Annotated in this window: 31 protein-coding genes and 1 pseudogene (2 of these 32 running past the window's edge); 19 read left to right on the forward strand and 13 right to left on the reverse strand. The window is 45.0% G+C overall.

Annotated features, from left to right (window positions below; all coding sequences use genetic code 11):
* Window positions 1-352, reverse strand: partial view of an insecticidal delta-endotoxin Cry8Ea1 family protein gene (locus tag AB4249_RS06830; protein WP_372083529.1) — the beginning only. 416 nt of this gene lie to the left of the window's left edge; 352 of the gene's 768 nt are visible here — the first part of the coding sequence; its start codon is at window positions 350-352; the stop codon falls past the left edge of the window.
* Window positions 353-735: 383 nt separating this feature from the next.
* Between AB4249_RS06830 and AB4249_RS06835 the strand changes: the two genes are divergently transcribed.
* Window positions 736-2,118, forward strand: a complete 1,383-nt coding sequence (locus tag AB4249_RS06835) for an MATE family efflux transporter (protein WP_372102627.1) — start codon at window positions 736-738, stop codon at window positions 2,116-2,118.
* Window positions 2,119-2,213: 95 nt separating this feature from the next.
* Here AB4249_RS06835 and AB4249_RS06840 read toward each other — a convergent pair whose 3' ends face one another.
* From AB4249_RS06840 to AB4249_RS06870, 7 genes and pseudogenes are all read right to left on the reverse strand, one after another.
* On the reverse strand, window positions 2,214-2,756 hold the full coding sequence (locus tag AB4249_RS06840) for a type II secretion system protein (protein WP_372102666.1): 543 nt from the start codon (window positions 2,754-2,756) through the stop codon (window positions 2,214-2,216).
* Window positions 2,757-3,193: 437 nt separating this feature from the next.
* Window positions 3,194-4,048: pseudogene (locus tag AB4249_RS06845) on the reverse strand (DUF1214 domain-containing protein); the annotation flags it as partial.
* 226 nt (window positions 4,049-4,274) lie between these two features.
* Entirely contained in the window at window positions 4,275-4,901 is a 627-nt protein-coding gene (locus AB4249_RS06850) for a LysE family translocator (protein ID WP_017066602.1), read from the reverse strand.
* Between the two features lie 234 nt (window positions 4,902-5,135).
* Entirely contained in the window at window positions 5,136-5,999 is an 864-nt protein-coding gene (locus AB4249_RS06855; protein ID WP_017072180.1) for a delta-class carbonic anhydrase, read from the reverse strand.
* Window positions 6,000-6,355: 356 nt separating this feature from the next.
* On the reverse strand, window positions 6,356-6,817 hold the full coding sequence (locus AB4249_RS06860) for a hypothetical protein (protein ID WP_029235242.1): 462 nt from the start codon (window positions 6,815-6,817) through the stop codon (window positions 6,356-6,358).
* Window positions 6,818-7,043: 226 nt separating this feature from the next.
* The gene (locus AB4249_RS06865) at window positions 7,044-7,844 is read right to left on the reverse strand and encodes a hypothetical protein (RefSeq protein ID WP_229647544.1); all 801 of its coding nucleotides are present in this window, start codon (window positions 7,842-7,844) and stop codon (window positions 7,044-7,046) included.
* 255 nt (window positions 7,845-8,099) lie between these two features.
* Complete coding sequence (locus tag AB4249_RS06870; protein ID WP_372102630.1) at window positions 8,100-9,431, reverse strand: D-serine ammonia-lyase; 1,332 nt, start codon at window positions 9,429-9,431, stop codon at window positions 8,100-8,102.
* 131 nt (window positions 9,432-9,562) lie between these two features.
* Here AB4249_RS06870 and AB4249_RS06875 point away from each other — a divergent pair, with 131 nt between their 5' ends.
* Window positions 9,563-10,756, forward strand: a complete 1,194-nt coding sequence (locus AB4249_RS06875; RefSeq protein ID WP_372102632.1) for an MFS transporter — start codon at window positions 9,563-9,565, stop codon at window positions 10,754-10,756.
* A 14-nt stretch (window positions 10,757-10,770) separates the two neighbouring features.
* On the opposite strand, the gene AB4249_RS06880 is transcribed toward AB4249_RS06875, so the two are convergent.
* Together AB4249_RS06880 and AB4249_RS06885 are read right to left on the reverse strand one after the other, a co-directional pair.
* Window positions 10,771-11,583, reverse strand: a complete 813-nt coding sequence (locus AB4249_RS06880) for a helix-turn-helix transcriptional regulator (protein WP_102568923.1) — start codon at window positions 11,581-11,583, stop codon at window positions 10,771-10,773.
* Between the two features lie 131 nt (window positions 11,584-11,714).
* A complete protein-coding gene (locus AB4249_RS06885) occupies window positions 11,715-12,248 on the reverse strand; it encodes a YbhB/YbcL family Raf kinase inhibitor-like protein (RefSeq protein WP_372102634.1) in 534 nt (177 codons plus the stop codon).
* A 243-nt stretch (window positions 12,249-12,491) separates the two neighbouring features.
* On the opposite strand from AB4249_RS06885, the gene AB4249_RS06890 reads away from it, so the two are divergent.
* The 4 genes from AB4249_RS06890 to AB4249_RS06905 all read left to right on the forward strand — a co-directional run bounded on the left by AB4249_RS06890 (window position 12,492) and on the right by AB4249_RS06905 (window position 17,790).
* The gene (locus tag AB4249_RS06890) at window positions 12,492-13,901 is read left to right on the forward strand and encodes a DUF3404 domain-containing protein (protein WP_372102636.1); all 1,410 of its coding nucleotides are present in this window, start codon (window positions 12,492-12,494) and stop codon (window positions 13,899-13,901) included.
* Window positions 13,879-14,526 carry a response regulator transcription factor gene (locus tag AB4249_RS06895; RefSeq protein WP_372102638.1) on the forward strand — a complete coding sequence of 216 codons (648 nt, stop codon included), beginning with the start codon at window positions 13,879-13,881 and terminating at the stop codon, window positions 14,524-14,526. Before AB4249_RS06890 ends, AB4249_RS06895 begins: the two co-directional genes overlap by 23 nt.
* Window positions 14,526-15,338: a DUF2861 family protein gene (locus AB4249_RS06900; RefSeq protein ID WP_372102640.1), complete on the forward strand. Its 813-nt coding sequence runs from the start codon at window positions 14,526-14,528 to the stop codon at window positions 15,336-15,338. The genes AB4249_RS06895 and AB4249_RS06900 overlap by 1 nt, the downstream gene beginning before the upstream one ends.
* A 103-nt stretch (window positions 15,339-15,441) precedes the next feature.
* The gene (locus tag AB4249_RS06905) at window positions 15,442-17,790 is read left to right on the forward strand and encodes a glycoside hydrolase (RefSeq protein WP_372102642.1); all 2,349 of its coding nucleotides are present in this window, start codon (window positions 15,442-15,444) and stop codon (window positions 17,788-17,790) included.
* A gap of 68 nt (window positions 17,791-17,858) precedes the next feature.
* Here AB4249_RS06905 and AB4249_RS06910 read toward each other — a convergent pair whose 3' ends face one another.
* Window positions 17,859-18,761, reverse strand: coding sequence for a LysR family transcriptional regulator (locus AB4249_RS06910; RefSeq protein ID WP_017064671.1), 903 nt, complete (start codon window positions 18,759-18,761; stop codon window positions 17,859-17,861).
* A gap of 128 nt (window positions 18,762-18,889) precedes the next feature.
* On the opposite strand from AB4249_RS06910, the gene AB4249_RS06915 reads away from it, so the two are divergent.
* From AB4249_RS06915 to AB4249_RS06935, 5 genes are all read left to right on the forward strand, one after another.
* Window positions 18,890-19,954, forward strand: coding sequence for an HlyD family secretion protein (locus tag AB4249_RS06915; RefSeq protein WP_017072190.1), 1,065 nt, complete (start codon window positions 18,890-18,892; stop codon window positions 19,952-19,954).
* A gap of 3 nt (window positions 19,955-19,957) precedes the next feature.
* Window positions 19,958-21,508 (forward strand): DHA2 family efflux MFS transporter permease subunit, encoded by a 1,551-nt coding sequence (locus AB4249_RS06920; RefSeq protein WP_017060506.1) that lies wholly within the window; start codon window positions 19,958-19,960, stop codon window positions 21,506-21,508.
* 289 nt (window positions 21,509-21,797) lie between these two features.
* Window positions 21,798-23,387 carry a response regulator gene (locus AB4249_RS06925; RefSeq protein ID WP_372102644.1) on the forward strand — a complete coding sequence of 530 codons (1,590 nt, stop codon included), beginning with the start codon at window positions 21,798-21,800 and terminating at the stop codon, window positions 23,385-23,387.
* Window positions 23,381-23,713 carry an Hpt domain-containing protein gene (locus AB4249_RS06930; RefSeq protein ID WP_017060508.1) on the forward strand — a complete coding sequence of 111 codons (333 nt, stop codon included), beginning with the start codon at window positions 23,381-23,383 and terminating at the stop codon, window positions 23,711-23,713. Before AB4249_RS06925 ends, AB4249_RS06930 begins: the two co-directional genes overlap by 7 nt.
* Before the next feature lie 414 nt (window positions 23,714-24,127).
* Entirely contained in the window at window positions 24,128-25,024 is an 897-nt protein-coding gene (locus AB4249_RS06935; protein WP_017060509.1) for an RNA polymerase sigma factor RpoD/SigA, read from the forward strand.
* A gap of 194 nt (window positions 25,025-25,218) precedes the next feature.
* On the opposite strand, the gene AB4249_RS06940 is transcribed toward AB4249_RS06935, so the two are convergent.
* Window positions 25,219-25,572: a hypothetical protein gene (locus tag AB4249_RS06940; protein ID WP_017072193.1), complete on the reverse strand. Its 354-nt coding sequence runs from the start codon at window positions 25,570-25,572 to the stop codon at window positions 25,219-25,221.
* A 209-nt stretch (window positions 25,573-25,781) separates the two neighbouring features.
* Window positions 25,782-46,727, reverse strand: coding sequence for a tandem-95 repeat protein (locus AB4249_RS06945; protein ID WP_372102646.1), 20,946 nt, complete (start codon window positions 46,725-46,727; stop codon window positions 25,782-25,784).
* Between the two features lie 186 nt (window positions 46,728-46,913).
* Between AB4249_RS06945 and AB4249_RS06950 the strand changes: the two genes are divergently transcribed.
* The 8 genes from AB4249_RS06950 to AB4249_RS06985 all read left to right on the forward strand — a co-directional run.
* A complete protein-coding gene (locus AB4249_RS06950) occupies window positions 46,914-47,267 on the forward strand; it encodes a hypothetical protein (protein WP_372102648.1) in 354 nt (117 codons plus the stop codon).
* A 12-nt stretch (window positions 47,268-47,279) separates the two neighbouring features.
* Complete coding sequence (locus tag AB4249_RS06955; protein ID WP_017060459.1) at window positions 47,280-48,629, forward strand: HlyD family type I secretion periplasmic adaptor subunit; 1,350 nt, start codon at window positions 47,280-47,282, stop codon at window positions 48,627-48,629.
* 3 nt (window positions 48,630-48,632) lie between these two features.
* Window positions 48,633-50,864 carry a response regulator gene (locus AB4249_RS06960; protein WP_372102650.1) on the forward strand — a complete coding sequence of 744 codons (2,232 nt, stop codon included), beginning with the start codon at window positions 48,633-48,635 and terminating at the stop codon, window positions 50,862-50,864.
* The gene (locus AB4249_RS06965; protein WP_372102652.1) at window positions 50,839-52,263 is read left to right on the forward strand and encodes a TolC family protein; all 1,425 of its coding nucleotides are present in this window, start codon (window positions 50,839-50,841) and stop codon (window positions 52,261-52,263) included. The genes AB4249_RS06960 and AB4249_RS06965 overlap by 26 nt, the downstream gene beginning before the upstream one ends.
* The gene (locus AB4249_RS06970; RefSeq protein ID WP_372102654.1) at window positions 52,253-53,839 is read left to right on the forward strand and encodes an ABC transporter transmembrane domain-containing protein; all 1,587 of its coding nucleotides are present in this window, start codon (window positions 52,253-52,255) and stop codon (window positions 53,837-53,839) included. Before AB4249_RS06965 ends, AB4249_RS06970 begins: the two co-directional genes overlap by 11 nt.
* Window positions 53,836-55,974: an ATP-binding cassette domain-containing protein gene (locus tag AB4249_RS06975; protein WP_017067905.1), complete on the forward strand. Its 2,139-nt coding sequence runs from the start codon at window positions 53,836-53,838 to the stop codon at window positions 55,972-55,974. Before AB4249_RS06970 ends, AB4249_RS06975 begins: the two co-directional genes overlap by 4 nt.
* 108 nt (window positions 55,975-56,082) lie before the next feature.
* A complete protein-coding gene (locus AB4249_RS06980; RefSeq protein ID WP_017060464.1) occupies window positions 56,083-56,457 on the forward strand; it encodes a hypothetical protein in 375 nt (124 codons plus the stop codon).
* Window positions 56,458-56,670: 213 nt separating this feature from the next.
* A protein-coding gene (locus AB4249_RS06985) for a response regulator (protein WP_372102656.1) crosses the window boundary here: on the forward strand, window positions 56,671-57,671 show its beginning. 2,203 nt of this gene lie beyond the right edge of the window; 1,001 of the gene's 3,204 nt are visible here — the first part of the coding sequence; its start codon is at window positions 56,671-56,673; its stop codon lies off the right edge, out of view.

Here is a 57,671-nt window from a genome sequence, read left to right on the forward strand (position 1 = left end):
TCATATTATCAACGATCATATGAACTTCTGTTTTTGAATGTTCGAGTTCGACGTTAACTGCTGACTTGAGCTCTACTTTCAATGCTTCTTTATCACGTTCATATGCTTTAAAATTAGAAAACCAATTGTAACCAATTAAGAATATACCGACTGTAATTACGGTACCTAAAGTCCAGTGAATGGTACCTAGTAAAGACTCTTGATGTTCTTTCATCATCGCCACTTGCTGCTTTAATAATGCTATCTGTTCATTAGCTATTGTTAAATCAGAAGCTGGCTCTGAAGCTACCGCAGGACAAACTATTAGCAATAACATTATTATTAATTTGTTCAATTTCTTACTTTCCTTCATATTTTGCCTAACAGCTATTAGATAGAAAAATTCTGCATTTAAATACAGAATTCTTCTATCTAGCTACTTATGCCATCAATTGTACTAACCTTTATCTATCCATAACAACCACTTATACCGTCGCCTCAGTGATTAGCGTGGCAAATATAGAATTTATCGGTCGAGTATGATTCCCACAAAATCATTAACTTACGCGCGTTAGAGATGTGTTTTAACCATCAGAACCCGTGACTATCTCAGAGTGAGTTGAACTCTATAAATCCAAAACTTGACCCTATACGGTAAGGTGTTTATATTGTCGCCCGCCCAACGGGGCACATCCTAAAATACACACCGGCCATCCTGCCATCATTCGTGTATTTATATTGGTGTTGTGAACTTCCATGCTAACGAAATTTCGTCCTTTTACTCGTGAATCGGGTGCACTTATGCATCTTTCGGTTCCAATCATTTTGACTCAAATAGCTACCCAAGCGATGGGATTTGTCGATACGACAATGGCTGGCCAAGTAAGCCCTGCCGATCTCGCCGCTATTGCACTTGGCACCAGCCTTTGGATTCCTGTGTTGCTGCTACTGCGTGGGGTGATTATGGCGTTAACGCCTGTTGTCGCTTACCACCGCGGCGCACGTGACTTTCAAAGTATCTCTGTCGAGTTCTTCCAGATGGTTTGGTTGGCATTAATTGCTAGCGTACTGCTTATCGCTTACTTGGTGAGTGCGAAACCGATCTTAGAATGGATTGGCGTAGCCGCTGAGATCATTCCAATTGGCAGTGACTATGCGTTTGCCCTAGCCTTTGGTGTACCGGGTATTGCCCTGTTCTACACCTTGAACGGCTTCTGTGAAGGTATGAACAACACCAAAGTGCCGATGATCATTTCGGTAATAGGTTTGCTGATTAATATTCCAGTCAACTACGTGCTTATTTACGGTAAGTTTGGCTTCCCTGAAATGGGCGCTGTGGGTTGTGGTTGGGCAACAAGTTTGGTGTATTGGTTAATGTCGGGAATGCTGTATTCCTACATTAAAGGTCATCACCACTACAAGACCATCATCAAGTTTTCAGATGCGAAGCCAAAAGCAAAAGAGATGCTTCACCTTCTAAGATTAGGTTTACCTATCGGGATGAACATCGCTGTATGTGGCAGTATCTTTGCGGTAATCGCACTGATGATTGGTCGTATAGGTGCAGAGAACGTGGCAGCCGCGCAAATTGCACTTAACATCTCGAGCCTAACTTACGTGATTCCGATGAGTATCTCTTTTGGCATTACAATTCGTGTTGGGCATGCACTAGGCGAGAAAGATGAACTAGGCGCAATTGAACGCAGTAAAGTAGGTATCTTGGTTGCAGCTTTGATTTCATTGCTTTCGGTTGCAATGTTCTTGCTGTTCCCAGAGTGGATCATTAGGCTTTACACCACCGACCCTGCAATTAGCGCAACGGCAGCGGTATTGTTGACCTTTACCGCTATGTACCAATTCAGTGATGCATTGCAAACCTCTGCTAACGGCGCACTGCGTGGTTATAAAGATACTAAGATCCCGATGATCTTAGCTATCGCTTCATACTGGGGCTTAGCGTTACCACTGGGTATGGTGTTGGGCTTAACAGACCACATTGTTCCAGCAATGGGTGAAGAAGGCTTTTGGATTGGTATTCTAACGGGCTTGAGTGTGTCAGCCGCTCTGATGCTACTTCGCTTACGTTACGTGATTAAGAAGCGTGACTTGCCACCAGCAGATGCGGTAACAGCAAATTAAGATAAACCAATAAACTGATACAAAAAAGCGTGTTACTGCCATTGGCGATAACGCGCTTTTTATTCGAAGTCTTAAAATCAGTTACAGGGTTCGGTTTAACAATTGTTGTTTACAATACGAACTGTACACTCACATCCTTCATCAGGACATTGGCTGCCATTTGTTCGGCCAAAAGAGTCATAAAGAACAAAGCAACCTTGGCGCGTCTCTAGATCCGCATCCGTTATGTTCGTACTATCTAATTCAGCTTGGGTAAAGTCGTATTCATACCCGATCACAGTGTGTCGATTACCAAAATCAGAAGTTAAGCTGTCATCATCTGATAAGGTCATAAAATCGATCATCGTCAATTTGTCGCCCGACTCCCCTCGGCTTTCCGGACAAAGTGTGCCCCAGTCAACCTCAACACTACCGATACCAAAATCGATCACATAGTTGCTCTGATCTCCTGGGTTTGATGCATCAGGGTTAAGCCCAACGATAATAGCTTTAGAAGTCACTTGCGTGATCACGCCTTCCATCGCACCCGCAACACCTTCAAGTACCGCTTCTCTCGCTGATTCCTGAATACCAAGGAATCTTGGAGCAGCCGTTACCGCTAATACTCCGAGTATCACGATCACGATGATTAATTCCATTAAAGTAAATCCGTTTTTCTTCATGACATCCGCATCTTTTGATAACTTAAACATTCAATAACCCAATGAATTACCTATAACTATACGCCTCAAATAGGACTCATAACACTCCACGGCTATCGCTTTTTATAACGCTGGTTGTGGTATTTGTTCCCTTTAGAGGCTGAAAAGATAACTGGAAGCGTTATCACATAAGGTGTCAGCGGGTTTAAATTCGATCAAATGCGTGGTGCAACTGAAAGTATCGATGGAAGAAGGTTTAATTGATTTATTTGAACTGAGGCTCGCTGCGTATAATCAAAGTTAGACCATTTTTGAGTCGCCCTTTGTGTTTCTACACTTAAGAAAGCAAGAAATGAAATAGAATCCATAAAAAAGCGCGTTATTGCCATTTGGTAATAACGCGCATCTATAATCGTTGTACGACTATCGCAACATTAGTTCACTGCTTTCACGTAAGGAAGCACTCGGAACCCATCGCGTACTTTCTGGCTTGGGATGTAATGACGGAAAGCTAAGTTAAACGCACCAGAGTCATTTTCGGTTTTGATATTATTTACAGCGCCATCACCACAGCCGAAACTTAGTGTGTAAGTTCCGTCTGCATTTTTATCAGCCGTATTCGAGCTTACATTCGCTACATCATCAAACATGAAGCCTTGCTTGTTGTAGACCGTTACTGACCAAAACGCTTGGTTTTTAGGGTCTTCAAAAGTTACCTGATGACAAGTATCTGTTGGGAAGTTTCCAGAGATTTCATAGATGTTATCTTCTAGCTGTGCGCCTCCCCAACCGACAGCTGCGCCAACTGCGTATTTCTCTTTAGTAAACATCTCTTTTGAAGCATCTTCAGGGCTTGTAAACATACCAAATGTCGCTTGAGCGCCATCTCGCTTAAGTATTGTTGGCATTTCCATCTTAAGGCTCGTCTCTACCTCTTCAAAAGATTTCTCATCCACTTGCATAGCAGTAAACTCGCCATCCGCTTTTGCATCAATGCTCATTTTATCTTGGATTTCATGAACTTCATTTTTCGAGAATGTCGCGTCGGTACGAACAATGACGTAAACGTGATCACCGCTATGAGTAGAAAGATCAAACGTACCTGAACCGTATTGCATTGGCTGAATGCGGTGATCTTCAGTAATCACTTCCATCGACATGTACTTGCCTTCAGGGATCTCAGGTAACGTGACGGTCGCCCCCTTTGATACATTAATTACTGCCATTGAGTAGTAGGTGTCTCGGTTCATTCGAACCACATCCTGTTCATCTGTTGGCGTTAGCTCGCGTTACGTTCCTCTCTTTGATTAAAACACTTAACGACACCAATAAGTTTAGATCCAGCCGAGAAAGCTGTTGTTCGATAGTCATCATAAGACATGCATCTGAGTAATATCACTCGTTAAATAATTGCACCATTGTGACTAACAAACAAGTCTCTGTTTAAACGATGGCATTTATATCCAACTAAAAAGGCGAACCCATCGGTTCGCCTTTTTGTTTAAAGATTCGTATTTATCGATTGATCGCCAAATATGAGCCAGCAGCAATCATTATTCCACCAGCACTTTGGTTTAACCTTTTATGTGCGCGTGGCGTTTTTAACAAACCTGCCATTCTGCCCGCGCCCACAGCGATAAGCATTAAGCCTGACATCAGAGCAACAGATGCTAAAGCAGAAACTAATACGATATCTTGTGAGCGCAGAACAGTCAGATCAATAAAAGTCGGCAAGAACGAAATATAAAACAGAATCACTTTAGGGTTCGATGCTGAAATCAAAAAGCCTTGCGCGAAACTCGCGAGTTCAGATTTCTGACTCTGTTTGGCCGCAAGTTCCGCAGAGCCTTGCACTTCAGGCAGGCTCTTAAACATCTTGTAGCCCAAGTAAATCAAATAAGCTGCACCAACATAGCGAATCACCTCAAACGCAATCGACCAATTCTCGGCAATCGTTGCTAGACCGAAACAGGCAAGCGCAAGGTAAATAAGATCACTGCATATCATACCTAACGAAAGCGTGACGCACTTTCGCCATCCTTGAACCATAGCACGAGCTAAAATGGCAAAGACGCCAGGCCCCGGAGTAATACCAAATACAAACATGGCAATAAAGAATGTAATCGCACTTTCTAATGACATTGGACTGTCCTTTTCTATAACCCAACATAATTGATCATGAACGTATCATGGAGCTTCGATTCTGGTAAAGAACGTTTTTTACTAAATACGATTTACACAACTCATGTATTGAATAAGTGTCGCACGTAATTTACCCACCAGACTTAATTAAACCTAAACCTAAGTACTTTTCGTTAGGGCATAAAAAAGGCGAACCTATTGGCTCGCCTTAATCATTTTGTTCGCCAGAATCGTTTAGTCGTTACGAATGGGTGATAACAACTCAGGGTTAACCACCAAATTTCTCACACCGTGGGCGTGATCTTCGTTAAAGTCATTGCCTTCACACCAGCTACCTACTGTCGCGATATTTACTTTCGCGACTTGTGGTCTAACGCTCCATGTTACTTGGAAAGGTGAACCTTGCTCATTATAACCAGGACCCGTTGTAGAGCCTGCGTATTGGATCGCTGAGCCCGTATCTTGTGGGATGTTTGGTGCTTGGTGTAAGCCGTTCACTTTTGAATGTTTAGCGAGCGCTTCAAAGTCGGGTGCTTTGTCGTCATTCACTAATACGTAAACTTGGGTTTCTACACGCAGTTGCGGGTTGGTAATCGCATCGTTAAAACAAGCACCCAGTGTTTCACCCGGTTCAACTTGCGCCGTTGAATAAACATAGTGAACTTCAATGGTGTCACCCGAATGCAAAGAACCATGCTCGCTCGGACAAACCTTGCCCTCAAATGGTTTCAGCTCAGCAGAACTCAGCTTGCCTGTGTATTTAAAGCCACTCTGGAATCCCTTACCATCACCGTTACCAGCGTATTGAGTAAACTCTCCACCTTTATGCTCAGCATTTTTATGGAAGTGAATATTACATAAGTTCATCGCTGTTGAATCAGGGGCATCCGAGAACAGCCTAGTATTTTTACCTTCTAATGAACCCAAATCTCGTGGAGCTTGCGGTCCAAAACCTTGTCCTTGGGTATTTTCAGAAAGCTTCGCTCTTTGTTCTGCGATAACTCCATCTGATACAGACTCATGGTTCGCGTCTGATGCATTTGCATGAGCTGACAACATCACCAATGCGGCACTTAAAAACACACTCTTATTCTTCATTTTTCTTCCCTAGAATATTGATAACTAAACCCAAACCGACTTAACAGCAAACATCTTACTATGCTCATAAGTGAATATAAGACTTGTCTTTGTAAGATTAGATTTCATTGCTTACTTTGGGATGAGTATTAGAACCCTTGATGCATATAACAAGTCAAACAGGGTAAATTCGGCGAGTCCCTTCCAGAACGAATAATTTCCTATTTACGTTAACCGTCGCCTGACTCAGCGCTCAGATAAGTGAGCACGATTCTTAGGAAGAACGGTGGCCAGATTTAGAAGATCAAAAAAGGCGAACCACTTGGATCGTCTTCACGTCTCATTTTATCTATTGGTTTGCTTTCTTGGTTGACGGTTTAACCGTTACCGGTGGCAAATATCCCAAACGTCATGACGTTCAATGCATCTGTCACGCCCTCTAGTGATTTAATCACCGTCTTAGTCGGTTTATTATGACGAATAAAATAGCTTCCGATGCCTTTTTCACCGCCACTCTTAGCATCGCTTTCAGTTGTTTCTGTCGCTTCTATTTGAGAAGGCTCCACTGATTCTGGCTCTGCATTGGCGTGAGCTATCGTGTCTTTATTTGAATCAAGGTTAGTGAGTGGTTGATGATTAACGATTGAATCATGGGAAGAATCAACGCTGGTCTCAGCGTTTGTATCCTTTGAAGTCTCGAGATTACTCTCTCCCTCTATACTTTTCGACATAGCGTCTTCGTTGCTCAATGTCTCGTCGTCTAGCTGATGATTACTCGTTGAAGAACAGGCTGTTAAGAAGAACAGGCTAACGATGAATATGAGTAAGTTTCTCATCATAATGATAAAGCACGAATTAATAAAACATTGTTCGATTGTATTTTATTTGGCTGACGACATCCAGTGATAAGCGGAGTAAACACGAACAGTCACGGTCTTGAAGAGTAAACAAAAGCGTACGGGTTTAGTGCTTAAGAATAATAATTCGAGAGCTCAATTAGGTTGCCCGCCGCTTATCATCTGAAAGGTGGTGTCAGTTAGGCTTGGGGATTCACACGCTATAAGCTTAATCTTTACTGGAACACAGTTCAGAGATTCGGTCACACATGGCTTGGTTGACTGCGAAGTGGGTGTTGAGGAATGCTAGTTGGGCAAGTGCCGATTCAGCGGTGCGCTCGTAGCCTTGGGTAAAGGTTGGTAGCAATTGGGCAAACTTAGGGAAGCGTGCTTCTAGCCTTCTATCCGACATAAATTCATCAACGAATTCAGGCTCAGACTGTTCAGTTTGATCCACAAGATCGATCAAACGATCGAGTGCGTAAGATTGAACGAACCGACTGCCCGACAGCTTTTCGCCTCGGTTATAACGAGACATACCCACATAAAGATTGGTTAGAGCCTCACCAATGATCCAATCTTGGGAATTAGTGTCTGTCTCCCCTTTTATTGGTGAAACACAACACTGTGTATCAAATTCATGTTGCTGCCAAACAATACGCCCTTCAGCAAACGGAATGTGCGCTAACTCGTGGGGTTCAAACACTGCAAACTCACAAAAGATTCCGTCAGCGTACAGAACTTTATAGCCATCGACGGTATTTCTCACTGCGTAGTCGATTGAGTGAATATCAGATAGCCAATGCAAACTGTCTAAGAAATACTGCTTGTGCCCTGTTTGCACTATTGCGAAAAAATCGACATCTGAGTACTGATCAAGTCGTTCTGTTTCAATACCTACTGAGCCCAATCCCAGCAAAGCATGAGCCTTACCCGATGCTTCCAAAGACTCCCCAATAGCATCTAAACGCTGGAGTAATTTTTCTGGTGTGTTTATGTGTCTTGTCTGCATCACTTTATCCGTTTGCATTGCTAAATCCCCATCAAGTTGAATGCCACTCAACCTAACTGATAGTTAGAACATCTAAGAAGCTTAATTTATAAAATGTGTGTTTCGGATAACGATCTGCGCAAGTTATTGTTTGAATAACGACTGGATTTAGGAGTAAAAAAGAGTGCGTTCAACCGATAAACAACACTCTTCTATCATGACTTATCTTTTTAACCGCTGTTATTTTTAACAAGCTTATATTTTAAAAAATCTTAGCCTATAAAATCTTTAGGGTTAAACCGATGACTTCGCCAAGTAAGCGCCCATTTCTTCTTCTGGCACCATGCCTCCACCAGTCGCCCACACAAGATGCGTTGCATTCGCTAGCGTCGATTCATCAATTTGTAGACGAGCAAGGTATTCGCTATTTCGCTCAACATAAACCGCACCTGGCATACCCGCTAACGCTGAAGGTTCAAGTTGAATACCCTCTGCTTGGTTCAGTTCGCCTAGCAATTGATACATGCGTTCATCGGTTAATGTGTAATAACCATCAAGCAAGCGCTCCATCGCGCGACCCACGAAACCTGAAGCCCGACCTACCGCCAAACCGTCTGCGGCGGTGAGGTTATCGATACCCAGATCTTGCACCGCAATCTCATCATGCAAACCGGTATGAACACCGAGCAACATACAAGGCGAATGGGTTGGCTCAGCAAAAATACAGTGCACGTGATCACCAAAAGCCATTTTCAAGCCAAATGCAACACCACCGGGGCCGCCACCCACACCACAAGGCAAGTAAACAAACAATGGATGTTCTTTATCCACTGAAATGTGTTGTTGTTCAAATTGCTGTTTGAGCCTTTGCCCTGCCACCGAGTAGCCAAGGAACAGGGTTTGCGAGTTTTCATCATCTATAAAGAAGCAGCGCGGGTCTTGTTCTGCCTCTTTCCGTCCTTGTTCTACTGCAACGCCATAATCTTGTTGATACTCGACCACGTTAACACCGTGCTCTCGCAGTTTACTTTTCTTCCAAGCTCTCGCGTCTGCTGACATATGAACAGACACGGTAAAACCTAGCTTGGCACTCATGATACCAATCGACATTCCTAGGTTACCCGTTGAACCTACCGCAATGCTGTATTGTTGGAAGAAGTCACGAAATTCAGGTTCGAGCAACTTACTGTAGTCATCGCTCTCACACAGTAACCCAGCGTCAATGGCAAGCTTCTCGGCATGCGTTAGTACTTCATAGATACCACCGCGAGCTTTGATTGAACCTGAAATCGGTAAATGGCTGTCTTTCTTCATCATCAAACACCCTTTTATAGGCTGCTGATAATGCGCTTCCAATACTGATTTCATAGATGGAATGTCAGCAAGCTCAGACTCGATGATGCCATTAGTCACTTGAGTTTCCGGAAACGCCTTGGCTAGATAAGGAGCAAACCTTTGCAGCCTCAAACTCGCATCATGAATATCTTGTTCGCCTAATCCCACATAAGGTAAACCGCGCTCCAGAGTCGTCACATTTGGGTTAAACCAAACCACTTCTTCCAATGCAATCAATTGTTGAAGTAATGGGAAATCTGAGATGAGTTTATGGGTATTCAATATGGTCATGGATTACCTTTTTTGGTAAAGCGCGCGACGCTGGTTCAGTCATTAGTAAACCTATTTAAACGGTATTTGTGTAATCATTCAATGATCTGTAGGCTAGCCTGTCTTCTCATAAGCAAACAGTAGAACAACCTATGAGCGCCTCTCTTCGTAATAGCATTTTCGTCATGTTAGGGATTCTATTCCTAGCACTTAACCTTCGTGGGCCTTTTACGAGCTTGGCTCCTGTGCTTTCTCAGGTTATGGAAGGCCTCAACCTTACGTCGTCGGCTGCTGGATTCTTAACAGCTTTGCCACTGTTAACTTTTGCCTTATTTTCACCATTAGTCACCAAGATATCTCAACGAATTGGTCTAGAACCTAGCCTGCTCTTAGGCTTAGTTTTGATCACTACGGGTATTACACTGCGCTCTTTTGGAGCAATTCCGACGTTATACATCGGCACAGTAATGATTGGACTTGGTATCGCGATTGGTAACGTGTTGTTGCCCGTTGTAGTGAAAATTAGCTTCCCTACTCGTATTGCGACAGTCACTTCTTTGTACATTTTTACGATGGGCATCGGTTCGACGTTAGGCTCAAGTTTGATGGTGCCGTTTTCAAATCTAACCTTATTTAAGATAACGGGTTGGCAATTAGCGCTGTTAATGAACCTAATATTCCCAATATTAGCTCTGATGATCTGGTTGCCTAAAATCAGAAAACGCTCTTCTATATCGACCAATAACAAGCATCAAGAAAAGCCGATTCCGATGAAAAAGATGATCAAGAGTGGCGTTGCATGGCAAGTGACACTAGCTCTTGGGCTGAACTCATTTACCTTCTATTCTTTGGCAGGCTGGCTTCCACAGATCTTGAACGACCTTGGCTACAGCGAAATCGATGCGGGTTATATCTACGGATTTCTACAATTTTCGACTATGGTTCCGGGATTGCTGTTACTGCCGTTCTTAGGTAAAAGCGATAACCAACAATGGCTCATTACGCTTTGTACTTCGAGTGTATTTATTGGATTGATTGGGCTGCTGTACTTGCCTGAGTTTGCGATCTTTTGGGTGGGACTGTTTGGATTAGCCAACTGCTCTACGTTTATTATTGCGCTCTCTTTTGTCGGCTTACGTACATCGAATAGCAGCCAAGCCGCATCGCTGTCGGGTATGGCGCAAGGAATTGGTTATGCTTTAGCGGCAACAGGTCCAACGCTGGTGGGTAAGCTTCATGCTCAAACCGATTCTTGGAGTGTGCCGATTCTGCTGATCGCATCTGTTGCATTTGCGTGCACGATTTTCGCAGCACTGGCAGCACGAGACAAAAAAGTGAGCGTTTAGGACAAACAGAATGGTTATGGCGTCGCAACTTTATTGCTCGCGACTCTATTGCTGACGACGGTTTTGATGTATTCACTTGGCGACAAACCAAACTTCCCTTTAAAGCGCTGGCTAAAACGCCCTTCCGATTGATAACCGCAAGACTGAGCCAACATCGCCACATTCTGCTGTCCGTTTTGCATCAGATAAAGCGCGTGACTCAACCGAACTTCAGCCAACACCTCACGATATTGCATACCTTCAAGTTTCAATTTACGGATAAGCGTGGCGCGGCTCATCGCAAAGCGTTCCGCCACCGACTCTAGCGGGTGTTTCTCGTCCGGTGAATGTGAAAGGTAATGGCTGAGCTTTTGGCTAAAAGAGACGTTGGCACTGACAAACAATCGATGCAACACCCCTTTTTCGGCTAATTGCTGGTATAAGCCCTGCAACCAAAACTGCTGGGTCTCTTTACTCATGCTCTGTATATCAAACGAAAACAGGGCATTGAGTGAGTCTTGTAAGCTACGATCCGCTTGTACTGTAGGCAGCCCCAGATCATTCGAGCGTTCCTCACTTAAATCAAGCATCCCTTGAGAAGGTTGGAATTGAAAGCTGAATACTCGCGACAAGAAACGTCCTTTGTGGGGCATGTTCTCAAAACTTAGTGAAGCTGATGCCTCACACAACAACAGCTCAGAATGTGAGAGTTCTGCCGCTGAATCTCTCCAAAACAGGCGCTTACTGCCTGTAATGATCTGAATGATACTAGGAGATAGAATCCTCACATTACGCAGTTTTTGTAACTGCTCTGCACGAAAGATCGTCACTTGATATTGATGATTCATCTCATCCCCCTTGTTTATTTATTATCAACGACCAGCTATCGCATCAATAACTGGTCGCTTTATTAGCTTGTGTAAATTATCAACGTGTATAAAGCTATTAACGTATACAAATTATTGACGTACATAAGCCATTAACGTGTGTAAGTTGTAGTCAGTTTCGCTTTGTCTAAAGCCATGCTGTTCAACGTGAATCCAACCACAGCCGACGGCGTGTTTTCGTCTAGGTTGAGCTTATCCGTTGGCAATGCCCAAACCGTGAACTGGTAGCGGTGCATACCATCTTTTTCAGGAGGACAAGCGCCACCGAAACCTACCGTTCCATAATCTATGCGGCCCTCTTTGCCACCCACTTTAGAGATATCGACACCGCGAGGTAACTCGCTCACTGTCGCTGGAATATCAAACGCCACCCAATGCCAGAAACCACTTTCAGTTGGTGCATCTGGATCATAAGCCGTGATTGCAAAGCTTTTGGTTCCTGCTGGAGCATCTTTCCACATCAACTGCGGTGACAAGTTCTCGCCGTCACAACCCCAACTTGAATATTCAAACGTCTTCGCCATTGGGTGACCTTCTTGAATATCATGACTCGTTAATTCGAATGCCTGAGCCGAACCAGCTGTTAAGATACTAAGTGCCAATACTGATTTAATGAGTGTTTTCATGGTGGTTCCTCTGATTAGGTATGAGCCCAGTATAGTCCCCTCCATCCGCCCAACAATGACAATAAGTACACAATTACCTAGTTTAATCCATTCAAATGATACTTACTGTATTTTTAATTTATTATTTTAAAACATGACCCACTCGACAATTTGTTGTTAAAGGAACACTTGTTGACATTCAGGTTACAAATCACGTCCAAAACTCTTTAGACTCGCCCCACGACTTTTAACGAGAATGATTGGATGCGCAGGTTTACCTTAGCCCTTAGCTTGATCTTTTGGCTCCCAGCTCTAGCCAATGCCCAAAGTTTGCAAGACAAGTGGCAAACTCTGTATCAACTGAGCTGGCAATCATCCCCACTCTTAGTATCTCAACAAGAGTTGGCTCAGTATCCGAAAGTTCTGCTCCATGAAAATAGCCGCTATCCTGATTTCAACCAATTCAGTTGGGACGACATCGCAGCGTTAGCGTCAATACAAGATCACTGCCAAGCGATTGAAAGCAGTAACCCTTCATTACATGAAGCCATCGAGTTCGAGCTCGCTCTGTGTCAGCAACAAACATTGGATTCGATTTGGTTTGCAGCACACTCCAAACGTCACCCTGCCGGTGGCAGCTTTGCTGGTCGTTATTTAGCCGCTTACCCAGATGTGACCGAGCAGATACGCCCATTTTTGAGTCTTACCAACCCTCAGCACCCTTTATATAACAAACTAGAAAGCCTAAGTGCACAAGGCAGAGAAGCACTGCTCAATGGATACCGCGCTTGGCAACAAGATGATGTGCTTTGGTTAAGTGGCGAACAAGGCTGGAAAGCTATTCCCTTAGATGTTTGGCAACCTATCGCAGAGCAACAAGAGGTATCTTTGGCAGGTGAAACCTGTACTTTTCGTTACAGTAACGTGTGCTTAAACGAGCCTAGCAATGACAATCTGATCATGAAAACGTTGATCTTTACATTGCTGCTAACGTTGCTTTCCGGGCTCGCTAGAGTCTTATACCTAAGAACAAAACAACGAAAAGAGAGGCAGTTCGTTTTACAGCTTCTTACTCATGAACTGCGCACGCCTATTACTAGCCTAGGCTTAACCGTCGAAATGTTTAGAAATCGCTACGATGACTTTTCTGATGAAACTCAAAGTGCGGTTTGGCGTTTAATATCTGACTATCAAAGGCTTTCTCAGCTCACCGAAAACAGCAAAGTGTACCTAAGTTCGGATCAGTCAGAGCCTTTGTTGAAGCAAAACGCTTCATTAGAAGAGTGGCTCGATCATGTCTGTGAAAAGCACAATATTTCTTATCAATGTGAAGCGCGTGAAGTTGAACTGAACCTTCCCTATTACTGGCTAACCATCTGCTTGGATAATCTAATCAAGAATGCCAAACAACATGGTAAAGGTGAGGTTTTGGTAAAGGTCGAACTCGGTGACAAGCTGACGATTGAGGTACAAGACGAGGGGCACTTCCCTTCACCGATACAACGGCTCATGTCTGGTGTCACGCCAAGTGAAACGCACGAACTGGATAACATGGGCATTGGCCTGACTATTGTCGAGCACTTGATGAAGCAAGCGAATGGCCGCCTCATTATTCTTCGTAACCCAACCCGATGTATTTTGGAAATTGCTTATGAACACCCTACTGCTGATTGAAGACGACCAACTGCTTGGACAAGGCCTCGTCAGCTTCTTTGAATCCAATGGTTACCAATGCCTTTGGGCGAAGGATTCAGAGAGTGCCAGTAAGCAATGGTTTCGAGCCGATCTTGTGATATTGGATCGACAGCTTGAAGATGGGGACAGCTTGCAACACCTTCCAAACTGGTTGCTCCTCAAAGCGCAGCCTGTGATTGTGCTGACCGCTAAAGTCGAAGTTCAACAACGTGTTGAAGGTTTAATGGCGGGTGCCAAAGATTACGTGACTAAGCCATTTTCTAACGACGAATTACTTGCTCGAGTCATTACCCAGCTACGTCCGTTAGGTGTGAGCCTCTTAAATTACGCAAATATCCAAATCAACTTGTCGGAACGAATCGCTTATCTGGACGAAAGCCCAGTCACATTAAAACCTAAAGAGTTTCAGCTATTGGTACTGTTTGTTCAGAACCAAAGCCGAGTGTTTCACCGAGATGAGTTACTCAATAAAATTTGGGGGTATCAGGCCTTTCCTAGTACCCGAACTATTGATAATCACATACTGCGCTTACGCCAGAAGCTGCCAACATTGAATATCGAAACGCATCGCGGCGTTGGTTACCGCTTGGCTGGGGAATCATAATGAAAGTTACTTCGTTAGCCGCACTGCTCTGCACATTGCCGCTCGCAAGTCATGCGGCTTGGTTTACTGACACGCCATTGCAGCACACCTATCAATCGTTGCTTGATGGTCAACCTCAAGTTGCGTGGCAAGAGCTACAAATCGCACTCGATCAACAAACACTCGATAGTGAGCTTTGGCTGCCAGTCAAACAAGAGATATTAAGCCAGACTCAATGTGGAACCTCACTAAAACAAAGTGCAGAGCCGAAACACCACATCCAAGTCAGCTTCATTCGACGCTATGGCCTGTCGTCGCACGGTTATCAAATCAAAGTCTCTGCCGAGCAACTCAACAAAGGCTTAGAAACCCAAACTCTTTCTTTGGTATCGCCTAAAGGCAAAGTCCTTCTTGATGGGCAACTCGTTTCCAATAATGAGTATCAAGAGATTGAAACCAATGAAATGTTCATCAAACCCGAATCTGGTGTTTATCAACTAAAGATAGGTTCAAATCACTACCCTATTATTGTCGCTTTAAATAACAGTAATCGATGGCTGACGCTCGAAAGTAAACTCAGCGAACCACATATCGTGCTCTCGCCTCCAAAGGTGATCGACAACTGCCCCGACGCTAACGTGAGTTGGCAATGGTTTGATGAAAACTACAACCTGCTGGGTTACAAAGTGCCAATCAAAACAGCGCAAGCACCCGTTCCCACAGAAAGTCCACTTGGAACCAAAGCCAAGCACTTGAGTGCTTCGGTTGAAATGTTTGAATACCAAGGCGCTATTGAAGTCCAATATGTGCAGCGCGTCGCCGTGCCTTTCTAATGGAAAACCACTAAAGCCAAACAGAAAATAGAGACATATAGGTGACAAAGCACTAGCGCTACTTAGGTGTAATAACCGTAGTTACCCTTTACGGAATCTAAATATGCTCAGCGTACGTCACCCACTCAATCTTTCTAATTTTGCCATTGTGGCTTTAACAACAGCTTGTCTGTTTTCATCCAACGCACAAGCGAGCCAAATAACGCTCACCAGTAACAACAATACCGTCGCTACCTCATCGAATACTTTAGAGGTCGATTGGAACGGCTTAAGCGTTAACAGTGCTGCTCTCACCGTTGATAGCCAACCACAGAAAGCGACCAATCTGGTCATTGGCTTTTCAGATAAAGCTGACTCAGCAAAAATCGCCACTTGGACCTTAGTACCCAGTGGAATAAACGTTAAGGCAGAGCTTAATCAAGACCAGCTCACTTTTCAGTTCAGCTTACCTTCAAATATACAGGTGAAACGAAACAAACCCATCGAATTGGCGTGGTTTGATCTTGCCGAACAACAAACTCAGACACTATTTCTTCCGTTTAGTGAAGGTATGCGCGTGCCTACTGACAACAAGCTTTGGGCAAGTTATCTCGTCGGTAACCATTCTGGAAGTAACACTACTCAAGACTTGAAGATGCCTTTTTGGACAGTACAGCAAAACAATCATTTCATTAGCTATCAAATGGTTAATGCAACCAACAATCAACTGCTCTTTTCAGATGCATCCTCTAATGCTTCCTCAAATACAAAAACCAAAATTGATATGAAGGCAGCACACCAATTTACGATGCTCAATCAGTCACAACCTTTTCTTGTTCGTATCACCCTCGGAGACTCGTGGTTAGATGGTGCCAAACAATACCGAGATTGGCGCATCAATAATGACCAGTCTGAAACGCTTGTAGCAAAGCAAAAGCGCAATCCAGATGTGACTAAGTTGATCGGCGCGAGCCACGTTTACCTATTTGGCAAAGACCCATTAAGCATCCAAGATGTGAGTGACTGGTGGGGATTGAAAACATGGTATCTAGAGGGCTCTAAACTAAGCGTTTCTGCGGAAGCGAAAAGAGAACTGTCGTCACTATCTAAGGGTAAAGGTTGGTTCAGTCAGTATCACAAACAACTATTGTTGGACTCTATTATCCAGTCATTGCAGGTGTTATATCCTGTTGGTAATCCGACACTCGAAGACAACACGATTAAAGCGCAATACAAAGCAGCACAGGATAAGAAGAACTGGTTGCTAAAGCACGCTTCCCCGTACCTAAACTCGTCAGATACTTGGGGACAAGCGCTGTCTTCAGACATGGTCGCTAATCTAAATAAGGCAGGTTTAAAAAAACTGTGGCTAGGATTCGATAATTGGATGCCAGCATTCTATCAACCTAACGCTGTGGGTCTGGCAAAACAGTCCGGATATCTGGTCGGTACTTACGATTCCTACAACACCGCAATTCCTGCGAAGCTCAATGACAACTGGCTAACCGCTCAATTACCAGAGCCGATGCGTCAAAGTTGTGCGATTGAACTAGCGGATGGGAGTTTGAAAAAAGGATTTCGTGGAAACGGCTTTTACTTAAACCCGAACTGCCATTTAGAATACGTAAAACAGCGTGCTCAAGACATTATGAGATTCGGCAACTTCAACAGCTTGTTCTTAGATGTTGATGCAACCGCCATGGCACGTGAAGATTACCGCGTCTCTATAGACAGTAATGGCAATACAAACGACGAATCAGACATGCTTTCTGCGTTCAACAACCGAATGAAGTGGCTTAGCGAGCAACCTTCGTTAGTATTAGGCTCTGAAGACGGCAACAGCCTAACAACAAAAGGCATCGCGTTTGCACACGGCTTAGAAACGGTTGGTTTTGGTTGGACAGACAAAGACATGAAAGAGAACCGCCAATCTCCCTATTACTTAGGTCGTTGGTACCCAGACCAAAAGCCCGACTTCTTCTTTAAGCCGGCCGAGGTTAAAGAGCCCTATAAGTCGCTACTATTTTCGCCTCAATATCGAATTCCACTTTACCAAGCCGTTTTCCATGATGAAGTAATCAATACGCACCATTGGCATTCAGACAGCCTTAAGTTCACTAATGTACAAGCAGAACGTGACTTAACCGCCATGCTGTACAACACACCACCGATGGTTCACTTGACCAGAGATGAAGCTTTATCAAGTTCAAGCCAGAGAATCAAAGCACTCAAACACTATCAAGATGGCTTTGAACCAATGCACGAACAGTTATGGGATAAACAGTTAGTCGATTCCGAATGGTTAGATAAGAGCGGCGATGTTCAACAAACTGAGTTCAGTGACGGGAGTAAGATCATTGCTAACTTTTCTAACAAGGCATTTCGTTACAACGGTGTCGATATTGCTGCCCTATCGGTCAAAGCTATATTGGCGAATGGGCAAGTCGTCGACTGGCAGCCCGATCATAGTTAGCTTCGATACGGTTTAGACAATAACGAATAATAGGAAGCCTAAGCACTTAACCGCTAAGGTTTTCCCCGTTACTTTTGCTTCCTATTTTGAAAGGCAGTCAGTAGATAGTCGATAAAGACCTTTTTACGTTTCGGCATCAACTGCCTGTCTGCATACACTAGGCTTACTGAAACTTCCGGCATCTCATATTCAGGTAACAGACGAATCAGCTTACCTGTCTTAAAGTGTTCCCGACAAATGAATTCAGGAAGCACCGCCAAGCCGAGCCCATCCACACACGCTGTTAGGCATGCCGTGATGGTATTCACCCGCAACTGACACGGTAGATCGATCAAAATCGACTCTCCGCCTTCTAATTGTAAATGCCACTTGGGTAGACGCGCGGCCTTGTTCACCACCTCAATCATTCTGAATGGCGGTTCAAGATCATCGGGTGAAGAGACGTCATCGAACTGCTCTAAATACTCAGGGCTGGCTGCCAATACACGCTTTGATGTTGTGAGGTAGCGAGAAACCAAGCTCGAGTCCACTAGCTCACCAATTTGTGCGTAAAGATCGATCCCCTCCGCAATGATGTCGACTTCTCGATTCGACAGTTCTAAGTTCAAAGTCACGTTTGGGTGCTCTTTTAGGAAGCTGTGGATGTATTTAGCTAATACTTGATGCCCCAATTCGACAGGCAACACAACATTTAACTGCCCTCGGATCAAATCCTGATTGGCTGAAACCTCTAGCTCAGCTTGGTTCATGATCTCTTGCATCTGCATGCTCGACTGATAAAAGCGCTCACCCTCTGGCGTTAAGACTAAACTTCGTGTCGAACGAGTGATCAACCTCACACCTAGATGCTGTTCCAGCTCGTCTAGCTTTCGGCTGACGGTCGACTTGGTCATGTTCAATGCTTCAGCTGCGTGCGTGAAACTCCCACAATCAACAACTTGTGTAAAAACAGTCACAGCATTTAAGTCCATCGTACTTCTCCCAAAGCGCCATTAGTTAGATTTTTGCAACAGTGTTTCCCTTTTTTCCTATCTTATCAATCAATCGAATTCATTTACAATTCGTTACATCTAAATAAAAACAAAATGAGAAAGAAAAAATGACAGAGAACAACAACGCTTCGCAAACAGTAAGCACAAAAAAACGTAAAAAAGCTCCGCTTATTGCTACTGCGATCATGCTGTCATTGGGTTTAGCCGGTGCTGGATACTGGTACGGCTATGGCCAGTACTTTGAATCTACCGACAATGCCTACCTACAAGGCGACATCACGAATATTAGCCCTAAGGTCTCTGGCTATATTGTTAAGTCTTATGTGAGTGATAACCAATCGGTTAAAGAAGGTGATTTGCTGGTTCAAATCGATGACCGTGATTACCAGTCAGCACTCGCTCAAGCAAACGCCCATTTAAGCGTCGTGCAATCAGACGTCAAAAATCTAGTGGCACAACAAACGTTACAACGTAGCAAGATCAATCAAGCAGAAAGCCGCGTTGATTCTGCACAAGCTGAATACGAACGCGCGATTCAACAAGTGGTACGTTCTCGTAGCTTACTAAAGCGTAACTACGCGTCTCAAGATGAAGTCGATAGCATGGTTGCACAACAAAAAGTAACTCAGGCAGATTTAGAAGAAGCAAAAGCAAACCTCGTTGCAACCAATGACCAATTAACCGTTATCGCTAGTGAGATTGAGCAAGCAAATGCATCCGTGACCGAAGCTCAAGCCCAGAGAGATCAAGCACAGCTTAACCTTGATTACACCAAAATTTACGCGCCAGCAGATGGCGTGATTGGTAAACGCAGCGTACGTGAAGGCTTGCTGATTCAAGCAGGCGCACCACTGATGAGCTTGGTACCAAACAACCAAGTGTGGATTGAAGCCAACTTCAAAGAGACACAGCTAAGTGGTATTCACAAAGGTCAGACGGTTGAAGTAGAGCTGGATGCGTTCCCGGGGCAGCCTCTTGAAGGTGTGGTAGACAGTTTCTCCCCTGCGACTGGCGCTAAATTTGCGCTCCTACCACCAGAAAACGCGACAGGTAACTTCACTAAAATCGTTCAACGTGTACCGGTTAAAATTACTATTCCAGATCAGCAAGAGTTGAAAGGTCGACTGCTTCCTGGTTTGTCTGTGGTAGCGACCATCGATAAACGAGGCTAGACCATGAGTAACGCTGGTGTTGTCACCCAAACAAATGATGATGACGAGGTTTCGAGACGCCATTGGATCGCCCTATTTGGCGGCTTGATTGGCGCGTTTATGGCGATCTTGGATATTCAGATCACCAACTCGTCTCTCAAAGATATTCAAGGTGCGCTATCAGCCACCTTGGATGAAAGCTCGTGGATCTCTACGTCTTACCTAGTCGCAGAGATGATCGCTATCCCACTCAGTGGTTGGCTTTCTAAAGCGCTCGGTAAACGCCGTTATATCACGTGGACGACAGCCATTTTCACCATTTCATCTTTGTTGTGTTCGTTCTCTTGGAACATGACCTCGATGATCGTTTTCCGCGCGATGCAAGGCTTCAGTGGTGGTGCTCTAATCCCGCTTGCTTTCTCGCTGGTGATTCAGTTATTGCCGGTCAACAAGCGTGCTGTGGGTATGGCACTGTTTGGTGTAACCGCGACCTTTGCTCCATCGATTGGCCCTACCTTTGGTGGCTGGCTGACGGAGAACTTCTCGTGGCACTATATTTTCTACATCAATATTCCGCCAGCTTTGCTTGTGATCACCATGATCCGATATGGCTTGGACGATGAAAAGCTCGACCTTGGCACGCTGAAAAAAGCCGATTGGTTTGGTATCGCCACCATGGCATTAGGGCTAGGTTGTTTGGAAGTGGTGTTAGAAGAAGGTAACCGTGAAGAGTGGTTCAGTTCGAGCTTTATTATTGGCTTGAGTATCGTGTCGGCGGTGAGTTTGGTTTACTTCGTGATAAACGAACTCCAACACAAGAAGCCATTGGTTAACCTGCGGCTATTGCGGGATGGGCAATTTGCGATGTCTTGTATCGCCTATTTGATTCTAGGAATGGCATTGCTCGGCTCTATCTATGTTCTACCGATGTATCTCACTCAAATTCAGCAATATAACGCGATGGAAATTGGTGAAGTGCTAATGTGGATGGGTTTCCCACAGCTTCTGATATTCCCAATTGTGCCAAAGCTAACACAGATCATTAAGCCTAAGTACTTGGTTACCTTTGGCTTCGCGATGTTCGGTTTTAGTTGTTACGTAAATACACACATGACAATCGATTTTGGCGGGCAACAGCTGATTTTATCTATGGTTCTGCGTGCTATTGGTAGTCCGTTCATCATGGTTCCGCTGTCTTTGGTTGCCATGAAGAACATCAGCAAAATGGACACGCCAGACGCATCAACGTTAACCAACGTAATGCGGAACTTAGGGGGCGCTTTCAGCATCGCGATTATCGCTACGCTATTGGATAACAAAACCCGTGAGCACTTAGCACACATCAAGGAGTCGCTACCTTCAGTGAGTCAACTTGGTTGGCAGACGCTTCAGCAACAACAAGCGTTTTTCATTCAGTCAGGAAGTGATGCCGCAACTGCGATGCAACAAGCACAAGCAAGTTTGCTCGGCACAATGCAACGTGACGCAGCCATCATGGCTTACAACGATGTGTTCTTAATGATGACGGCGTTCTTGGCTCTAGCGGCAGTATTGATTCTAAACATGCGTGATTAACGCTAGAGTTTCGGTAAATAAAACTTCAAGCAAAGAACAACATTTCGAATAAAAACTCGAACAATAAAACAGATAGGTGAGCTTATCGGCTTGCCTCTTTTTTATTTCTAAAACACGTATAACCCCACTAAAATCAGGTAAAAGTCACCTGCGTTTGAAGGCTTTCATAAATGTTATCTAATACTCTTTAATTACCAATAGTTTATTGAGTGTTTGTATGTGATATAGGCACCTTGACAATGTGCAACTTGACACCTAAATTAAAAAATAACATTTGGTATTAAGGAAAATGGATTTGACCTTACCAACAGACCTTCGAATTTTGATCGTCGACGACTCTAAAAGCGCAACAATACTTATTAAGCAGCAACTGGCTAGTTTGGGAGTTTCGCGCGACTGTATTTTTATTGCGACCGACTATCGAAAAGCAATTAAAGCGGTCGAGACACACTCTTTTCATGTACTCCTCATTGACTACCACTTAGAACAGTCTTTTACTGGCTTTGAGCTGTTGGGCATTCTGTATCGAAATCGCCTCATCGATCATACGGTGGCGACAATCTTGCTCTCTGGGGATATGCGTCAGGAAACAGTATTAACCGCCCTTTCAGGTGAAGCACACCACTTCGTTTCTAAACCGATTAATACTCAAACGTTGGGTAAAAAGATCCAAAGTGCCGTGTCCGTTTCAAAGAAACTCACCCAACTGAATGATTTGTATCCCATTGCCAGTCAAGAGAGATTAGCTCAAGCTTTGGCGATCTCCCCTAATGGTACTAGCGTTCAGTTCGAAGCGACATTGATTGAACATTTAATTGCAGGTAAGAAATGGCAGTTACTCTCTAGCGTCATTAACAACTCCAAAACCAACATGCACCCAACCAAATTGGTGGCTGAGGCGCTGATTCTCGACAGCTTAGGCAAGCCAAATTTAGCCATAGATAAGCTCCACAATTTTCTAATAGCACAGCCACTCTCATTGAGCGTGATTGACTGCTTAAGCTGTATCTATGAAAAACATAAAATGCTGCTGCCTGCTCTTAAATTAGCGATTCGTGCATTTGAGATGACTCCCAGCATCAGCCATCGTGCAATCAGGGCCATCGACTTAGCTGAGAACGCAGATAACACACATATGATCATAAAGTTAGGTGAGATGTATGCAACCCACATTTCAGCTGCTGACATTGATGTCATCCATTCCATTGGTGCGCACTTTAATTCCTTAAAAGCAACGTATCAGCGCGAGACGCAACTAAAGTACAAACGTATTTTGCTTGAGCACGCCAACCAATTCACCGAGTTGGTAAACCTGAAACTTCCGGTAAAACAACAGCAGCAAGTTTTGGCCAGCCTTGCCCTATTTCAGAGCAGCATATTGCTCATCGAAAATAGCCCTCAGATTGCCCACAAAAAAGTGATTAGAGCTTCGACACTGTTAGCGAACAATTTCCACAGCCAACCGACTTATTTGCTCACTCAGTTATTACCCATGCTCGCCCACTTTGGTGAGTACTCTCTTTATCATTTAACAGTGGAATGTCTCAAATCTCGTGGAGAAGCCATAAATCACCAACTTGAGTCCAAAAATGTCGACCCTTCAACGTGTATAAACATTGAAAATTTGGGTTCGATCCAAGAAATAAAGGACTACATTCACAGTTACCCATATTCAGTTGCCGCCAAACTTGACTATATATACGCCGTCAATAAAGCTCATATAGATGAGAAACTTAGCGACGACTATCTAGAAGAAATCTTACAGTTAGAACTTCCTCCAAAATGGAATCTATGGATTAGTGATTCATCAAGGTATGGTTTTTCCACTAAGCCGCCTAGCCCATTTTCAACATTCAGCCGACAGGAGTCCACATGCTAGACTTTGATGCTTTAAACGCCTATTTAGACAATGACAGAGACGTCATTTACGCCGTTTTGTCTACATATCAAGAAGACCATGGCAATTCGCTACAAGAGATCGAAGAGTTGGTTCAACAACAAGATTGGGGCAAGCTTCATTTTACCGTGCACACCTTAAAAGGCATTTTAGCCAGCTTTGGTGAAGAAACGGCCACAGTTGCATTGGAAAGAGTAGAACAAAACACACTCAATAAGCTTGCGCCGCAAGATGATGATCTTTCGGTTATCTACAGCGAAATGAAGATCATTAATCAGCAAATCGATGAGGTTCTTAGCACTTATTAGTCGATAGAATTAAAACGTGCATGGCGATACTTAACAGCCGACACAGCTAAAAGAGTTGAGGTGCTTGGAAACATTGAACCTCGACTCTTAACATTTTTCTCATCATTTCTCCTCTCAATTATAGTTCTAACCCACACCTATAAATTCACGTCATTTATCTAGATAAACCGATGTATAACACATGCTTTATAAACTATCCGTCTTAATGTTTTAAACGAAAAACCAACACACTTGATGAGATGCAAAATAGTTAAATATTTGTAGATCTTTTTGTGACATAAACATACGAAATTGCATTTTATTTATTGGTAAAGAAGAAATTGTTATCTACACTCTAATGAAACCAAGCGTTAATCACTTGGTGGCATAATAAAAAAAACTAAAACGTTCAGTCGGCTAGATAAGGACAAGGAAATGAACAACGATAGTTTTGCTGCGTTTCAGGGGCTCACGGATGAAACACCCATTACCGAATCATTTTCTACCAGTGCAGACCCTTATGCTCATTATCTGAAAGATATTGTTGGCATTGATCTGCTGTCGCGTGAAGATGAGGTGTATTACGCAAAATTGAATCGCGCGGGTGATAAAAAAGCGCGTGATGTCATGATCGAATCAAACCTGCGCCTTGTTGTGAAAATCGCAAAGAGTTACCTAAAACGTAAAGGCAATAATTTCACCCTGCTCGACCTGATCGAGGAAGGCAACATTGGCTTGATTAAGGCCATCGACAAATACGATCCAGAACCAGGCTATCGTTTTTCAACCTATGCTGTTTGGTGGATCCGCGAAAACATTGAAGCCGCACTCATGAACACGGGTCGAACCGTTCGATTGCCAGCCCACGTGTGTAAAGAAATAAACAGCCTCGCCTCAAAAAAGCTCGATGCAAGCAAAAAAATGAGTAAAGAGGTTTCAATTTCTGAGCTATCAGACAGTTCAGGTGTAAAGGCCGAACGCGTCGATCAACTGGTGGCGTTAAGCGGGTTTATTGACGTGACGACAACGGTTGGAACTAGCCATGCGCCTATGGTGCTTGATCAATGCGAAAGTGAATATATCCCAGACCCTCAACAAGATTGTGAGGATCAATCCTTTACCCAAGCTCTAGAACAAATCATCTATACACTTCCTCCAAAATTACAAAAGGTGCTCATCCACCGTTTTGGTTTCTTTGATAACAAGGTGAAAACGCTGTCTGAGGTCGGACAAATGTTGGATGTGAATGTTTCTAATGAACGTGTTAGACAAATGCAGAAAGAAGCGGTCGAAAGAATTCAAAAACGACTCAAATTTGATGGTTGGGTGTAAGTCGTAACCCAGTTGAGAATTAGTTGAAAATAACGTTAAGCCAAAACAAAGACCTTTAGGGTGAGCCTCCAAGCTTGCCCTTTTTGTTTGCTGATTCGTTAGAAAAATAAAAAGATCGTAAGCACACGAACCCTAAGTCGCTAATCCCTAATGCCTAATGCCTAATGAAAAATGACAAATGCCACACCATTAACTTACCTTAAAGAAGTGACTCGCTCACTGCGCAAAATGAGATAATTGATATAAGTGGTTTCAAGACAATCTTGTTCCCACACTGATAAAATCCGTTTAGCCGCAAAATAATAATCTTTGTTTCTCAACAACATCCCAACGGTGCGGCTAAGCTTTTCAAATCGAACGTGATCGCTCGCAGAGATGTAGTCATCTTCACTTTCAATAATGGGCGCTAAACCATCAGCAAACCAATTATTCAATATTTCTCGCATCTCTAATTCGGACTCAGGCACATCCACACTCGACAACTCTCGATGTTGAGGTGGTGGCACTATGTACTTCGACGCTTGCGGTGAACTGACATAACGATACATGCCCTCACTCCTGTCTAACTGACCCTTCTAATAATTAAGGACATATTTACCTGTTCTCAAGTTTATTTATCGAAACAAACAACAAAAAAATTAAAAAAAGCCATGTATCAATAACTCTACATGGCTTTAATGAGGGCAACTTTACGCTGCCCTATCTCCTTGTTGGCTTAGACTAAATGTCGGTTTAGACTAAAACTAAGCTCTCTCGATTAAATCGAGCTTTGGTCGAAGTCGTTGCCTTGATCAGTTCCAGTTTGAGAATCTGAATCGAAGCTTCCAGAGTCGTCCGTGAAGTCAACACCTTGGTCTTGACCACCTGAACTTGTCCAGTCGCTGCCACCAGATTCCATACCCGCCATGTCCGGTTGCTGTTCTTGCGTAGAACCTTGCATGGTGTATTGATCATCGACCTCAACTTCAACAGAACCGCTAGCACCGTCTATTGAGCTACCCAATTCGTCGTAACCTTGGAATTGGATCTCGCTAGTACCTTCGTAACCTTCTGGAAGTTCAACAGATACAGGCTGCTCTAAGTTGCCACTGATTGTGAAGCTACCATCACCGTTATCCAGTGCGTTACTTACAGTAGCGCCCTCAGGTAAGCCAGACATATCAGCGTAATCAACCGATTCGTTACCACTCACCTCATCTGGAATCGAGATAGAGATAGTATCGCCCGGCGCCGCAGTTACATCTGCTGCGCTGTCTTCAGTTTCAGCATCTTGAGCTTGGTCATCAGCTTGTTGAGCCACTTCCACTTGTTGCTCTTCTGTTGCTTGAGCAGCTTGGACTTGTGGTTCATCACTTTGTACTGAATCATCTTCAACTTGGATGCTTAAGCTGTGACTTGATACTTCACCGCCGTCGTTAACTTCAACATTCATCGCTAAATTACCATCGAAGTCTTCGTTCGGCCAGTAAGTCCACTCACCTTCACCAGATTGAGCAAAGAAGCCAGCATCGTTCGCGTCTGCAACATCAACAACCTGTGCAGAATCACTCACGCCCAACTCATCCACCAGCTGTGCATCCGTGATAGTTAGTGAACCATCATCAGCTAAGGTATAACCTTCGCTCGCCGCTGCTTCATCGCCACTTTGGATATCCACATTGAAGAAGCTTTCGATGCGATTTTCGCCATCGGTCGCTATAAACCCAACTTGAACATCGCCGGTGTAGTCTTCAGCAGGAGTGAATTGATAGTTACCTTGGTTATCGCTCTCAATTACGCCCTGACCTTCCATCAAGCTTACTGACTCAATGCTCAAGCTGTCGCCTTCTGCATCGCTCAGATTCGCTAACATGTCTTCATCAGTGAACGACAAGGTGGCATCCGCTGCGATCTCCGTCGTTGTGATGCTGTTAACTTCTGGTGCTGCATTCTCTTGCGAGTCGCCTTCTTTCACGACCACGCCAGTTTGCTCATCATGAAGCACGCCATCTTTATCAACCACGTAAGCTATATCTGCTTCGCCAGTGAAGCCTGGTGCTGGTGTGAAGGTCCAAGTGCCATCGCCATTATCGACAATCTCACCTTGGCTGCGGTCGGCAAGATGAACCAGTTTCACTTCATCATCACTGTCAGCATCCACATTCTCAGCCAAACCGATTAGGTCGTCCGCCGTTAGGATGATGGAATCACCCGCTACGGTTTCGAAATCACCAGAATCGATGCCATCTTCAAACGCTTCCGGCTCATCTCCGTAATCAACCGTTGTTGCGCTAACCGTTACGAAGAACTCACCATGGAAGTCTTCAGGAGGCGTCATTTGAATGTTTGAGATATCCCAATCGAACAGGTCGATGTATTGACCCGGCTCGGTGATCATCACGGTATTCACACCATCTGTTACCTCAAATCCAACAGGGAAACCTGTCATCACCAAGTTACTCAGTGTCTCTGAGTCATCGACTAGGCCAACGTTCAGTCCCAAGTGACCCGTTTCATCTTCGCCGAAGACTAATGGACCGTCATGGTCAGTTGAAATAACCGCGCCATCTGCGACAGGACGTACGTACACAGGAACATCGAGAACCGTTTCGAACTCACCGTCACTCACGACAACTTGTAGGTCAGAAACACCCGCAAAGTCGCCTGTTGGTGTGAATGTCCAAGTACCATCACCGTTGTCTGTAACTTCTCCGCCATCTTCACCGTCTGCGGTGATAATGCGAGAAACAACAAGGTCTGCGGTATCAATGTCACCGAACAAGTTCATCAAGTCGCCAGCATCGAAGGTGAACGCGCCATCTTCGTCTGTGGTCATCATTGCGTTGCCGACATTGAATGGTGCGTCGTTAACCGGAATGACATCCACATTCAGCGAGCCATCAACCACTTCTTCACCGTCAGTAGCTTGATAACCGAGTTCTACTAAGCCATTAAAGTCTTGAGTAGTCACTAAGTGATACATGCCGTCTGGTTGCTGAGTTAAGGTCGCATTCGCTGGTGCTCGTACTGTGATGCTCTCAATGCTGATCTCGTCGCCATCAAGGTCTGTCACTTGACCCGCGATGTAAGCAGGGTCAATCACCATGACCACATCTTCTTCGCCTTGCATCTCAATGGTTGGCGCTTCAGGTGCATCATTCACTGGCGTAACATCGATGTTGCCGTCGACTGAAATTGTCTCTTGGCCATCGCTAACGTTAAACGTCATTGGCACATCGCCATTGAAGTTTTCGTTTGGTGTAAATGACCAAGTACCATCTTCGTTATCTAGCAACTCACCCAAGCTAGGGTCGATTTGTAGACCAGAAGCCGACAGCTCGTCTGCGGTGTTATCGATGTCGGTAGCTTGAGCTAACAACATGTCTTGTGTGATAAGAATGGTGCTGTCTTCGGCTGTGGTTAGTTTCACATCCTCCGACTCAGGTCCATCGTTCACGGCCAGAACTTCGATGCCTGCAGTTGTTGTAGCAGTCGCACCGTCATCATCGGTCACGACCACATCTAGGCTGATATCACCATTAAAGTTCTCGTTTGGCGTGAAGGTCACAGACCCGTTATCGTTTTGAACCAAGGTGCCGTCAGAGCCTGTGTAAGTCACACTTTCAAGCGACACTTCACCATCAACGTCAGAGCTATTAGCAATTAACTGCTCAGGGCTGATTGTAATGGTGCCATCTTCGTTCATTTGGTAAGACGTAGAACCCGCTACCGGCGCATCGTTAACATCCGTTACCGTAACACCAATATTAGCATCGACTGTCTCAGTGCCATCAGTCACTGTGAAGCCAAGGTTGACATCGCCATTGAAGTTCTCGTTCGGTGCAAAGGTGTAAGTGCCATCGCCATTGTCAGTGAACACACCTTCTGCGCCCGTGTAAGACACATCCGTGATAGAAAGGTCATCACCATCAATATCCGCAGCACCTGCTAATAGGTCAGCGTCAGTGAAGATTAGCGTTCCATCTTCCTCAACGGTAAAGTTTTGGTCTTCTGCTGTTGGTAGGTCATTGACTGGGTTAACCGTTAGGTCGACTCCAGCTTGAACAGTTTCAAGGCCATCTGACACATCGAAGCTCAAATCAATGTCACCGTTGAAATCAGCATCCGGAGTGATAGTAAATGAACCATCTTCGTTCGCTGTTACGGTCGCATTGTCACCTGCAGATAGGTTGCTTGCGGTTAGTGCATCACCATCAACATCGGATGCGTTAGCCAGCAACTGCTCTTGAGATAGCGTAATTGAACCGTCTTCATCAACCGAGTAAGCCACGTTTCCGGCCACTGGTGCGTCGTTAACTGCAATAACTTCAATACCAGCGGTAGTCTGAGCCGTTGCACCGTCGTCATCAATAACCGTCACATCAAGGTTGATGTCGCCGTTAAAGTTTTCGTTTGGTGCGAACGTTACCGACCCATCTTCATTTTGAACCAAGATACCGTCTGCACCTGAGTAGCTCACGCTATCAAGCGACACTTCACCGTCCACATCGGAGCTATTAGCAATCAACTGCTCAGGGCTCAATGTGATGGTGCCATCTTCGTTCATTTGGTAAGACGTTGCGCCTGCCACTGGTGCATCGTTAACGTCTGTTACCGTTACGTCGATGTTAGCATCGACCGTCTCTGTACCGTCAGATACTGAGAAGTCTAGGCTTACGTCACCGTTGAAGTTCTCGTTCGGTGCAAAGGTGTAGGTTCCATCGCCATTGTCGGTAAACACACCCTCTGCGCCAGTGTAAGACACGTCGGCAACTGAAAGCTCATCACCATCAATATCAGAAGCACCTGCTAGCAGTTGCTCGTCCGTAAAGGTAAGCGAACCGTCTTCTTCAATGGTGTAAGCGACATCTTCTACAACTGCGATGTCATTCACTGGATTCACAGTAAGGTCAGCCGTTGCAACAACCGTTTCAGTACCATCAGAAAGGTCGAAGCTTAGGTCAATATCGCCATTAAAGTCAGCATCCGGGGTAATGGTAAATGAACCATCATCGTTTGCCGTAACGGTCGCGTTATCACCGGCGGTTAGGTTGGCAGCGGTAAGATCATCGCCGTCCACATCCGATGCTTGAGCAAGCAGCTGCTCTTGGCTTAGTGTGATTGAACCATCTTCATCCACTGAGTAAGCCAAGTCACCTGACACTGGCGCGTCGTTAACCGCGATAACTTCAATACCCGCAGTGGTTTCAGCCGTTGCACCCTCTTCATCAGCAACGGTGACATCTAGGCTGACATTGCCGTTGAAGTTTTCATTTGGTGCGAAGCTGTAAGTACCATCACCATTGTCAGTAAAGATACCGTCTGCGCCTGAGTAGGAAACGTCGCTAACGGATACATCACCTTCAATGTCTGAGCTGTTCGCAAGAAGCTGTGCTTCAGAGATGGTAATCACGTTATCTTCGTCAACGCTGTAGGTCGTTGAACCTGCAACTGGCAAGTCATTAACGGCAATGACGTCGATACCTGCGGTTGTTTCAGCGGTTGCGCCATCTTCATCCATAACAGAGACATCAAGACTGATGTCACCGTTAAAGTTTTCGTTTGGAGCAAAGGTGTAAGTACCATCACCATTATCAGTGAATACACCATCAGTGCCGCTGTAGCTTACATCGCTGACAAACACTTCCCCTTCAACATCCGAGCTATTCGCTAGAAGTTGTGCATCGCTTAGGGTGATACTGCCGTCTTCTTCAACACTGTAAGTCGTAGAACCCGCTACCGGTACGTCGTTGATTGGAACCACTTGAACATCAATATTCGCCGATACAACATCTGTACCATCACTCACATCGTAAGTTAGGTCGACATTACCATTGAAGTTCTCGTTTGGAGCAAAGGTATAAGTACCGTCGCCGTTATCCGTGAACACACCGTCTGTACCTTCGTAGTTAACCGACTCGACAGAAAGGTCATCGCCGTCAATATCCGTTGCACCAGCCAATAGCTGTTCATCGGTAAAGGTTAGCGAGCCATCTTCATTAATGGTGTAGTCGTGGTCGTAGATTACAGACAGGTCGTTAACTGCTGTTACGGTCACGTCTAGTTCCGCTGGAGTAACCCCACCATTACCATCGTCTACGTTGTAGCTAATCGAGAATTCACCGTTGAAGTTCTCTTCCGGTGTAATGGTGTAAGTACCGTCACCATTGTCAGTGATAAGAGCGTTCTCAATTGAAACATCTCCAACACTTGGTTCGTTTCCGCCCGTATCACCAGAGTCATCACCTTCATCGCCGGTTAGCAATTCAGAGATATCAATGCCGTTTTCATTCGCGAGCGCTTCTTCTGCCGTTGGTAAATCAAACGCATTCTCGCTGCCTACATCTTGGCTTGGAACAATAACGCCGTTCACGATATCAAATACATGCCAGTGGTCACCCGATGGGCTTTCAGATAAATCAGGGCTAAAGGTTTCAACCAATGTATCGCCAACAAATACCTGAACCTGTACATCTTCAACACCATCTACATCCCAACTTCTGCTGGTGTAGTTGTGTACTGAATAGTGCATGTCAGCATCTTGATAATTTGGAATAGTGATGGTTTCAGGACCACCGCCATTCGTGTCATCTACATCTTGCTGAACGACATTACCTTCACCCAAATCATGGCTCATGTCGCGATAGTAAATATGGTCTAGCTCACTGCCATTCTCTGTATCGTAGAGCCATAGGTGGTTGTCCATATCACGTGGACTGTCACCCCATGTGACCACGATACGCATATCTGTTTCTTCAAGGACTTCAGATATTGCAGTCACGCCACCATTGGTATCTTCGCCTGCTGGAACTAGGAAGCTGCTAGTAATTGAGCCTTCTTGTTCAATCGTAACGGTACCTTGGTCAACAACTGGACCGCTCACAGAGTAGTTACCAGATTGATCGGTCACCGCTGTGTAAGAATGACCTGCGTTGTCGGTTAGCGTAACATCCGCACCTGCGATTGGATTGCCAGTTTCAGCATCCAACACTGTACCGGTTACGGTTGTTTCATCGCCCTGCTCTCCGATAATTGCGGTCATGTCATCGTCTTCGATGTCAGTCGCGAATTGTAGGAGCTCTTCTTGAGTAATGGTGTATGAACCGTCTTCTTCAATGGTTATCGCCACATCAGCAGAAACAATTGGCGCGTCGTTAACTGGGTCAACGGTTAAGCCTAAGTTAGCGGCAATTGGTGTGTCGCCATCGCTGATGCTGTAGGCAACATCGATGTAGCCATTGAAGTTTTCGCTTGGAGTGATTGAGAACGTGCCATCGCCATTGTCGACAATCGTTGCATCGTCGCCCACTAAGGTTAAGTCGGAAGCGACAAGGTCATCGCCCTCAATATCAGCGGCATTCGCAAGTAACTGCTCCTGCGTGATAGTGATGACATTATCTTCATCAACGTTCGCATAAACATCAGATGTCGTTGGCAAGTCGTTGACTGGGTTTACCGTCAGATCGGCGTTCGCCACAATCGACTCGGTGCCGTCCGAAATATCAAAGCTTAGGTCGATATCGCCATTGAAGTTCGCATCTGGCGTTACCGTAAAGGTGCCATCGCCATTATCAACAACGGTTGCATTATCGCCTGCGCTTAAGTTGCTTGCGGTCAGATCATCGCCATCCACATCAGATGCTTGAGACAGCAACTGCTCTTGAGTCAGAGTAATCGAACCATCTTCATCAATGCTGTATGCCAAGTCACCCGATACTGGTGGATCATTAATTGGAAGAACATCAATACTTGCGCTGGTGGCTACTGTCGCACCGTCTTCATCTGTCACCACTACATCGAGGCTAACATCGCCATCGAAGTTTGCGTTCGGTGCAAAGCTGAATGTGCCGTTGCCGTTGTCAGTAAAGATACCGTCAGCGCCTGTGTAAGTAACACTATCAATCGCCACTTCACCTTCAATATCAGAAGAGTTCGCCAACAGTTGCTCTGCACTGATGGTGATAACTTCATCTTCGTTGACTGAGTAGCTGGTTGAGCCTGCGATTGGCGGATCGTTCACCTCAAGTACGGTGATTCCCGCGGTGGTCGCTTCTGTTGCCCCTTCTTCATCGGTAACAACAACCGCTAAGCTCACATCACCATTGAAGTTCTCGTTTGGCGAGAAGGTGTAAGTGCCGTCACCGTTGTCTTCGAACACACCGTCACTGCCAGTGTAAGTCACGCTATCAATCGCAACCTCACCTTCAATATCTGAAGAGTTGGCTAATAGCTGTTCGTTACTGATCGTGATTGAGTTGTCTTCATGCACAGTGTAAGACGTGCTACCCGCCACTGGTGGATCGTTCTCAGGCGTCACGCTCACATCAATGTTGGCTTGAACCGTATCCGTGCCATCTGACACATCAAAGCTGAAGTTCACATCACCATTGAAGTTCTCGTTTGGCGCAAAGCTGTAGCTTCCGTCACCATTGTCGGTAAGCACACCATCAGCACCAGTGTATGTCACACCTTCGACTGTTAGGTCATCACCTTCAACATCCGTCGCACCCGTTAACAGGTCAGCGTCAGTGAAGTTAAGAACCCCATCTTCACCAATAGTGAATGCTTGGTCTTGTGGCTCTGGCGCATCATTGACAGGTGTTACCGTCAAGTCTAGGCCAGCAGCGACCATGTCCTCTCCATCGGTGACATCGTAACTAAATTCGATATTACCGTTGAAGTTTTCACTCGGTGTAATGGTGAAACTGCCATCGTCGTTCATTTGAACGGTCGCATTTTCATCATTGGTGGTTAGGTTGATTGCTGATAGGTCATCACCATCAATGTCGACAGCGTGCTCTAGCAACTGCTCTTGAGTTAGCGTGATGCTGTTATCTTCGGCTGTAACGGCACTAATATCACCGTCAACTTCTGGAGCATCGTTCGCAGGTGAGATGTGAATCGTCACGTCTTGCGTAGCTGTTGCGGTTGTACCGGTATCAACATCTGTTGATGTTGCATTCACAGTTAGAACCACATCACCATTGAAGTCACCTGAAGGGATAAACTCTAGCCCTTCTAGCTCGCCTGGTTGCAATGACCAAGTGCCATCACCGTTATCGGTACCTGCAGAAAGCGAGCTGCCTTCTGGCACGTCTTCAATCAAGATAGCAAGGTTTTCTGAGCCATCGGTATCGGTTAGAGCGGCATTAATATCAAGTGGTACAGGCGTATCTTCGGTACCAATGATTTGGTAGTCCGCGTCAGATACTGTGATTTCGATGTTATCGATACCAAACGACTCGTCACTAACCTCTTGATTCAATGTTGAACCAAAGCCTAATTCAAGCAGGCCGTCTTCAACGGGTACCGTTAAATTGATTTGGTGTGCTTGGTCGTTCCAACTACTGAAACCTTCACCTTGAGATACGCTATGGACAACTTCACCGACTTCATTGCCCTCTGAATCGTACAACGTTGTCGTGCCATCTTCGGTACGGAACGCAGAGTTATCTAACGAGGTAAGCTCTTCGCCACCGACAAAGATTTGGAACGACTCACCATCCCAAGAATCAATTTCGTAGAAGTTGAACGAGATATTAACTTCGCTCACATCACTTGGAATATCGTAAGTTTTGCTAACGGCCTCCTCGCCACCAGTGCCACCAATACGACCTAGCATGTCACCAGATTCGAAGCCTTGTGAGCTTTCAGTGCCTGTATTCCAGCCGTTTGAGCCAGACTCGAAGTTGTCTGAAGCAATCACTAGGTCAGAAGCAATCGACAGCTCTGGCATATCAACCACAGATTGAACATCAATCGTCGCTTCCGCTGGTACTGTCGCGGTACCGTCATTCACGTCGAACGTCACATTCACATTGCCGTCGAAGTTTTCATTCGGAGCAAATGTGTAAGTGCCGTCACCGTTATCAACCAAAGTACCGCTATCTGAAGCCACATTTTCAACCGATAGGTTATCGCCATCAATGTCGCCCGCATTTTGCAGCAATTGTTCTTCAGTGAAAGTAAAGCTGGTGTCTTCTTGAGTCACAAATTGTGGCTCACCGACTGTTGGCAAGTCATTAACTGGGTTAACCGTTAGGTCAGCCGTTGCTTGAAGCGTCGCATCACCATCGGTAATGTCGAAGTTCAAATCAATGTCGCCATTGAAGTTAGCATCTGGCGTGATAGTGAAACTACCATCATCATTTGCTGTAACTGTCGCATCACCACCAACGGTCAGGTTAGCCGCTGTTAAGTCATCGCCATCCACATCACTCGCTTGAGCAAGTAATTGCTCTTGGCTCAAGGTAATTGAGCCATCTTCGTCCACGCTGTACGCCAAGTCGCCCGATACCGGAGCATCGTTAACAGGCAGAACATCAATGCTTGCGTTGGTCGCTACGGTTGCGCCTTCTTCATCAGTAACGACAACATCAAGGCTTACGTCGCCATCGAAGTTAGCGTTAGGTGCGAAGCTAAATGTGCCGTCACCATTGTCGGTAAAGATACCGTCTGAACCTGTGTAGTTAACGCTATCAATCGCCACTTCACCTTCGATATCAGAAGCGTTCGCCAACAGTTGCTCTGAACTGATGGTGATAACTTCGTCCTCGTTGACTGAGTAGCTCGTTGAGCCTGCGATTGGCGGATCATTCACCTCAAGTACAGTAATACCCGCGGTGGTCGATTCAGTTACACCCTCTTCATCAGTTACGACAACATCGAGGCTAACTTCGCCGTTGAAGTTATCGTTTGGTGAGAAGGTGTAAGTACCGTCACCGTTGTCTTCAAAGACACCGTCAACGCCAGTGTAAGTCACGCTATCGACTGCCACATCACCTTCAATGTCCGAAGAGTTAGCAAGCAACTGTTCGTCGCTGATAGTAATGGAGTTGTCTTCATGAACGGTGTAAGACGTGCTACCCGCGATTGGTGGATCGTTCTCTGGTGTCACGCTGACATCAATGTTGGCTTGAACTGTATCCGTGCCATCTGACACATCAAAACTGAAGTTCACATCACCATTGAAGTTCTCGTTTGGCGCAAAGCTGTAGCTTCCATCGCCATTATCAGTAAGAACACCATCCGCACCTGTGTAAGTAACGCCTTCAACCGACAGGTCATCCCCATCAATGTCAGTCGCACCTGTCAGCAAGTCTTCATCAGTGAAGTTCAAGATGCCGTCTTCGCCGATGCTGAACGTTTGATCTTGTGGTTGTGGAAGGTCATTGACTGGGTTAACGGTTAGGTCAGCCGTCGCAACCAGCGTATCTGTACCATCGCTAATGTCGAACGTTAGGTCAATGTCACCATTGAAGTTCGCATCTGGCGTAACGGTAAAGCTGCCGTCATCGTTAGCAACAACCGTCGCGTCTCCATCAACAATCAAGTTAGAAGCAGTAAGGTCGTCGCCATCTACATCACTCGCTTGCGAAAGAAGTTGCTCTTGGCTCAAGGTAATCGAACCGTCTTCCTCAACACTGTATGCAAGGTCGCCTGATACTGGTACGTCGTTGATTGGTAATACATCAACCGTAATAAACGTATCAACTTGAGCGCCGTCTTCATCTTGAATGGTCACATCCAACTGCACTTGGCCGTTGAAGTTTTCATTCGGAGCGAAGCTACATGTACCGTCACCATTGATAGAGAAGATACCGTCTGGACCGTCGTAGTTGATCTCAACAAGCTCAACATCACCTTCAATATCAGAAGCATTCAACAGAACTTGAGACTCATTGAAAGTCAGTACTGAATCTTCATCGATGGTGTATGACGTTGGGCCAGCAACTGGCGGATCGTTCACCTCAAGGACTGTAATACCCGCCGTTGTTGCTTCAGTCGCGCCATCTTCATCCGTCACGACAACATCTAGGCTAACTTCGCCATTGAAGTTCTCGTTTGGAGAGAAGGTATATGTGCCGTCACCGTTGATTTCCAGAACACCGTCGCTACCACTGTAAGTCACGTTATCAATTGCGACTTCGCCTTCGATATCCGAAGAGTTCGCTAGCAATTGTTCGTTACTGATCGTAATAGAGTTGTCTTCATGAACCGTGTAAGACGTGCTACCCGCAACCGGAGGATCATTCTCTGGCGTCACGCTCACATCAATGTTAGCGGTTACCGTATCGGTTCCATCTGATACATTGAACGAGAAGTTCACATCGCCATTGAAGTTTTCATTCGGCGCGAAACTGTAGGTGCCATCGCCATTATCGGTTAGGACACCATCTGCGCCAGTGTAAGTTACACCTTCAACACTTAGGTCGTCCCCTTCAATGTCCGTTGCACCTGTTAATAGGTCTTGGTCATTGAACGTTAACACGCCATCTTCGCCGACTGTGAATGCGTGGTCTTGTGCTTCTGGACCGTCATTTACTGGTGAAACTGTTAACTCAAGGTTGGTAGAGACAACATCATCACCATCAGACACATCAAACGTAAAGCTCACATCGCCATTGAAATCAGCATCTGGCGTTAATGTGTACGTACCATCACCGTTATCGGTAATCGTAACGCTCTCATCATCGGTTGCTAAATTCAGAGCCGTCAACTGATCGCCATCTAAATCACGCGCATTAGCCAATAAGTCTTCTTGCGTAATGATGATTGAACCATCTTCTTCAACCGTTGCAGAAACCGGAAGTGCTTCAGGAGCGTGCTCAATGTGCGCGCCTGTCGCGTTAATGTAGATGGTTTGAGATACCGTTTCAGAATCATCATTCGATAACTCTGTCGCAGTTGCGGTTACATGAACTTCAAGCTGCTCATTGAAGTCTTCTGGTAACTGGATTTGTAACGCATTTTCGATAGCCGTTGTTGGTAAGTTCACCGTACCATCAGGGCCAACCGTTACTTCACCGCTGTAGATTTGGCTGTTCACTTCACCGACATCGATTGTGAAGTTGAAGTCAGAATAGTCAGCATCTCCGCCGCCATACAAATCTTCAAATCCGTAAACCAGCTCGCCGTCTTCATTAACCGTAGTACGAGTATGTTCGATACCATCTTGGTTTAGCTGAGAGCTTGAACCACCATGGAAGATCGCGTCACCATTCTGACCTTGAATCACTGTCTCGGTTCCATCAGCAGCCACAAAGACAAGTTGAGGATCAACCGTATCCATGTTCGCAGGCGAACCATCCTCAGCACGGAACTCGTACTGACCGTCTTGCATCGCATCAAAGTCGTTGTGCTGATGTCCGTTTGGAATTAAGAACAGGTTAAAGCTCTCACCTTCCTCGACTTGGAAGCTGAATTGATCTTGCCCTGGAACAAGGTCGCCGCCACCACCAACTTGTGATGCGTTTTCGTAAACAACTTCAACACCTGTGATGTTGCCGTCTTCGTCTACTTTGTAGTAACCCGCAGCGTTTTGGTAGCCAGCCGTCTCACCTTCAAACGTTACTGTGATTTCAGTGTCGTTGTAACTGGTGATACCGTTCTCTTGGTCATTCAGAACGCCTTCGTTATCGTATTGAATAACCGAACCTTCTGGCACACCATCTACTGTAACAGTGAGTGTTTCAGACAAGTCTTGGTCGACAAGTGCCGCAGCAATGTTCAGTTCAACAATACCGCCTGGCTCAACCAAAATCGCCTGGTCGTCGACGTTAACACCATCACCATCCGTGATAACTAAGTCAGGCGCATCAGCAACTGCTTCAATGTGAACATTAATGTCTTGTTCAACTTCATCCGTACCGTCTGTTACCGTAAAGCTGAACTGCAGATCACCACTGAAGTGCTCTTCAGGAACGAAGCTGAACGTGCCGTCACCATTGTCGGTGACTGTGCCTTCATCGCCAGAGTAATTGATGCTAGTAACGCTTAGGTCGTCGCCATCAATATCAATCGCACCACTCAACAGATCTTCTTGAGTGAACAGGATGCTGCCATCCTCTTCGATGTGGTACATGCCTGGGGCAACAATTGGAATGTCATTCACCGGATTCACGGTTAATGTCATATCATTAGACGTGCTCAGCTCACCATCGCTCACCTCATAAGTGAATGCAATATCACCGTTGAAGTTTTCAGAAGGTGTCACTGTGTACGTGCCATCACCATTGTCTACAATGCTGGCGTTCGGATCATTGGTTTCAAGCGAAGAAGCAAATAGCTCATCGCCATCTTGGTCGCTCGCGTTCTCCAACAGCATTTCTTGTGTAACGAGGATTGAACCATCTTCGTCGACATCTGCCACCATCGGTGTCGCTTCTGGCGCATCGTTGACGAACTCAACTTTTAGGTCGATGTTTGCGGCAACCACATCAGTGCCATCGCTCACATCAAACGCTAAGTCAACATTACCGAAGAAGCCTTGCTCTGGTGTTAATGTGTATGTTCCGTCACCATTGTCTGTGACTTCTACCGTGTCGCTTGCGCTCGTTACATTCACAACTGACAGTTCATCACCTTCAACGTCTGTCGCTTGTGCCAGTAATTCAGCTTCGGTAATAGTAATCGCTTGACCATCTTCCGTAGCGAAAGACATGTCAGGCACGTCTGGGGCATCATTGATTGGATTTACGGTTAGGTTGAGGTCAGCGGCAACAGTTTCGATTGCGTCAGTGACATCGTAAGTAAATTCAATCTCACCAAAGAAATCTGCACTTGGTGTAATCGTGAAGCTACCGTCTGGGTTTTCTACAACAACCGCATTTGGATCGTTGGTCGCTAAGTTAACGGCTTCAAGGTTGTCGCCATCTACATCGGTTGCATTCGCTAACAGATCCTCTTGAGTGATAGTGATTGAACCATCTTCATCAACAGTGGCTTCAATTGGACCACTCACCTCAGGGCCTTCATTGACAATTTCAACGTCAATTCTTGCAGTGCTTGGTGCACTTGCTTGGCCATCACTTATGTCGAAAGTCAGATTCACTTCACCAGAGAAGTCTTCTGCAGGTTCGAAGGTAAAGGTATTATCCCCGTTATCCGTTAACGTACCTTGCGTTTGGTCTGCAAGTAATAGGTTTTCGACATGAAGAATGTCGCCATCAACATCGGTAGCACCAGACAATAGGTCTTTCGCTTCGATGATCATGGAGCCGTTTTCAAGCATTTGGGTGTGCAATGGTTCACCCGGAACCGGCACATCATTGACTGGTACGACCGTTAGGTCTAGATGCGTTGCAACTTCATCAGTTCCATCAAACACCTTGTAGTCGATGTCGATTTCACCATTGAAGTTTTCATTCGGCATGAAGGTAAACGTACCATCGCCGTTATCAACTAGCTCACCGTTATCACCACCGTAAGTGATGTCAGAAATAGACAGCGTATCGCCTTCCACATCTGTGGTGTTCGCTAGCAAGTCATCTGCACTGAACGTGATACCTTCATCTTCATCTGTCGATAGAACAATCGGGCCAGAAACGATTGGCGCATCATTTACTGATTCGAAATTGATATTGATGATATTGCTGTCTGTCAGCTCACCATCGGTAACTTGGTAACCAAGTTCGATTTCACCATGGAAGTTTTCATCCGGTGTTACCGTCCAAGTGCCATCACCATTATCGGTGAGTGTTGCATGCTCTGAGTTTTCACCCACTAGCTCTAGATTTTCAATATCAAGGTCGTCGCCATCAATATCAGATGCTTGCGCCAGTAGTTGCTCTTCGGTAATCACAACCGAAGCAAACTGGGCAGAACCATCGGTATCGACAGTAATATTCGGAAGATCAGCCGTTAACTCGATTTCGTTGTCACCCGCATGGATATTCAACTCAACCGTTTCAGTAATCTCTGAACCATCTACACCAATCGATGTAAACACCGCTTCATCATGACAAGTTTGTGACACTGTCATGTTTTGAACGACGTAAGTACCATTACCTTGCACGGTACCAAGCTCAAAGTAGGACACTGGTTGATCAACCGTTAGCGTGTAATCTGTCTCGAAAGTACCACGGTCTTCTTTGTGGTAAGTCATCGAGTCAATTAGGTCGCCATCCTCATTGAACGCTTTGATTTCTACTTCTGTAAAGTGACGAGACTCTTCCATGAACCAGCCACCCAAACCATCTAGGTGGAAACTGATTTCATTGATGTCTTGACCTTCAACTGAAACCGTCAGTTTCTCATCACCACTTAAGCCTTGGCGGTCAGTATCACCGATACCATGACCAATGTGGGTGTTGCCATTCCAGGCACCAAGAGGGTCATCGTTACTTTGAACAGTTACCGTTAAGTCACCATCTGAGAACTCACGCGTATAAGGGTCAACTTCTGTACCCCAATCATCCACACTCGCGTTATCGTCAAACGTACCGATTTGTGTGGTGTGTGTACCTTCAGCAAGAGCATCTTCACTTGGAACAAAGCGCACTTCGGTATCTGCAGGAACTTCTTGTCCTACTTCCAGTACCACCCATTCGTCATTCACATTTGCTTCAATGATGCCGTTTTCTGGCGCTTGGTCTAAACGTAGTGCTGGTTCTTCACGAAGTGTCACACCAACTGTTTGGTCTTCTTGCGCTTGGATGAAGATTTCATCGCCCGCTTCTGGCGCATCGTTGACAGGGTTAACCGTCAAGTCGAGTGTCGTCAGAACTTCATTCTCACCATCACTGATGCTGTATGTGAAGTCCAACTCGCCATTGAAGTTTTCTGTGTGCGTAATAGTGAATGAACCATCGTCATTAGTAACAATTGTCGCATCTGGATCGTTGGTTTGTAGGTTAAATGCCGTTAACTCATCACCTTCAACATCGGTCGCATTAGCGAGTAACTGCTCTTGAGTAATGGTGATTGAATTATCTTCATCGACTTCAGCCTGAATGCCCGAAGTTTCAGGTCCGTCATTCACAGCGATAACATCGATGCCAGCGGTTGTGGTTGCGGTTGCACCGTCTTCGTCAACGACAACAACGTCTAGTGAAATATCACCATCGAAGTTTTCATTTGGCGTAAAGGTGTAAGTACCATTGCCATTATCAACAAAAGAGCCGTCATCACCGGAGTACGATACTCCAGACAGTGAAACATCACCTTCTACATCGGAAGAGTTTGCCAATAATTGCTCATCACTGATCGTGATTTGGCCATCTTCTTGAACTGTGTACGATGTTGAGCCCGCTACTGGTGGGTCATTCTCAGGCGTTACGCTGACATCAATAACAGCTGATGTTGAATCAGTACCGTCAGAGACATCGAATGAGAATTGAACATCACCATTGAAGTTCTCGTTTGGAGCAAAGCTATATGTGCCGTCGCCATTATCGCTAAGAACACCATCTGCACCAGTGTAGAGCACGTTTTCAATCGACAGCTCGTCACCATCAACATCCGACGCGCCTACAAGCAGGTCAGCATCGGTGAAGAGTAACGTACCGTCTTCTTCAATCGTGAACTGTTGATCTTGCGCTTGTGGCAAGTCATTAACCGGATTCACGGTAATGTCTAGGCCAACTTGAACTGAACCACCATCGTTATCGATGATATCGAAGTTCAGATCTAGGTCACCGTTGTAATCTGCGTTCGGTGTGATGGTGTAGCTGCCATCATCATTGTGTTGGATGGTCGCATTTTCATCAGTAGATAGATTGATAGCTTCTAAGTTATCGCTATCGATATCACCTGCTCTTGCTAGCAATTGCTCTTGGCTTAGCGTGATGGAGCTATCTTCATTGATGGTGTAAGCCAAATCGCCCGATACTGGCGCATCATTGATTGGCAATACATCAACGTTAATGTGTGTTTCAACCGTTGCGCCATCTTCATCTTGAATGGTCACACCCAGTTGAACCTGACCATTGAAGTTTTCGTTGGGTGCAAAGCTGCATGTACCATCACCATTTACAGTGAAGATACCGTCCGAGCCATCGTAGTTAATGCCAACAAGCTCTACATCGCCTTCGACATCCGAAGCATTCACAAGAATCTGAGATTCACTGAACGTCAGAACCGAATCTTCGTCAATGGTGTATGACGTTGGACCCGCAACTGGTGGATCGTTCACTTCAAGAACGGTAATACCTGCTGTGGTTTCATCAATTGCACCTTCTTCATCTGCAACAATCACATCAAGGCTGATATCACCGCTGAAGTTTTCATTAGGAAGGAAGGTATAGCTGCCATCGCCGTTATCTTGGAACACACCATCAGTGCCACTGTAAGTCACAGTATCAACCGACACCGCACCTTCAATATCCGAAGAGTTAGCTAGCAACTGTTCATCAGAAATTGTGATGGCATTGTCTTCATTGACCATGTATGAGGTTGAACCCGCAACTGGCGGATCGTTCTCAGGAGTCACACTCACATCAATGTTAGCGCTAACGGTTTCTGTGCCATCAGACACATCGAAACTGAAGTTCACATCGCCATTGAAGTTTTCATTTGGCGCAAAGGTATAAGTACCATCACCGTGGTCGGTCAGTACGCCATCACCACCTGTATAGCTAATACCTTCAACGGTTAAGTCGTCGCCATCAATATCGGTGGCACCGGTAAGTAAGTCGGCGTCTGTAAATTGAAGCGTACCGTCTTCTGCGATACTGAATTGTTGGTCTTGAGGAACCGGCAAGTCATTAACTGGGTTAACAGTAAGATCGGCGGTTGCTTGAACCGTGTCAGTACCGTCAGTGATGTTGAATTGAATATCAATGTCACCGTTGAAGTTTTCATCTGGCGTAATCGTGAAACTGCCGTCATCGTTAGCTACAACCGTCGCATCACCACCAACTGTTAAGTCACTTGCGGTTAGATCTTCGCCTTCTACATCGGACGCTTGAGACAACAGCTGATCTTGGCTCAGTGTGATTGAACCATCTTCGTTAACGTTGTAAGCCAAATCACCAGACACTGGCGCATCATTGATTGGTAATACGTCAACATTGATGACGGTTTCCACTTCTGCACCATCTTCATCACGAATGGTGACATCAAGCTGAACTTGGCCATTAAAGTTCTCATTTGGAGCGAAGCTGCAAGTGCCGTCACCATTTACTGAGAAGATACCCTCAGGGCCATCGTAGCTAATACCAACAAGATCAACATCCCCTTCTACATCTGAGGCGTTAAGCAACACTTGAGACTCACTGAAGGTAAGTACTGAGTCTTCATCAATGGTGTAAGACGTAGGGCCTGCAACCGGCGGATCGTTCACTTCAAGAACATTGATGCCCGCGGTCGTTGAGTCGGTCGCACCATCTTCATCAGCAACAACCACATCCAGTGCAATTTCACCGCTGAAGTTCTCATTTGGCGAGAAGGTGTAAGTGCCGTTACCATTGATTTCGAGGACACCGTCGCTACCAGAGTAAGTCACGCTGTCTATCGATACATCACCTTCAATATCTGAAGATGTTGCCAATAGTTGTGCATCAGAAATGGTAATCGAATTATCTTCATTCACCGTGTAGGACGTTGAGCCCGCAACAGGCGGATCGTTCTCAGGAGTCACGCTAACATCAATGTTTGCAGACACGGTATCGGTACCGTCTGACACATCGAAGCTAAAGCTCACATCACCATTGAAGTTTTCGTTTGGAGCAAAGCTATATGATCCCTCACCCAAGTCAGTCAGTACGCCATCAGTGCCTTCATAAGTGATGCCCTCAACCGTCAGGTTATCACCTTCAACGTCTGTCGCGCCTGTAAGAAGATCCGCGTCTGTGAACTGTAAAGTACCGTCTTCTGCAATACTGAACTGTTGATCTTGAGGTACTGGTAGGTCGTTTACTGGGTTAACCGTTAGGTCAGCCGATGCTTGAACGGTATTGGTGCCATCAGAGATATCGAAGCTGATATCAATGTCGCCATTGAAGTTCTCATCTGGCGTGATGGTGAAACTGCCATCATCGTTAGCTACAACCGTCGCATCACCACCAACCGTTAGGCCGCTAGCAGTAAGGTCATCGCCTTCAACATCAGATGCTTGTGATAACAGTTGCTCTTGGCTTAAACGGATAGAACCGTCTTCATCGATTGAGTACGCTAAGTCACCAGACACTGGCGCATCATCAACCGCTATAACACTCACATCGATGTTTGCAGAGACCGTATCGGTGCCGTCAGACACATCAAAACCGAAGTTTACGTCGCCATTGAAGTTTTCATTCGGTGCGAAGGTGTATGTGCCATTACCATTGTCGGTAAGAATACCGTCGCCACCGTCGTAGGTCACACCTTCAACCGTTAGGTTGTCGCCTTCAATGTCCGTTGCACCTGTTAATAGGTCGGCATCGGTGAAGATTAACGTGCCATCTTCTTCAACGCTGAACTGTTGGTCTTGAGGGACTGGCAGGTCATTAACTGGATTAACAGTAAGGTCAGCCGAAGCTTGAACCGTGTTGGTGCCATCTGAGATATCGAAGCTGATATCGATGTCACCGTTGAAGTTCTCATCTGGCGTGATCGTGAAGCTTCCGTCATCGTTTTGAGTAACGGTTGCATCACCGCCGACGGTTAAGTCGCTTGCTGTTAGATCATCGCCCTCCACATCAGAGGCTTGAGCAAGCAACTGCTCTTGGCTTAGGCGAATCGAACCGTCTTCATTGATTGAGTACGCTAGGTCACCAGACACTGGCGCATCATCAACTGCAGTTACGCTTACGTCGATGTTTGCAGAGACCGTATCGGTTCCGTCAGAGACATCGAAGCCGAAGTTTACATCGCCATTGAAGTTCTCATTCGGAGCAAAGGTGTAAGTCCCGTTGCCGTTGTCGGTAAGAATACCGTCGCCACCATCGTAGGTCACGCCTTCAACAGTAAGGTTGTCACCTTCAATATCTGTAGCACCTGTTAACAGGTCTGCATCGGTGAAGATGAGTGTGCCATCTTCCTCTATTTCAAACGTTTTATCTTCAGGAACCGGCGCGTCATTAATCGGACGTACCGTTAAATCAATTGCGCTGCTAATCGTTTCTTGGCCATCACTGATGTCGAAAGTAAGGTCAAGTTCACCATTGAAGTCAGCTGAAGGAACTACTGTGAAAGTACCATCACCATTGTCTTGAACTGTTGCATCAGCACCAACTTGAACGTTAGATGCAACCAGTTCGTCCCCATCTACATCACTTGCGTATTCGAGTAATTGTTCTTGAGTGAATGTTATGGAGCCATCTTCATCCATGATGTAAGCCAGATTTTGTTCTGCTTCTGGCGCATCATTTTCACTTTCTACTTGGATTTTGAACGTTTCGCTTACTGTTTCAGAATCAAAGTCATCCTCTACTTCACTGATGGTCTCTTCATCTGAAGCTTGAACATCAACGGCAAATGTCTCTTCGACTGTCTGTGAATCGAGGTCGTCACCGACTTGTTGCTCACCCGATTCAGAAGATGTAGAACTCGACGCTGCAGAGGTACGTGCAGCTTGGCCTTGTTCTTCATTACCTTCAGCATCTGCTCCACCTGTCGCAGACTCTGCGTTATCGCCACCTACTGCTTGAGCGCCAGCACCTGCTCCGCCACCACTGCCAGCAGCATTGTCCGAGCCAGCTTCCGAAGCCGCACCACCGACTACATTGGATTGAGCTGCATCAGAATCTCCATCGCTTTCTGGCGTCTCTTCTTGAACAGCCGCACCAGAAGCCGACGCATCTTCAGCATTACCTGCGCCACTCGGATTGTCTTCTAAAGCCTGATTAACCTCGTCGGCCGCATCCGTGTTTTCAGCACCCGTCGCTATTGTCGACGCAATCGTATTTTGTTGATTTTGTTGATTCTGCTGTTGGGAGGGCGTACCCGCGTCGTTCGTGTCCGTTTGTTCTACCGCGTCATTGAGATCTTCATTTTGGTTGTTTTGGTTATTTTCGCCTGCCATTACAGCCTCCGTTGCTACTAGCTAACTGATCGTATTTAGAGGCATTAAAGGACACCATTTTGAAAAACCAAGTTTTTATACAACATTTTTCATATTTTTCTTTTTATACATAAAGAATCAAAAAAAATTTGAAAACTACCTTTAAACATCCTTAGTTATTGTGATTAAAGCAATTAAGGCGGTGGAATGATGATAGACATGACGAGTTTGCTGCGTTCAATCGACAACAACCACAAAGGGCTTCAATTGCTACTAGGCGATTTTTATAAGGACTTTTCAGACGCAGCGATCAACATAGAGACGCTCCATAAAAGTGACCGTTTTGATGAACTCAACAACTACTCAAAGAGATTAAAGACCATCTTAACTTTACTGTGTGATCAAGACTTGCCACCCAAAATGGCCAAATTGGAACATTTGAGTAAGCACGAGTTTCCTGCGCCGGAAGATCTAATAGAGGATGTAAAAACTGAATTGCACAACGTCAATCGACAAATCAACCACTTGTTGGATATTAAGGAAGTAATAGATGGCAAGTAACCGAGGTCAGTCATGAGCAATAACCAAATAGAACATCACCTCAGAAAAGCACTCGTTTCCAATAACGAGGCTTCTAAGGTCACAGCTGATGACACTATTGTGCTTGCTAGTGCCATGACCAGCGTTCACAAAACGTTGCTCATTATATTCTTGCTCGCTTTGGTCGCTATTGCGGTGGCGTCACAAGCACGTATCGATATTGTTGTTTCTGTACGTGGAGAACTGCTATTGGAATCGGATGTTGAGAAAGTTCAACATTTAGAAGGCGGGATATTAGAAGAATTGTTAGTCAGAAAAGGGGAAGTCGTTTATGAGGGCCAACCTATCGCTCGAATACGCTCACTTGACCGTAACACTCAACTTGATACCGTCAATACTGAAATTATTCAGATAGAGCTCGATAAGATTCGTTATGAAAGCTTACGCGACATGATAGAGCCTAACTTCGACGCTTTCATTGAGAAATACCCTGAGCAAGTTCAGGTCAACATGAATACCTGGAGACAAGAATTCTCTAAAAACCGTTCAAATGAAGAACTCATTACACACGATATTAAGCACAAGAACTCGTTGATCAGTTCAATGTTAAAGCGTCGCAAAAGTTCAGAGAATCAACTCTCTCTGATACGTAAGCAGCTCAACATCAAAAACACCCTCTATAAAGAAGAGATGGCGTCTTATGTCGACGTTCTTAACATGAAAGTACAAGAGTCGAATATGGTGCGTGAGATTGAGAACCTTGACGAATCTGTGATGAATGAGCGTTTCCAACTCGACAAACTGGAAAAGCAACACCGTGACTTGGTTGAGAATCGAAACTCTGAGTACCAAGCACAAATCATTCAAGCGAACAAAGACCTCAAGCTAAAGCGAATCTTACAACCGCAGCATTCCGACAAGGTTGATCGCCTAGTCGTCTACTCGCCAGTCGATGGTGTGGTCGATAAACTTCACTTCAATTTCCGTTCTGCTGTGATTCCGCCAGGAGAAAGTATCGCCGATATTGCCCCAATAAATAATTCGTTACACGGTGAAGCGAAGATCCCACGTAAAGACATGGGATTTGTCGAAATTGGTCAGGCAGTGAAAGTAAAAATGGATACCTATAACTTTGCAAAATACGGGTTTGTTGAGGGAACCATCGCCTCAATCAGCCGCTCATCATACGAAGAAGAAGACGCTGAATTCTATTTAGCTGAGATTGAAATTGACCGAAACTTTCTTGAACGAGGAGGCACTCAATACAAGTTATCACCTTACATGGAGTTTACCGCTGATGTGAAAACAGGCTCGCGTCGCGTGATCGAATACGCTGCGAAACCGGTGATGTCAGCCATCGAGGATGCTTTCGATGAGAGATAATCAATGAGCGGTAAACCTTCGTACAATATTTCCATACCCGCCCTACGTCTAAGCATACTATTTAGCGTGGTATTGGCTGCGCTCGCTTTCTATTTATACTTTTCTTGGTCAAAAATAGATTCAGTCGCACAAGTGCAAAGCGCCCCACTGCTCATACAAGCCCAGAAGCTTAATCAGACCATAGAACAAGATATTCAAACTCTGCAACAGTGTTTAAGTACCAACACTTGCGGCACTAACGAATTCAACCTGGTTAACTTGAAGCTTGAAATTGATGAATTTCGCTCTTTAGCCTCGTTGAACAAAACCGAGTTCAGCTTGGTTGGGGCAACTGAATACACACAACTGGAATTGGCGATTAATCGTTTCTCCGATAGCGCAAAAACACGTAACGACGTATTAGGCTTGTACCTTTCATTGACCAATAACTATCTGCAGATGGACGACAACTATCGCACCATGTTTAACAACCATGCAAATGACTTAATGTCAGAAAAAAACGAGTTCTTTATCTGGTTGTTTATGGTGGTCGTGATATTGGCTGTGATTACGATTCTATCCAACTCAGTTGCTATGTTGAAGCTAAAGAAATCCAGTTCTAACGAACGCGAAATCGACTATGAATTCGATGCCCTGTATCAAGAGCTGAAGCAGCTAGATTTACAACGTCTTGAAGAGCTTCTTAATGAAGTTAGCATCAACCCCAAGCAGCGTCAGATTTACTCTCATCTCAAACTTATTTTCAGTAAATTAGAAGACCAAAAGCGCAATAACGATCTCTACAAACAGTTGTATGCGCTGATCGGTTATGAGATTCGCGGAATTACAAACACCATCAACGGTGGCGTCCAATATCTGGTTCAAGAAACCGATGAAAACGGCGTGTTGATGGCGAACGATATTACCTCTGCGTGTAGCACACTATCTGAGTTAGCAGAAAACTATAATCGCTTGATATCACAGGGTACGGAAAGCAAGTCGAAAGAGTTCTCTTTACTGAGTGTGTTATCTGAATTAATGATTCATATCAGTGCCAAAGTACAACGTAATGAAAGCCAACTTGACTGTTTTATCTCAGACAACTTACCGAATCGTGTTGCAGGCCAATCCACCAGCTTATTCTGGATACTGTTCCTTCAACTTTCTAACGCTATTCAACTCAAATCAAATAAGAAGCTGTTTGTGACGATTGAATCGGGTGCGGCTTCTGACATGGAAAATACCCGTGTCACCATCAACCTCAACTTCTTATCAACGCTGGATGTCTCTGTTGCCAAGCTCAATAAACTCCATTGGAGCGCCCACAAAGACCATACAGCCAGCACAGATGACTTAGCAAAAAGCGTATTAAAAGATTACGGATATTACGAGAGTCACTGGTTCCAATCAGGGGCTCAGGAACGTTTCCAGATTGAACTGGATCTTAAGGCTAAGAACTTCCACACAGAGAAAACTCGCTTTGATGGCAAGCGTTTACTCTTGTGTGCTAATACTCAAGTTCGTATCGATGTGATGAAAAAAATGCTCAGTAACTTGGGGCTAGAGATCACCGAAATTCGCACTGCAAATGAGCTTTTCTCTGCCGCGAAAACGTTCGGTGAATACGATGCGATTATGCTGACCGATACCTTTGAACCCAACAAACTGCCGTCGTTGAGTAAGACGGTGAAATCTCAGCTTAAGAACCACCCAAACACCAAGTTACTGTTGTCAGTGACTAACACTCAGCAAGCTCAAGAGTGTCATAGCTTCGTCGACAAAATCATCAACGCCCCTGCTATCCCTTACGAGTTCATTCCAAATCTACTCACCATTATGGAAGCGGAAGCATCGGAAGAACAGATGGAAAATAGCTCATTCCTGATCGTAGAGGATGACCGAGTTCAACAAATTTTACTGAAACGAATCTTGACCAAACAAGAATATGAACCAGACATGGTTGGCGATGGCGCCGATGCCGTGAAGCACTTTATGAACAAGCGTTCTGACATCATCTTCATGGATTGCATCATGCCGGGTATGGGTGGCATCGAAGCCACAAAACGCATTCGCCAATTCGAACAAGAAAACGAGAAAAACCCTTGTACCATCATAGGTGCAACCGCATTGACCAGCAGTAACGAACACCAGGCTTGTATTGAAGCCGGAATGGATTACGTGATCAGCAAACCTTATAAAAGCGACCAAATCATCAAGGTGATCAACAAGTATGTGGCGGTACAAAAACTTAACTAGCAGCATTATGGCTGCGCTTGTATTAAGCACGACACCTTCAGCATCGGCGACTACCCTGCTTGAAGCGGTAGAACTCGGCCTGCAAAACAGCCTGTCTCTTCGTGCGAGTGATAAGGGCGTGGAAGAAAACGAGTACAACATAGGGATCAGCCGATCTAAGTTTCTGCCTTCACTCAATGGTGCTGCCGATACCACATGGAACGAGAATGAAACCTTGCTATCAAGCGTACCCGATGAAACCTCTAGCTATAACTCAAACAGCTACAGCCTTTCTCTTTCGCAATCCATATTCAATCTTGGCGACATTTTTAAATATGGAACGGCAAAGCTCGACTTCAATATCGAAGAAGTGAAGCATGAGAACAAAATCCAAAGCACTATTTCGGAAATCGGTTCTCAATACTTTGAGTATTTGAAAAACAACGCGCAGATAAAGGCGACCAAGGTTGAGCTTAAATCGTCTGAAACGCGTGAACATCAAATGCGACGCAATGTAGAGCTAGGTAACACCGCAGCCAGTGAGCTGTACGAAGTGATTGCTCAGAAAGAAGGTGTGTCGAACCGATTAAGAACCTTGCAAAAAGATCGACGTGTCATTCTCAACGGGCTCTCTATTCAAATTCAATACCCTATCACTCCGTCGCAAGACATATACGAAAGCGTGCCTTTAAAAGAGATAAACGAAACCGAACAACGATCAATCATGGATCAAGCGTTAAAGCTCAACAACGACTTGTTAGTGGCAAAGAAAAACGTCGAGAGAAGCCGCAGAAGCTTAAAAGAGAGCGGTTCGAACTTCTTACCGACCGTATCGCTTTCAGCCAGCTATCGACACGATGACGCCAATAACTTCGACAAAACCGACATTACAGCGACAGGCGAAAGTAACTCAACCAGTGTTGGGTTAAACCTAGCAGTTCCTATCTTGTCTGGTGGCTCTGATTACTACGGCTATCAAAAATCATCGACGGCCATCGAACGTACTGAGCTGCTTTACCAAGATTCGCTTTACACCACACGTAACAGTGTGAATACCTCCGTGCTCAACATTAACGATTTCTCGCAGTCTATAAGCAGTTACGAAAACATCATTCGCGCCAACTACGCGTCTTATAAAGGGATCCAAAGAGCCTACCAATTGGGCACGCGTACTATCACCGACTTGCTGGCGGCGGAAAGTAAACTATTCAGCGCCTTAAGAGACTACGAAAGCGCACGATACGACTACATCATCGAGACCATCAAGCTTGAGCAAATTAAGGGAATACTCTCAATTCAATCTATCGAAAGCGTGATGCAATTAATGAGCGATATTGAGGGACGAGACAATCAAGATTTGGTGCCTAAACATCTTCTCTCAACGGAGTCGTTGAGGAAAGGAGGTCGCAATGCAAACTGAGCAGTTTTCGCAAAAGATCAACATGGCAGATAAGTGTTATCTGACTTTCTCAACGATAATATCGACCCTGTTTGGTTTGGTACTGCCCTTCTCCATTCTGATCATTTTTGACCGAGTGTTACCCAACCAAGCACAAGATACTCTGTTCTTACTGTTTGCGATTATCTTGATTTCCATCTTCCTTGACTACCACCTGAAAAATCAGGAAGAGAAGATTTCCTCTGTCATCATGAGGCAGTTTGAGACCAACTTAACCAATAAGGTATTTCAATCCATCTGTTTGGCTGAGATCTCTAAATTCCGCCGTTTAGAGCCCGGTGAATATTTGGAGCGTATTTCGACCATTCCAGAACTGAAAACCTTTTTTGGTGGAGAATCGGTTCGAGCACTGATCAACCTTGCTGTCAGTTTGATTACCATCCTTATCATAGGACTCATCAACATATGGGCTGGTATTACACTTCTGATTGCCTCTGTCATCTTGGCTATTTTTGCGTGGAGCCTTTCCAAACAAAAGATTGGTAGTTTGCAGAATAAGTCAGACATCGAAGGGTTAACTACCTCCAAAATCATTGAGATCATCTCTAGCCCGCTTGATATCAAAGCTCGAAATATGGAATACCGCGTTGAAAGCCTGATGACACAAATGGTCGAAGAGCGCGAAGTTGAGAACATCAAATATGAGCAGATTGAATCTAACTTCAGCCTAATATTGGCGCTCATCCAACAGCTTTCTATAGCTTGTGTTGTTGTGGTACTGGCAACGGCCGTTATCAATATGGAATCTAGCCAAGGCATCATGGCCGCGATCATCATGCTAACCAACCGTTATTTTGCGCCTTACCAACAAGTGATGCGCACCGCGAGCCGTTGGGAGTTAAACAAACTCCATATTCAGCGTATCGTTGACCTCCTTGAATTGGCCGCCTCTGTTGAACACCAACATGAAACAACAGAAGTAGAACGTATCTCGGTTAAGTATTCTGAAAAGCAGCGTATCGAGTTCGAACTCGGACAAGCCTATTTGCTGACAGGGAAAAGTGGTTCAGGTAAGACCCACCTCGCTAACTGTATTACGCGTCAGAACAGTGATAGCAAACTAGATATCATGATTAACGACACGCCTTTGGATGACGTCAATTACAACGTTTGGCGTAACAGTGTTCTGATGGTTGATAAGACCAGTTCGTTCGTAGAAGGGACGATTATCGATAACCTCACCTGTTTCCGCCCAAGCTTGAATAACACGGCGTTTGCACTGTGTGAAACCATGAACATCAAAGCTCAAATTGATGGGCTTCCTGCCGGTTTTTATACAGAACTCAAAGGCCATATGCGTAACCCATTCTCACGCCAAGTTGGCTACGCCCTATTATTAGTTCGCGCCCTGCTCGCCAGTAAGCGCGTATTGATATTTGATGACATCGACTGTGTGTTTGATGAGGAATTTGCACGAATGGTTCTCACCAGTACGGCTTATCGAGCCAACGACAAAATCTTGATCATCGCCAGTAATAAAATGGACAAGCTTAACCATCGCCTCAAACGCGTAAAACTTACCGGAGGTGACCAATGAGTATCTTAGTCGACTTCAATAATGTACCGCAACGTGTCTTGGATTTTGAATCCAGCGGATACGACGAACGTTACAGTCAATCGCCACTTATCCGCGGTTTGGCCTACACCTTGATAGCACTCGAATGGGAAGGCACACCCGCGATACTCAGCGATGCTTTTATTCCGAAACACAAAGACAGCGACAGCTTTACAGCAACCATAGAGCGTCTTGGGTATCGCTGTGATGTGACCAAATTAAAGACACTCGAGAATATAGATAAACACCCTCAGCCATGCTTTATTGAAATAGAGAATCTAAGTGCGATTTTCTTAGGCACCAAAGATGGAAAGTTGCTGCTGTTTGATTACACGAACAACAACACCATTGAATACCCAATGTGCAAAAAGCCCTGTTTGCTGATTGCGATTAGCGAATATTCTCGTCTGTTCCGCGAGCCACCTCCGGAATCGCAAGACAGAAGCAATTGGATTAAATACGCTTTCTATCGTTATAACAATGAACTTAAAAGCCTGATCATTCTCAGCTTCGTCATCAGTATTCTCGGTGCATTGCAGCCATTCTTTATTATGAGTGTATATAACTTCGCACTGACTTCGAGCTCCGAAGCCACACTCTATTGGCTAACCTTATTCGCCATTATTGTCGGCTTCTCTGAATACTTCTTTAAGAAAATGCGGGTCAATATCATTGCCACTTCCGGTAAAGACCTCGCCGTGCACATCTCGCAAGCCGTTATATCTAAATTGCTTTGGCTACCCTATGCGATGACATCTACTGCTGGGGTCTCTTCTCAGCTAGCACGTTTGAAAGATATCGATACCTTCCGACGCTTGGTGACCGCAGAATCAACGCTTAGCTATTTTGATATGCCGTTTGTGATTGTATTTATCATCGCCATTGCTCTGATGTCTGGTACAGCGGCATTGGTGGTGATGGGCGGCTTAATACTGATGTTAGTGTTCTGTATTTACTCGCGCTATATCTACTCGCAAGCCACATCCAAAAGTTCGCGTGCCAATGCGATGGTTTCGTATCAATGGAATGAAATTCTTCGTGGTATCAAGACTATCCAAGGCCTGCCTTTACTTCGTGTCGTTCAATCTCGATTCAGCGCATCGCATATGCAAAGCACCAGCGATGCAGAGAACGTTGCCGTAACGAACAGTAAGATTCAGGCCGCTGGCGGTAGTTTGATCCAAGTGATTGGCACAGCAAGTATCGTGACTGCAGTTATTGGCGTGATGGAAGGTACTTCTGATGCGGGTGCCATGCTCGCGACCGTTATTCTGGTTTGGAAAGCGTTAGGCCCAATCATGGGTATCTATAACTCAATTTCCAAGTTCCAGTCGATCAAAGCTTCGTCCGCACAGATCAACAATTTAATGTCGATGAATGACGACAAATTAACCTTAGAGAAAAGCCCGCCTATTCGCCTGTTCCAAGGCAGCATCGTGGGCAGCGGTGTCAGTCACCGATACGCGGGAGCAGCAACCGGCTTAACTAACTTGGGGTTCAAAATCCCACCCAGTGCAAAAGTGGTCATTTGTGGCCCAACGGGCTGCGGCAAAACCACCTTAATTTCAATCATTGCTGGGTTAGAAGACCGCTATCAAGGCGCAGTCTCTGTCGATGGTTACAACATTAAACAGTTCAATAGCTACCGTTATCGCACCTCGATTAACTACATCCCTTTTAATTTGCATATTTTTGAAGGCTCACTCGAGACCAACTTCATTCTACACAACGGGCTGATTCCAACAGACAAGATGCAAGAGATGGTGAGCTTCTTCGAGTTAGATGAATGGCTTCCGGAAGGCTTAGCTACTCAGTTAAGCGTGGATAAATGCAAAAGTCTCCCGAATGGAATTCAACAAAAATTGCGTCTGGCACTCGGCTTAGGTAACTGTGAGCAATCTCTGATTATTATTGATGAGCCATTCAATGGTGCAGAAAATGAAAATGCGCAGTACTTTAACCGTTTGTTCAGCGATAAGTTGCTGAATAAAACAGTCATTTTTTCGACCAACGACCCTGGTTTGATCGCAACATCAAACATGAGTTTAGTGTTAGAGCCGGATGGAAATTTGAAATATTTTGGCTTAACAGACAAATACTTAAACAGCTTAAGCTAAAACCTCAACGCTTAATCACAATTCGCTATTTAGGGAAATGGATATAATTGACAAATTCATAAGCGAGAGGGATGATTCGCCCCAATACCACAGGTAACAAGGAAGAATATGTACACATTCGTTGCAGACAAGCTTGATGTAGCTTACTTATCCGCAATTCCTGAAAACCACCAACTTCAGGAGTGCGATGTACCTGAAGAAGAGATGGAGCTTCGAGAGATCGTTGAGGTTTGGTATGAGTCTGCCTTCCTACCCGCTTTCAATCTTCAGAAAATAGACATTGAGAACAAAGCAGAGCTCACCATCGTACAAATGCACGTATTCAGCAATGATACGAGCACACTCGCCTTCCTACTAAAAAACAGAGTGTATCGCGCCGCACTTAACAGAATGCTCGGTATTTGGACATTAGAACCCTCTGCAAAAACCGTATTAGAGCAACTTCTTTTCGAATTAAGCCTCGATAACAATCGTCCTCATTAGTAAGCTTTTTAAGTGATTCATCAATAAGCATAAAATTAAACAAACTGCCAAACGCTATAAATTACTAATAAAAGAACGCATTTCAAAATAAGCTCTGGAATCACAAGAACTTATACCTCTCCCACACTTACGTAAAATTTACCGTTTCAAAGTTTCCATATCGGCATTTTTATTCTACTGTTTTTATATAACGACAGTTGGATGGATCCTTATATGGCGATTACGGTTTGGAATAACCTTTCAGTCAAACATAAACTCTTTGGCTTAGTTCTACTTCCCATTTCATTATTACTCTTCCTAGCAGGTAGACAGGCTTATATATTAACGACTCAGTTAACCGATTTTGAACGAACCAATCACTTATCTGTCTATCTTCAAGATATTTCTATTTTGTATAGAAGTACCTTAACCTCTAGCCCTGAAGAGTTTGCTACTCAAAGCAACCAAGTAAAGGCAGAACTTAAAAACCTGTCTCCCATCATTTTTTTAGACGCATCTGATGAAATGAATCAACTTGTTGCCGATTTCAGCGAAGCGACCTTATCGACGATGCAAGTGACTGACACTTACGATAAATTGGATGCCCTCGAATGGCAGAGCGATTTATACAAGCAACTGTTACTTGAAGTAGAGAAAGTCCCTTTTGAAAACACTAAACGTGAAATTCAACAGCACCTCACTGCCCTTCAACAACTTGAGTGGTTGATGTTTTGGTCGAACGAAGAGTTCAAGCTTGGTAGTTCACTGATTGAGATCTTCCAAATCAGCCAAGAGTACGACCCAGAACTCGCCGAACAGATCAAAACCTTGAGTGAAAGACAGCAATTGTTCTTAGAGCGCTTTGTTTCATTGAACGCCAACGAACATCAAGTTTCTTTGATGGTTGAAGTGTTTCGAAATGATGTGTTTGCTCAAAGCCAAGAGATAAGAAGCGCGCTACTCGACCTAAATACAATCAGCCAACTGACGCCACAAGAAGTGTCTGTCGGCTTAGAAGCGATGAGCGCACGGCTCAACTTATTACAAAGCCTTGGCGGCGTAATCAAGCAAGAGTTTCAACAAGAAGTTGAGCAAGCCATCTATGACGCGCAAATACAACGAACCCTGTTTATTTCAATCGTCGCTTTGCTGGCAGCGATTGTTATGGGTTTAACTCTTAGCTTGGCGAGACAAGTCACTAACAACCTTAATTTGGTGTTAGCTTTCTTAAAAAG

Origin of the sequence: Vibrio sp. 10N.261.55.F4 (assembly GCF_041470465.1) — a bacterium.
Taxonomy (GTDB): domain Bacteria; phylum Pseudomonadota; class Gammaproteobacteria; order Enterobacterales; family Vibrionaceae; genus Vibrio; species Vibrio crassostreae_C.

Coding starts and splice junctions, on each gene's coding strand:
- AB4249_RS06835 (WP_372102627.1), top strand. CDS start 736: ATGCTAACGAAATTTCGTCCTTTTACTCGTGAATCGGGTGCACTTATG.
- AB4249_RS06840 (WP_372102666.1), bottom strand. CDS start 2,756: ATGGAATTAATCATCGTGATCGTGATACTCGGAGTATTAGCGGTAACG.
- AB4249_RS06850 (WP_017066602.1), bottom strand. CDS start 4,901: ATGTCATTAGAAAGTGCGATTACATTCTTTATTGCCATGTTTGTATTT.
- AB4249_RS06855 (WP_017072180.1), bottom strand. CDS start 5,999: ATGAAGAATAAGAGTGTGTTTTTAAGTGCCGCATTGGTGATGTTGTCA.
- AB4249_RS06860 (WP_029235242.1), bottom strand. CDS start 6,817: ATGATGAGAAACTTACTCATATTCATCGTTAGCCTGTTCTTCTTAACA.
- AB4249_RS06865 (WP_229647544.1), bottom strand. CDS start 7,844: ATGCAAACGGATAAAGTGATGCAGACAAGACACATAAACACACCAGAA.
- AB4249_RS06870 (WP_372102630.1), bottom strand. CDS start 9,431: ATGACCATATTGAATACCCATAAACTCATCTCAGATTTCCCATTACTT.
- AB4249_RS06875 (WP_372102632.1), top strand. CDS start 9,563: ATGAGCGCCTCTCTTCGTAATAGCATTTTCGTCATGTTAGGGATTCTA.
- AB4249_RS06880 (WP_102568923.1), bottom strand. CDS start 11,583: ATGAATCATCAATATCAAGTGACGATCTTTCGTGCAGAGCAGTTACAA.
- AB4249_RS06885 (WP_372102634.1), bottom strand. CDS start 12,248: ATGAAAACACTCATTAAATCAGTATTGGCACTTAGTATCTTAACAGCT.
- AB4249_RS06890 (WP_372102636.1), top strand. CDS start 12,492: ATGCGCAGGTTTACCTTAGCCCTTAGCTTGATCTTTTGGCTCCCAGCT.
- AB4249_RS06895 (WP_372102638.1), top strand. CDS start 13,879: ATGAACACCCTACTGCTGATTGAAGACGACCAACTGCTTGGACAAGGC.
- AB4249_RS06900 (WP_372102640.1), top strand. CDS start 14,526: ATGAAAGTTACTTCGTTAGCCGCACTGCTCTGCACATTGCCGCTCGCA.
- AB4249_RS06905 (WP_372102642.1), top strand. CDS start 15,442: ATGCTCAGCGTACGTCACCCACTCAATCTTTCTAATTTTGCCATTGTG.
- AB4249_RS06910 (WP_017064671.1), bottom strand. CDS start 18,761: ATGGACTTAAATGCTGTGACTGTTTTTACACAAGTTGTTGATTGTGGG.
- AB4249_RS06915 (WP_017072190.1), top strand. CDS start 18,890: ATGACAGAGAACAACAACGCTTCGCAAACAGTAAGCACAAAAAAACGT.
- AB4249_RS06920 (WP_017060506.1), top strand. CDS start 19,958: ATGAGTAACGCTGGTGTTGTCACCCAAACAAATGATGATGACGAGGTT.
- AB4249_RS06925 (WP_372102644.1), top strand. CDS start 21,798: ATGGATTTGACCTTACCAACAGACCTTCGAATTTTGATCGTCGACGAC.
- AB4249_RS06930 (WP_017060508.1), top strand. CDS start 23,381: ATGCTAGACTTTGATGCTTTAAACGCCTATTTAGACAATGACAGAGAC.
- AB4249_RS06935 (WP_017060509.1), top strand. CDS start 24,128: ATGAACAACGATAGTTTTGCTGCGTTTCAGGGGCTCACGGATGAAACA.
- AB4249_RS06940 (WP_017072193.1), bottom strand. CDS start 25,572: ATGTATCGTTATGTCAGTTCACCGCAAGCGTCGAAGTACATAGTGCCA.
- AB4249_RS06945 (WP_372102646.1), bottom strand. CDS start 46,727: ATGGCAGGCGAAAATAACCAAAACAACCAAAATGAAGATCTCAATGAC.
- AB4249_RS06950 (WP_372102648.1), top strand. CDS start 46,914: ATGATGATAGACATGACGAGTTTGCTGCGTTCAATCGACAACAACCAC.
- AB4249_RS06955 (WP_017060459.1), top strand. CDS start 47,280: ATGAGCAATAACCAAATAGAACATCACCTCAGAAAAGCACTCGTTTCC.
- AB4249_RS06960 (WP_372102650.1), top strand. CDS start 48,633: ATGAGCGGTAAACCTTCGTACAATATTTCCATACCCGCCCTACGTCTA.
- AB4249_RS06965 (WP_372102652.1), top strand. CDS start 50,839: ATGTGGCGGTACAAAAACTTAACTAGCAGCATTATGGCTGCGCTTGTA.
- AB4249_RS06970 (WP_372102654.1), top strand. CDS start 52,253: ATGCAAACTGAGCAGTTTTCGCAAAAGATCAACATGGCAGATAAGTGT.
- AB4249_RS06975 (WP_017067905.1), top strand. CDS start 53,836: ATGAGTATCTTAGTCGACTTCAATAATGTACCGCAACGTGTCTTGGAT.
- AB4249_RS06980 (WP_017060464.1), top strand. CDS start 56,083: ATGTACACATTCGTTGCAGACAAGCTTGATGTAGCTTACTTATCCGCA.